This is a genomic window from Lutibacter sp. Hel_I_33_5 (assembly GCF_007827455.1).
In the GTDB taxonomy this organism is placed as follows: domain Bacteria; phylum Bacteroidota; class Bacteroidia; order Flavobacteriales; family Flavobacteriaceae; genus Polaribacter.
Window position 1 is genome coordinate 1,541,886 of the sequence record NZ_VISM01000001.1, and the last position, 57,671, is coordinate 1,599,556.

Consider the following 57,671-nt stretch of genomic DNA (forward strand, 5'->3'; position numbering starts at 1 on the left):
GTAGTAATGCAAAAACGGTTAATTTTGGAATTGTTTATGGTGTTTCTGCTTTTGGATTAAGTAATCAAACGGATTTATCTAGAAAAGAAGCGAAAGCGTTGATTGATACGTATTATGAAACCTATCCGAAACTTCGAAATTACATGGCGGAACAAGTCGATTTTGCCCGTGAAAATGGCTATGTAGAAACGGTTTTAAACAGACGTAGGTATTTAAAAAACATCAATTCACAAAATGCAATTGTACGTGGTGCATCCGAAAGAAATGCGGTGAATGCTCCTATTCAAGGTTCTGCTGCTGATATTATTAAATTAGCGATGATTAACATTCATAATCGATTTGAAAAAGAAAATTTTAAATCGAAAATGCTATTGCAAGTTCATGATGAATTAGTTTTTGATGTTCCTAAAGACGAATTAGAAACAATAAAACCAATCATAAAAGAAGAAATGGAAAACGCCTTTAAAATGACAGTTCCGTTAGATGTTGAAGTTGGTGTTGGTGATAATTGGTTGCAAGCGCATTAAGGTTTTATGAATATCAATAAACAAGAGATTATTGAAAACATTTGTTATACTGAACTTGTTTATTCCAGGATTAATAAGAAATTAAACATCAAACTCACAAAGGAAAAAATTGAAATATTTATTCTAAAAATATTAAAAGAAACTGATGAAATATTCTTTTCCAAAACTGGAAAGAATTTTTATGTGATCAACTCAGAAAATCACATTAGAATAACCATTAATTCAAATACTTTTAGAATTATTACAGTAGATGAAATTAAAAAAACAAATCATTTTCATCATTTTAAAGAAGATATTTCTAGGATTCAACTTCCAGAAAAATTTACTTTTCCATTTTATTATCAACCTCATTTGTTAACTAAAATTGCTACAAATGAAATACAAGATTATTTAGAGAATCAAACGGATTTTAATCATAATTTTGGATTAAATTCTAATACTGAAGAATTACCCATAGGTAAAATGTTTGGTGTTTTAGTTGTTCAAAATCAGCAAGATGAAATTGGATACTTAGCTGCTTTTTCAGGAAAATTAGCAAATAAAAGTATTACATCTTTTTTTGTGCCTCCAATTTTTAATGCCCATTCTAAACATAGTTTTTATGCTAAAGGGAAAATCGAATTAAATGAATTAAGTAAACAAATAGCTTCATTAGAAAAGAATCCACATTTTAAAAACCTACTAAAAAAGAAGAATGCTCTTTCACTTTTTATTGACAATGATTTAAAGCTTCAAAGAGAAAAAATGAAAGTGGCAAGAAAAGACAGAAAAAGTCGTCGTAAAAAAGCTTTTAAAATACTATCTTCTGATGAGTTTACAATCTTCAATAAAAAACTAGAACAAGAAAGTTATAACAATCAATTTTTATACAAAGAATTAACTATCTATAGGGAACTTCAATTATCCAAAGAGAAAAAAGAATTAGACATTTATACTTCTAAAATATCTTCTTTAAAAAAAGAACGAAAGCAAAAATCTAATTTATTACAACAAAAATTATTAGAAAAATATAAATTCTTAAATCAACATAATGAAGTAAAAAGTTTGACAACTATTTTCCCAAATCATAAAGAACAAAAACCTCCAGCTGGTACTGGAGATTGTGCTGCTCCAAAATTATTACAATACGCTTTTTTAAATGATTTAAAACCCATTTCGATGGCTGAATTTTGGTGGGGAATATCACCGAATACAGAAATTAGAAAACATAAAAACTTTTATCCTGCTTGTCAAGGTCGATGTAAACCTATATTAACACATATGTTATCTGACATTGAAATGGATGAGAATCCATTGATAAAAAACACTTCATCAAACAAAAAATTAGAAGTCATTTTTGAAGACGATGCTCTAATTGTTGTTAATAAGCCTACGGAACTTTTATCTGTTCCTGGAAAAGAAATTAACGATTCTGTTTATACAAGAATAAGAAAACAATTCCCTAAAGCTACTGGTCCTTTAATTGTTCATCGATTAGATATGTCTACCTCTGGAATTATCGTTCTAACCAAAACAAAAGAAGTCAATAAAAAACTACAAAAACAATTTTTAGAGAGAACTGTTAAAAAACAATATATCGCTTTGTTAGATGGAAATATTGAAGGAAATGAGGGCGAAATAAACTTACCTTTACGAGTTGATTTAAATGATAGACCAAGACAATTAGTTTGTTTTGAACATGGAAAACCAGCAAAAACAAAATGGAAAGTTGTAGATCGTTTTGATAATAAAACAAGAATTCATTTATTTCCGATTACAGGAAGAACTCATCAATTAAGAGTACATGTTTCTCATTCTTTAGGTTTAAATATGCCAATTATCGGTGATGATTTATATGGGAAAAAAGCAAATAGGCTTCATTTACATGCTACACATATTGAATTCGAACATCCAATTTCTAAAAAGAGAATTCATTTTACTATTCCTTCGAATTTTTAAGAATTAAATCTAATTCAAAAAATCAACAACCAAATCAGGAAAATCTGTAAAAACACCATCAACGTCAGCTTCTATTAACAACGTTTGCATCATTTCTTCAAAAGAAGAAAATTCATCTAAAGCATCTGCTCTAAAAGTATAGGAATGTACTTTTAACCCTAATTCGTGCGCATCAAAAACTAAGGAAGTAAACGTAAATTTACCATCAACTTTTTTATCTAAAATTTGTTTGTACCAAGGTCCAATTCCGTCTGCGTAGGTTGCAAAATAGTTCAACTGTTTGGTTTCTTCTGGAAATTCAATTAACTGTACTAAAAACAATTCTGATTTTAACTTTACACGAATTCTTTCTAATTCTTTTGCATCAAAACATTGTAAAATACAATTGTCTTTTTTTGTTTTATATCCATAATCTGACAAAACTTTCAAGACAGTTTCTGACAAATTTTTACCTTCTTTTTTATGAAATTCTGGCTCCTTAATTTCTGGATAAATTCCAATGTTTTTATGAGTTGATTTATTTAAACCTTGAATCAATTCAATTTCATCTTGCAAAGAATGTAATTTAAAATTTCCTGTATTTTTTGGAAACCTGTTTTTATAAATTTGCTCTCCAGTTTTAGGATCAAAACGTTCTGAAACTTGTAATGTTTTTAATTCTTCAAAGGTAAAATCAATTACATAAAATCGATTGTCTTTTCTTTTTCTTGTTGGAAATTTTTCCGCAACATCTGTAACATCATCCAAATAAATATCATGAATTACAATTGGCACATCATCTTTGCTTAAGACCAAATCTTGCTCAATAAAATCAACATTCATTGCATGTGCCATTGCTTTTGCTTCTATAGTGTGTTCTGGCAAATAACCAGAAGCGCCTCTGTGGGCAATAACAATTTTCTGTTTCATAAAATCTGATTTATTTTCAGGGGTTTTACAACCAAATATAATTATTAGTAAAAGAATGAATTTCTTCATTCACTAAAAATATAACTTTTGTAGCTTTGCTATATGAAATCATTGATAAAAATAATGTTTATTATCTTTTTAATTTGGATGATAACAGGTATTTATCTAATAAATACTGAACATGAAAAAGCTCAATTGGTTATGGGTTTAGGTGTATTTTATTTTTCCTTTCTTTTTATGCCTGTTTTTATTTATTACAGATATAAAGATGGAAAGTATAAGAAGTATATTTTAAATGATGAAAAACTAAAAAAAGCTTTTGGTGAACAAGGTGAAAAATAGTCTTACTTTTTTAAAATTTTCATTCCAAGAATATAAACCAAACTAGGAACTCCTATCCATTTTAATTCACTAATAAGTACTTTTAACCCCCATTCAGAAAAGAATTTTGAGATTCCTATTGGTGATACTTTTATCACTTTCCAAGGAAAAAAATAACGTGTGTTATCAAATGGACTCAATAATGCAACTCCTCTACCTCCAGTAGTTAAGGCATCTAATAAACTGTGAGAAATTGTACATAAAAAGAAACAAAAACTTAATAATAGAAACTTTTTCTTATCGCTTTTAAAAAGTGAATAATAAAAAATTGTAGCAACTAAAAGTCCATTAAAAACTGCAAAAAAGATGGAATGGGAAAATCCACGATGTCCCCAAAATGAACTGTAAGAAATTCCAAAATTAAATCCGATGACATCTAAATCTGGTAAAAGGGCACAAATAATACAAATCAACCAAAACTTACCAGATTGTTTGATTTTAGGAAATGAAGATCCAATAGCAATTGCTGCAACGGCATGACCAAAAACAGAAGCCATTAACTTTTCTTTTTTAGAAAAGCATATACTGGAAAATGATCTGAAAAACCGCCTTGATACCATTTCCCAATATAGGTTCTAAAAGGACTTCCTTTAAATTTACCTCTATATATTTTTAGCCAATCTTTATTAAAAACTTCGGCATGTTTAAAATATATTTTACCTGTTTTTTTCTCTAAAAAATTCTTTGAAAAAATAATTTGATCAAACAAATTCCATTTACCATCATACGTTAACGTTCCCGTTTTTTCTTTATCTAACAAACTTTCCATCGGATTGTAAAAATCGTCTAAAACTAAATGTCGTTTCACACTTTTACTAGTTGGATCGTCATTAAAATCACCCATGATAATAATTTTAGGGTCAGCTTCTTTTTCTTTTATTTCAGCAATAATAGCTCTAGCTGTTTCCGCAGAAGTAATTCTTTTATGCTCCGTAACATCTGCGCCATCTCTTCTAGAAGACCAATGATTTACCAAAATATGCACCAATTCGCCATGTAAATTTCCACTTACTTTTAGAATATCTCTTGTATAATCTCGTTCACCTTCTTCATCAGCTAATAAAATAGGTGTCGTTTTAGAATCGATTAATTCAAACACTTGTTTGTTGTACAACAGAGCTACATCAGTTCCACGTTCGTCAGGAGAATCGTAATGTACAAAGCCATAATGATGCTTTCTCAAATTTGATGAATCTACCAAATCTTGTACAACTCTTGCGTTTTCTACTTCAACCAAACCAACAATTGCTGGCGGATATTTAGACCTACTTAATCCTAATTGAGAAATTACAGAACCTAATTTTTTAATCTTAACTTTATATCGCTTATAATTCCAATTTTTCTTTCCTTTTGGTGTAAAATCATCATCATGTGTTTTAGGATTGTCAACCACATCAAATAAATTTTCTACATTATAAAACCCAATTGTAGTGATACTTTTTTTCTGTTTTGATGAAGAAATCGATGGAAACATTTTCTGAAATTTAGATTCTGAAAAGTACGAAAATAAGTTAACTTTGCAGTCTATGATCGATGCTAAAAAAGTAACATCTGAGAAAGCTGTTTTAATCGGAATTATCTCTCAGCAACAAAATGAAATTCAGTCTGAAGAATATTTAGATGAGTTAGAGTTTTTAACCTTAACTGCTGGAGGAGTTTCCGTAAAACGTTTTGTTCAAAAAATGGAAAGACCTAATCCTAAAACTTTTTTAGGAACAGGAAAGCTTGAAGAAGTAAGTCAATTTATTCAATCTAATAATATTGGAACTGCCATTTTTGATGATGAACTTTCGCCTGCGCAATTACGAAATATCGAAAAGATTTTAGATTGTAAAATTTTAGATAGAACCAATTTAATCTTGGATATTTTTGCGCAAAGAGCACAAACAAACTCAGCTAAAACACAAGTAGAATTAGCACAATGTCAGTATTTATTACCAAGATTAACACGTCTTTGGACTCACCTCGACAAACAAAAAGGTGGTATTGGAATGCGTGGTCCTGGAGAAACAGAAATTGAAACTGATAGACGTATTATTCGTGATAAAATTACCCTTTTAAAGAAACGATTAATCATTATTGATAAACAAATGGCAACGCAACGTAAAAACCGTGGAAAAATGGTTAGAGTTGCTTTAGTGGGTTATACCAATGTTGGAAAGTCTACGTTGATGAATGTGATTAGTAAAAGTGATGTTTTTGCAGAAAATAAATTGTTTGCTACACTGGATACTACCGTTAGAAAAGTTGTGATTAAGAACATTCCATTTCTAATGACAGACACGGTTGGGTTTATTAGAAAACTTCCTACTCAATTAGTAGAATCGTTTAAATCTACTTTAGATGAAGTTCGTGAGGCTGACTTATTATTGCATGTAGTAGATATTTCTCATCCAAATTTTGAAGATCATATTGCTTCTGTAAACACTATTTTAGATGATATAAAATGTGCAGACAAACCTACTTTAATGGTTTTTAATAAAATTGATGCATATAAACATGAAACGATTGACGATGATGATTTAGTAACTGAAAGAAGTAAAATTCATTATACGTTAGAAGATTGGAAAAATACTTGGATGAATGATTTAGAAAAAGAATCGATCTTTATTTCTGCTTTAAACAAGGATAATTTGGATGCTTTTAAAGAAAAAGCTTATGAAGAAGTGAAGAAAATTCACATTCAACGTTTTCCTTATAATGACTTTTTATATTATGAGTACAAAGAGGAAGAATAGTAAGTACTTATTCTTTATCACTCTCATCAATAATTCCTAAACGTTTTGCTCTTCTTTCCCAAGATCTACGTGCTAATTGTTGTAAATCAGCAACATTATCACTTTCGTCCATAATTTCTTGACCCAGTAAAGTTTCTATCACATCTTCTTGAGAAACTAATCCGCTTACAGAACCATATTCATCAACAACTAAAGCTATATGTTCTCTTTGTTCAATTAGTTTTTCAAACAAATTAGGAATAGGTAAGTCACGTTTAGTTACTAAGATCTCTCTTTTTATAGATGATAAAGGCTTTTCTCCATTTCCTTTAATGATAGCTTCTAGCATATTATCTTTTAAAAAGTAACCTGTAATATTATCAGATTTCTCTTTAAAAACTGGTATTCTAGAAAAACGTAACGTTTGATTTTCGTCATAGAAAGTTTGGATTGTTTGCGTTTCATCCACAGTTTTTAAAACCGTTCTTGGAGTCATTATATCTTTTGCTTCAACTTCTTTGAAGTTTAGCATATTTCTAATCACCTTACTTTCCGACTCTTGAAAAACCCCTTCTTCTTCAGCAATTTCTGTCATCGCTGTAAAATCTTCTCTACTTAATACAGAACCATGGGCATTTTTACCTCCTATCAATTTTGTAGTTAATTGTAACAACCATAAAATTCCAGTCCATTTTAATGGAAAAATCAACATATTTAATGTTTTGGCTGTAAAGTTTCCTAGCTTTTTCCAATAGGTTGCACCAATTGTTTTTGGGATGATTTCTGAAACTACTAAAATTAAAAGGGTCATAATTGCAGAAACAATTCCGACAATATTTATCCCAAGAAAATCAATCTTAAAAGGTAGTGATTCTGCTTGTACACCAACTAAAATAGCACCTACGGTGTGTGCAATTGTATTTAGAGTAAGAATAGCAATTAAAGGTTTATCAACATCTTTTTTTAATGCTTCTAATTCTGAGGCGTACGCTTTGCCTTCGTTCTTTTTTACATTAATAAATGTTGGTGTAACACTTAGAAGTACAGCCTCTAAAATGGAACATAAAAATGAAAAGAAAATAGAAACAGTTGCGTAAATAATTAACAGCGTCATCAAAAGTAATTTTAGCTAAAGTACAAAAAAACAAAACCTCAAGAGTTTATCTTGAGGTTCTAATTTTATTTTAATTCTTTTTATATTGAATAATTGATTCCAAATAACCAATATGATTGTAATTTATTATCTACTGTATTAAACGTTGCAGCAGGAATAGTAATCAATGTATTTTTTAAAGCTTCTTGTTTACTTTTTCTTAAACCAAACTCAAATCCTAAACCAATACCTTTCCATAAAGTATAACCAAAAGAGTTAATCCAAGCCCAGTTAGAAAAATCAGTACTTCTATAACTTTGGAAAGCTGATAAGTTAGATTTATAGTTTACAGCACCAAATTTTGTAGTATAGTCAGCAAAGATTTTAGTACCCGCAGATGAAACAAAAATATTGTTTGTTGATGCAAAAACCCAGTTATAATTTAATGGATGAAACACAACAACTAAATTTTTAATTGGAGTCCAAGTAATACCAGCCCCTATATCTAGATAACCTGGGTCATTAAAATTATTAATTAATGTAGTTCTATATTCTCCTAAAGCAGAAACTGCCAATTTATCAGATAGTTTATATCCATATAATGAACTTAACGTAAAAACATCATTTGTTCCATTAAAACTATCACTATCTGTGGATATGTCTGTGTTATCATTTTTTACCCAAGAAAGATTTACATTCAAAGAATTTCTCCAAAAATACTTATCTTCATCTAAATTTGCATAACCACTACCAACTATACCTATATTCCCAGCAGAAGTGTTTGGTGCTCCTTGAGCATACCAATTGTTAAATCCTGAAACATTCATACCAAATGTACCAAAAGCTCCATATTTCCAACCTGGAAATTGATCTATTTTACCTTGTATTGCATTAGCTTCCCCTTGTAATTTTCCTATCTCGCTATTTTTCTTTGCAAGTTCTTTTTTTAACTCATCAACCGTTTGAGCTTTTATTGTATTTACTAAAAAAGCAAATAAAAATAATAATGATATTTTTTTCATTTTTGATATTTTTTAATTTACAAAATTAATCTTTTTTATTTAGACCTAAAATTATTTAATAAGTCACTTTTTCATGAAAACTATAATTAACCCCAAGTCCAAAAAGTTGTCTAAATTGTATTCTTCCAGAAGAATTATCATCCATAATTGTATGAAAAGTCATTTGCATTTTAATATGTTTATTGACTATAAAACGAATGTTAGATTGATAGTCTATATCTATATTTTGAGGTTTGTTTAAATAATCTGAATAGACCGCTAGAATATTTTCCATTTCTATATTTTCCATTAGATTAAATTTAAAATAGCCTGCTAAATTAAATCCTAAACCAAAAGATGAATTTTTTCCTTGTTCTACCCCAAATTTTCCAGAAAAAACATCATTTACAAACGTAAATCTAGCTGTTGCAGGTGCAATATTTAGATTTAAATTATCAGATTTTTTCCAAAGCATTCCAGGTCCAAAACTTAAATATGCAGGCGAAAAAAAGTTAGAAACTTCTACTTTAGGTTCTACTTTGTAATTATAACCCGTTGTATATTGTGTTTTAAAATTGGTAATAAAAGAGAAAAACCAATAGTCTTTAGATTTTATACCTAAGAGTGAGTTAAATTCAAAACGATCATCAGTTTTTCTATATCCTTTTTCGCTTAAATGACTTAACCCATAACTTGTAATTATTCTACTATCCCAGTTTATATTGTCTTTCTTATAATTAAAATCGTAATTAATATTGATGTTACCCGCAATTGTGTTTTCACCTCCAGAAGCCCAATTAGAAAAAGTTGATTGATTGAAAACAAATGCAAATCTTCCATGAACTTTCCATTTTGGAATACTATCTGTTTTCTGCTGACTAAAAAGCATTATAGTAAAGAATAGGAAAAAAAAGTAGAGTGTTTTTTTCAAACTATAGTTTATTCGCAAAAATAAAATAATCTTACTTATCATCACAAAAAAAGACTAATTACATGAAGCAATTAGTCTTTTTTTTTGTGATTAAATATTTATTATTCTTTCAATCTCATAATAATAAATTCAGTTCTTCTATTTAATTGATGTTCTCCTTTAGAACATCGTACTCCGTTTGCGCAACCGTTAGTGAGTTGTGTTTCTCCATATCCCTGCGCTGTAATTCTATCTTGTGAAATACCATTATTTACAATATATCTCATTGTAGACTCTGCTCTTCTTTTTGATAAAGCTTCGTTGTATGAATCTCTTCCTCTTGAATCTGTATGTGAAGTTGCTTTGATAATCATCTTTGGATACTTCTGCATTATGCTTATTATATAATCCAATTCTTGTGATGCATCTGATCTGATTGTTGATTTATTGGTAGCAAAGTAAATAGGTTTGATATTAATAATCATCTCATTTCTGCTGTTATAAGCCAATCCATCTGCTAAACCTAAATCAAAATTTAGGTCTAATGCTAACTCTGCCTTGTCTGTGGTATTAAAAGTATCTTGATCTGGCTTATAGTATTCCTTTGATGCAATAGCGGTGTAATTATTATTACAGGGTAGTTTATAACTAAACTTTCCTTGTAAGTCTGTCATAATTGTTGCTACTGTTTTACTGTCTTTTGTTTGTTTTATAACCACCTTAGCATTGGCTAGTGGAATCTTTAATTGTTTGTCTTTTACATACCCTGTTACACTTTGTTCACATGGTTTGATAATCTTTATTTCTTCTTTCCTCTGCTCTGTAAAACCATAAATATCATCATCTCCTAATCCTCCTGCTCTGTTCGATGAGAAATACCCTCTTCTTGGATTTTGAGTTTCATTGATGATAATTCCAAAGTCATCTGCACTACTATTTATTGATGTTCCTAAACTTGTTGCTTTATCTTTACTATTTAGGTTGTACTTATATATATCTAAGCCTCCTAAACCTTTTCTTCCGTCTGATGAGAAATACAATTTGTTGTCTTTGGTTACAAACGGAAACATCTCTTTTCCTGTTGTGTTGATATCTTGTCCTAGGTTCATTACTTCTCCATAGCTTCCATCTTCATTTATTTTAACCTTGTAGATATCCGTCTTTCCAAAGCCGCCTTCTCTATCTGAGGTAAAATACAGTGTTTTATTATCTGCACTTAAGGCTGGATGTCCTGTGGAGAATTCATCACTGTTAAAAGGGAGTTCTTCTAAATCTTTCCAAGCTGTATCGTCTTCGTTTCTTGTTGCTTTGTAGAGTTTTAGTTTGTTGATTCCTTTTTTATCGGTTTTATAGCGTTTCTTATAATAATTGTTACGTGTAAAATATATTGTTTTATGATCGTTTGTAAACACGGCATTAGATTCATGATAGGTCGTGTTTAACTTACCGATTGAGAAGTAATCTATCTCTTTAACTAAGTTCGTTGAATCTTCTACTTTGGCTATGTATAGGTCTAAAAAGGTTCTCTTGTCTTTTCCCCAACGGTGTCTTACCGTACGTTTGTCTGGTCTTTCTGAAGCAAAAACTACATTGTCTTTATAATACATCGGACTAAAATCTGCTCCTTCTGTGTTAATGCCTTCTACGCTATAAACGCTATAAGTAGTTTCTTGTGCGTTTATTTGTGTAGTACCCAGTAGCAATATTAATGCTACGATGATACTTTGTTTTATTGTCTTTTTAATATTGTGTACATATGTTTTCATGGCCTATCGTTTTTAAAAGAATCTTGGTGATTTTATCTTATCACTAACAAATGAAAAATCAAATAATAAAAACACCTCATGGGAGCCTGAATTAAATTGTCCTAAATTACTAACCGTATGATCATAGGCATAGCCTAATCTCAGGTTGTTAGTTGCTCGTACATTGATAAGGGTTGATATAGAATCATCAAAACGGTATGAGAGTCCAAATTCTAGTTTATCATTCAATAGTATGTTTCCTGATAGGTCTATCGAGGTTGGTGCTCCAGGTGCGGTCTTGACCATAAATGAAGGTTTGAACTTTAAAGTTTCACTTAAATCAAATACATATCCACTGGTAATAAAGTAATGGGCTACATCACTTGCTTTTGTTATACTTCCTCCTGCCTTATCAAAATGGAGGGTCTTTAACATATTGGGTAAAGAGACTCCTGCATAGAACTTATCAGTATAATAAAAAACTCCTGCTCCAAAGTTTGGGAGCGCTCTGTTAATTCGATTGGCAAAAGCCACATCTCCTGGGTTGGTTGTTTGGATAAAAGGCAAGTTCACATCTAAAAAGGAGAATCCTGCTTTTAATCCTAAGGCTAAGTGTTTGTCCTCTCCTACTTGCAGGGTATAACTAAAATCTGCATACGAGCTTTGTTCTCTTACAGGTCCTAGTCGGTCTGCTATAATAGAGAGTCCTAATCCTACCTTCTTTCCTACAGGTGCATGAATTCCTAGTGCGACTGTTTGGGGTGCGCCTTGGATACCAATCCACTGGCTTCTACCTAAAAAGTTAACCGTCATCGCTTCTTGTGATCCTGCATAAGCTGGATTCACAATATTCATATTGTACATATAATGCGTGTACTGTGGGTCTTGCTGAGCGTAAATACTTACGCTCAACAGCATTAATAACCCTACTAATATCTTCTCTAATTTCATATTTTATCTGTTTAAATAAACCCAACCTGCAATTGGTTTTTTATTGCCTTTGTTAAAATAAATAGTGTAAAAATAAGTTCCTACTGGGACACCAAATTCTTTGGTTGTTGAAACATTTGATTTTCCATCCCATCCAAAAGTTTTCTGAACTCTTTGCCCTTTATTTTGGTATGTATAAACCGTATTACCAAAACGATTATAAATTTCCAATTTAAAGTTAGGATACTCAGCTAAAGCTGGAATAATCAATACATCATTTACACCATCTCCATTTGGAGAGAATCCTTTAGGTACTAAATCACATTCTGTAACATCAATATGATCTGGAATATTATCCTCATCACAGTCTAACATAGATTCATTTATAGATAAAATACCATCTCCATCATCATCATTATCTAAATAATTTGGAATACCATCTCCATCTGTATCATCATTTGTTGGATCTCCATCTACTGCAACCACATCTTCATCGGCTGTATCGATACCATCTCCATCATCATCTGTATCTTGGAAATCACGTTTCCCATCTCCGTCTGTATCTCTTGGTTCTCTTAATAGCGTTCCACTATCTGCTGATGTTTCTAAAGCATCAAATATTCCATTTCTACCTGAACGAGATTGAGAACCATCAATTACACCATCATTATCTGCATCTGGAGCACCTGAACCTGATTCTACAAGATCAAAAATACCATCTCCGTCTGAATCTAAATCTAAATGATCTGGGGTACCATCTCCATCTGTATCTAAAGTAAAGTCTCCCCCGTTTTCAATTAAATCTGGAATTCCATCATTATCATCATCTAAATCAACAATATCAGGTACAGAATCATTATCTGAGTCTAAACTTGTATCATCATTATCTAGATAATTTGGCGTTCCGTCATTATCAGTATCATCATTTGTTACATCGCCATCATTATTAGCATCTTCATCTTCGGTATCAATTCCATCACCATCATCATCGGTATCTAAATAGTTAGGTGTACCATCGCCATCTGTATCGTCATCAGTTGGGTTGCCATCTTGATCTACATCTTCATCTTCTGTTGAAACACCATCATTATCATCATCTGAATCTAAATAATCTGGTGTACTATCTGAATCTGTATCGTCATTTGTTGGATTTCCATCATTGTCTACGTCTTCATCTTCTGTTGACACTCCATCACCATCATCATCTGAGTCTAAATAATCTGGTGTACTATCTGAATCTGTATCATCATTCGTTGGATTACCATCATTATCTATATCCTCATCATCTGTTGAAACGCCATCACCATCATCGTCTGAATCTAAATAATCTGGTGTACTATCTGAATCTGTATCGTCATTCGTTGGATTTCCATCATTATCTACATCTTCATCATCTGTTGACACACCGTCACCATCATCATCTGAATCTAAATAATCTGGTGTACTATCTGAATCTGTATCATCATTGGTTGGATTTCCATCATTATCTACATCTTCATCTTCTGTACTAACACCATCTCCATCATCATCTGAATCTAAATAATCTGGCGTACTGTCTGAATCTGTATCATCATTGGTTGGATTACCGTCATTATTTACATCTTCTTCTCCTGTATTAACACCATCACCATCATCGTCTGAATCTAAATAATTAGGAATTCCATCTCCATCTGTATTATCATTATTTACATTTCCATCATTATTTACATCTTCATCAGAAGTATTAATTCCATCTCCATCATCATCTGAATCTAAATAATTTGGAGTACCATCATTGTCGGTATCATCATTCGCAGGATTGTTATCACTATTTACATCTTCATCTTTAGAATCTATACCGTCTCCATCATCATCTGAATCTAGATAGTTTGGTGTACCATCGCCATCTGTATCGTCATCAGTTGGATCGCCATCTTTATCGATATCTTCATCTTTTGTATCAACACCATCACCATCATCATCTGAATCTTGGAAGTTTGGTATACCATCTCCATCTGAATCTAGAGATCCTTCTACTGAATCATTAATGCCATCTCCATCTGAATCTGTATCTAAATAATCTGGCGTACCATCATTATCGGTATCATCATTCGTTGGATTGTTATCATTATTAGCATCTTCATCTTTAGTATTAACTCCATCTCCATCATCGTCTGGATCTAAATAATTTGGAATACTATCATTATCAGTATCATCATCTATTGAATCTCCGTCTTTATCAATGTCTTCATCTTTAGTATCAACTCCATCTCCATCGTCATCTGAATCTTGGAAATCTAAAATTCCATCGTTGTCTGTGTCTGGAGTATCTGCTGGTTTACCTCCACTATCTTTATCCACAATATCTGAAATTCCATCTGTATCTGCATCTGAAGCATCATCTATTTTACCATCGTTATTTGCATCTACTGCTGGATCTGTTCCTCCTTCAATTAAATCCGACACTCCATCATTATCTGAGTCTAAATCTTGGTAATCTGATGTTCCATCTCCATCGGTATCTGGTATTGGTAAACTAGTTCCTCCATTATTTGCATCTACAGTATCTTCTAATCCATCATTATCAGTATCGTTTGTTAAACTTCCATCAGGATTGATTCCATCTACCTTACCATCATTATTTGCATCTGTTCCACCTGCTTCTACGATATCTAGAATTCCATCATTATCTGAATCTAAGTCTAAATGATCTGGGGTTCCATCTCCATCTGTATCTTTTGCTGGATTTCCATTTTGTTCTACACTATCTGGAATCCCATCATTATCATCATCTTCATCAAGACTATCTGCAATACCATCTCCATCATTATCATCATTATCTAAATAATCTGGGGTTCCATCTCCATCTGAATCATCATTTGCTGGATTTCCATCATTATTAGGATCTTCATCTGATGTATTTACTCCATCACCATCATCATCTGGATCTAAATAATCTGGGGTACCATCATTATCTGTATCATCATTCATTGGATTACCATCTGCTGTTTCTACATCTTCATCTGATGTATTTACTCCATCGCCATCATCATCCGGATCTAAATAATCTGGGGTACCATCATTATCTGTATCATCATTCGTTGGATTACCATCTACTGTTTCTACATCTTCATCTGCTGTATTTACTCCATCGCTATCATCATCTGCATCTTGGAAATCTAACGTTGAATCATTATCTGTATCTGGTGTATTTGCTGGTGTACCACCATTGTCTGAATCTACAACATCCGAAATTCCATCATTATCTGTATCTGTGGTATTATCCATCATACCATCATTATTGGCATCTTCTGTTGGACTTGTTCCTCCTTCAACTAAATCTGTAACTCCATCATTATCTGAATCTGTGTCTTGGAAATCTGCTGGTGCTACATTATCTGAATCTGTCATTGGTAAACTTGTACCTCCATTGTTGGTATCAACAGCATCATCTAATCCATCATTATCTGAGTCATTAGTTAAACTTCCATCTGGATTAATATTATCTACTCTTCCATCATTGTTAGAATCTGTTCCGCCTGCTTCAATGATATCTAAAATACCATCATTATCTGCATCTAGATCTAAATGGTCTGGAATGCCATCTCCATCTGTATCTCTTGTTGGATTTCCATTTTGCTCTACAGAATCTGGTATTCCATCATTATCATCATCTTCATCAATACTGTCTGCAATACCATCTCCATCATTATCATCATTGTCTAAATAATCTGGAGTTCCATCACTATCTGAATCATCATTAGTTGGATTTCCATCATTATTTGCATCTTCATCTGATGTATTAATGCCATCTCCATCGTCATCTGGATCTAAATAATTTGGAGTTCCATCATTATCTGAATCGTCATTTGTTGGATTATTATCATTATCTAAATCTTCATCTGTCGTATTGATACCATCTCCATCATCATCTGGATCTAAATAATTAGGAAGTGAATCAGAATCTGTATTATCGTTCGTTGGATTGTTATCGCCATTTACATCTTCATCAACTGTATTAATTCCATCTCCATCATCATCTGGGTCTAAGTAATTTGGAAGTGTATCAGAATCTGTATTATCGTTCGTTGGATTATTATCATTATCTACATCTTCATCTGATGTATTAACTCCATCGCCATCATCATCTGGATCTAAATAATCTGGTGTTCCATCATTATCGGTATCATCATTTGTTGGGTTACCATCTACTGTTTCTACATCTTCATCTTTGGTAGTAACTCCATCACCATCATCATCTGGATCTAAATAATTTGGTGTTCCATTATTATCTGTATCATCATTTGTTGGATTATTATCATTATTAACATCCTCATCTTTCGTATTAATTCCATCTCCATCATCATCTGGATCTAAATAATCCGGTGTATTATCATTATCTGTATCATCATTTGCTGGATTACCATCTACTGTTTCTACATCTTCATCTTTAGTGTCGATTCCGTCTCCATCATCGTCTGGATCTAAATAATTTGGAATCGTATCACCATCAGTATCATCATCCGATGGGTTTCCATTAGTCGTAACTACATCTTCATCTTTAGTATCTACTCCATCGCCATCATCATCGGTATCTAAATAATTAGGGATCGTATCATTATCCGAATCATCATTTGTAGGGTTACTATCATTATTAATGTCTTCATCTTTAGTATCCACACCGTCTCCATCATCATCAGCGTCTAAATAGTTAGGTGTATTATCTCCGTCGCTATCATCATTTGTTGGATTTCCATCTGCAGTTTGTATGTCTTCATCTTTAGTATCAATTCCATCTCCATCATCATCTGAATCTAAATAATTTGGAATCGTATCACCATCTGTATCATCATTTGTTGGGTTTCCATCTGCTGTTTGTACATCTTCATCTTTAGTGTCAACTCCATCTCCATCGTCATCGGTATCTTGGAAATCGTAAATCCCATCATTATCTGAATCTACTTCACCATTATTACCATCTATTCCATCATCTAACCCGTCATTATCTATATCATTTATAAGAGTACCATCTGGATTGATATCGTCTACTTTTCCATCATTATTAGCATCTGTACCTCCTGCTTCTACAATGTCTTTTACGCCATCGCCATCTGAATCTAAATCTAAATGATCTGGGGTACCATCTCCATCGGTATCTCTAGTTGGATTTCCTTTTTGTTCAATTGTATCTGTAATACCATCATTATCATCATCGGTATCTACTAGATCTATAATTCCATCTCCATCTGTATCTAATGCTTCTCTATAGTCTACTTCTGTTGTTGATGTATTTGTATTTGCAGTATCAGCAGCTCCGTTGTTTTGGTCATCATTTACATCAAATGGGTTTCCAGTTGTATTTACATCATCATACCCATCTACTAATCCGTCTCCATCTGCATCTGCATTTGACGTTGAAATTGTAAATCCTGCCTCTACGGTATCATTCTTTCCATCATTATCTGAATCAGTATCTAAATAATCTGGGGTTCCATCGCCGTCAGTATCTACTGGCTGAATACCTTTATCTCCAGATCCTTCATATACCTCAGAAAGACCATCACTATCCGTATCTGCATCTGGAGCTTTATAATTAGCTGTTTCTTGTGCTTCTACATTATCTGGAATACCATCATTATCAGAATCTAAATCTTTTTCATCTGGAATACCATCTTGATCACTGTCTATACCGTCATTTACAGTAAAGACTGAGAAAGTTCCTGGCCCTGAAGGCTCTGATGTTCCATTAGTTTGTGATGGATTAGCTGTCGTTGTATTTCCTTCAAACAATCCGTTGATTCCACAAATATTAAATAATACTGATCCTAAATTTGTATTCGCCGAACTTGAAAGTAATTCTGCTGAGAATCTAATTTCAAATTCTGATAAATTATAATAGTTAAAGTAAGCTGCCAATTTAGGCGATAAATCTACTCCTGAATACGTATCATCTGGCCCTGTAAACACAACTGTTCCTGCAGTTGTATTTGGAACTACATTTAATAGTGTTTGACTATCTACTGCATATAAACCTGGTCGCGATAATATTACTGCTTCTTGAGCATTAGCACCATCGATATCATAAATAACTCCACCGATTCTTCCAATATTAAATAGATTTGTTGTCCCATCTAATACAAACTTCACCTTAAATGCCATCTGAGCAGTATTACCTGTTGGTGTTGGCACCGTAAATTCTGGCTGCCATGCTTTAGGGTCTCCTGTGGTTGCTTTATCAATATTTAGTAAACTTGCGCCTCCTTTAATATCTGTAATCTCTACAATAGCATCTACAATACCTATAGATCCTCCATAATTTGCTACATTCTCAAATCTGTATTGTGCATTAATAGATCCTGCTCCTGTTAATCCTGTTCCTGCAACATACGTTGGGCTTGTAAAATTAACCGATGGGAATCCGCAATCGTCTGCTGCACTTGCAGTTGGTATAAATCCTAATGATTCTACCGAATCTATAATCCCATCATTATCATCATCTTTGTCTGTTATATCTTTTACACTATCGCCATCAGTATCTTTAAGAGCTGCTGATGCTGGAGTACTATCATCTCTATAATCTATTTCTGCAGTATTTGCATTCTGATCATTCGGGAATCCTGTTACATCTTGTCCTCCATTTGTTGCTGCATTAGGAGCATTTGTTCCTCCAGTAACTACATCATATCCGTCATCGATTCCATCACCATCAGCATCTGTTCCTGTTGCAGTTTTATCTGCTACATCATCACCATCAGTATCATATGCTTCTACAGAATCTGAAACTGCATCATTATCCGAGTCTAAATCTAAATAGTCTGGAAGATCTGTTCCATCTGAATTTACAGGTGCGTTCTTTAAGATTCCTGATCCTGGTGTTGTTTCATAGTTATCTGCCAGTCCATTACCATCAGTATCTACACCTGGTGCTTGATACCCTATAGTAGATTGTACTTCTATATTATCTATAATTCCATCGCCATCTGAATCTAAATCTAAATGATTTGGAATTGAATCACTATCAGAATTTACTGGTGTTTTTATTGGTGTACCTCCGTTGTCAGAGTCATATGCATCATCTATACCGTCGCCATCTGTATCTGTTCCTTTTGGCGCTTCATACGATGCATGTGCTTGCGCTTCTAAATTATCTGGAATACCATCGCCATCCGAATCTGCATCTAAAAAGTCTTGTTTAGGTGTTCCATCTGTATTTGGTGTTGGTAATGGAGTCGCTGCAATTGTATCATCTAATCCGTCATTATTTGCATCTGTAAAAGAATCTATTTTTCCATCACCATTTGCATCAATTCCTCCTGCTTCTTGTGCATCTGTCATACCATCGCCATCTGAATCTAAATCTAAATGATTTGGGATGCCATCGCCATCTAAATCTGCATTTACATCTCCGTTTTGTTCTACTGAATCTGGAATTCCATCATTATCATCATCTGCATCTACTGTATCTGCAATACCATCCTTATCTGTATCTTTTTCTACAGTAACATTTATGGTTCCTTGATTTGAAGTTGTTCCTTCATCATCCTTAACCGTATACGGTAATGTTGCTGTTCCTGTAAAGTTTTCAGCTGGATCTAAAGTTACTACACCATTAGCATCAACTGTCCAAACTCCTGCAGGAGTAGTTATTGTACTTTCTTTAGCTGGTGTACTTGGATCTAAATCTACCGAAGTAGCATCAATTGTTCCATCTGGATCTGTATCATTAGTAAGTACATTTATTGATACATTGGCATCTTCTGTTGTTGTAACTGTATCATCTGTTACTACTGGTAAATCATTTACTGAAGTCACCATAACAGAAATTGTTCCAGGTGTTGAAGCTAAAAGACCATCGTTATCTTTTACTGTATAAGATATTGTTGCTGTTCCATTAAAATTATCTACTGGATCAAATGTTACTACTCCATTAGCATCTACAGACCAAACCCCTTCAGGTGTGGTTACAGTATTTTGTACGCCAGGAGTTGTTGGATCTAGATCTACTGAAGTTGGGTCAATTGTTCCATCTACATCAGTATCGTTTGCTACAACATTAACTGTTGCATTAGAGTCTTCACTTATCGTAACCATATCTACAACTAAAACAGGCGAATCATTTACAGGAGTCACTGAAACTGAAATTGTCCCTGGACTTGAAACTTTTCCTAAATTATCTTTAACAGTATAATCTAGTGTTGCTGTTCCGTTATAATTATCTGCTGGATCAAAAGTTACTACACCATTGGCGTCTACACTCCATTCTCCTTGAGGCGTTGTTTTTGTGTTCTGAACTCCTAAAGTAGCAGGATCTAAATCAACTGTTGTTGCATCTATCGTCCCATCATTATCACTATCATTTGTTACTACATTTACAGTAGCATCGGTATCTTCATTTACGGTAACAGAATCATTTGCTGCAACTGGAGTATCATTAACTGCATTTACAATAACCGATACTGTTCCTGGATTTGAAGTTTCTAATCCTTGATTATCTTTTACTGTATAAGAAATAGTTGCAGTACCATTATAATTATCTACTGGATCAAAAGTAATTTCTCCTACTGAATCTACTGTCCAAACTCCTTCTGGAGTTGTTACTGTATTTTGAATACCTGCTGTTGCTGGATCTAAATCTACTGTAGTAGCATCAATAGCTCCATCAACATCTGTATCATTAGTTGTTACATTAACAGTAGCATTTGTATCTTCATCAACAGTAACAGTGTCATTATTTGCTACTGGAGCATCATTTACCGAAGTAACATCTATAGTTAATGTACTTGTTGAATTAGCAGTACTTGTACCATCACTTACTGTATAAGTAACTGTTGGGAAAGTTCCATTAAAATCTCCTAAAGCAGTAAATTCATAACTACCATCAGAATTTATTTTTAAAGTTCCTTTATCCGTAATCGTAGCTGTTTGACCTGCAGTAAAAGTATCTGCACCAATCTTAAAGTCTACAATAGATAAGGTATCTAAATTTGCATCTGTATCATTAGATAATACCCCTGGAAGTACTACGTTTAATGTACCTCCTTCTGCTACAGTATTTGTATCTGGATTTGCTGTTGGAGATAAAGGTGTATTTGGTACACTTACAGATACGCTTGCTGTATCACATAATCCTCCTGATACTGCATCACAAACTTGATATGTAAATGTATCTGTTCCGTTTGTAAACGAAGGATTTGGAGTATATGTTATCGTTCCATTTGCATTAATAGTTACTGAACCTTGTGTTGGATTACTTGTTATACTTGAAACTGTTAATGTAGTATTATCTACATCTGTATCATTAGTTAATACTGGTATTGCTACTGGTACATTTGGATCTGTTGCAACTGCATCGTTTGCTGCTACTGGAGCATCATTTACAGGTGTAACAATTGCTGATATAGTTCCACTATTAGATAATACACCTTCATTATCCTTTACGGTATATGTTAAATTAGCTGTTCCATTATAATCATCAATAGGATCAAAACTTACAACACCACTAGCATTTACTGTCCAAACTCCTTCTGGTGTTGTTTTAGTGTTTTGAACACCTGGACTACTTGTATCTAAATCTACAGTCGTATTGTTAATTGACCCATCTAAATCTGAATCATTGGTAATAACATTAATAGTTGCATTTGTATCTTCATTAATAGTAACCGAATCATCTTGTGCAATTGGTGCTGCATTATTTAAGGTGATACTCACCGTTGCTGGTGTACTATCTTCTAAACCTTCATTATCTTTTGCTGCAATAGTAAAGGTTGTATCTGTATTGGTTGTTCCATCCGGATCAAATGTTAAACCATTTGCTTGTGTTGGAGTAAGTTCCATACCTACTGTAACATCCGTACCATCTGCTAACTCTAAAGTTCCTCCACTTGGTAATGTTTTTACAACATAACTTGCAATACTTCCATCACCATCATTTCCTGTTGGATCTGGTAAGGCACTCGCTCCTGCCGAACTACTCATTGCTACTGCTGATAAATCATCAGTTGTAGGTTCGGTATTATTTAAAGTGATACTAACCGTTGCTGGTGTAGAATCCTCTAAACCTTCATTATCTTTTGCAGCAATTGTAAAGCTTGTATTTGCACTTGTTGTTCCATCTGGATCAAATGTTAAGCCATTTGCTTGTGTTGGAGTTAAAACTTGTCCTACTGTTACATCGGTTCCATCTGCTAACTCTAAAGTTCCTCCGCTCGGTAATGTTTTTACAACATAACTTGCAATGCTTCCATCATCATCATTTCCTGTTGGATCTGGTAAAGCACTCGCTCCTGCTGAACTATTTATTGCTACTGCCGTTAAATCATCTGTTGTTGGTTCTGCATTGTTTAATATAATACTCACCGTCGCTGGTGTAGAATCTTCTAAACCTTCATTATCTTTTCCTGCAATGGTAAAACTTGTATTTGCATTGGTTGTTCCGTCTGGATCAAATGTTAAACCTGCTGCTTGAGTTGGAGTAAGTTCCATACCTACTGTTACATCAGTACCATCTGCTAATTCTAAAGTTCCTCCGCTTGGTAATGTTTTTATAACATAACTTGCAATGCTTCCATCATCATCATTTCCTGTTGGATCTGGTAAAGCACTCGCTCCTGCTGAACTACTTATTGCTACTGACGTTAAATCATTAGTCGTTGGCTCTGCATTGTTTAAAGTGATACTTACCGTTGCTGGGGTTGAATCTTCTAAACCTTCATTGTCTTTTGCGGTAATGGTAAAGCTTGTATCTGTATTGGTTGTTCCGTCTGGATCAAATGTTAAACCTGCTGCTTGAGTTGGAGTAAGTTCCATACCTACTGTTACATCAGTTCCATCTGCTAATTCTAAAATTCCACCACTTGGTAAACTCTTTACTACATAACTTGCAATACTTCCATCTGAATCTGTTCCTGATGGATCTGGTAACGCTGTTGCTCCTGCTGAACTACTCATTGATGTAGAAGCAACTGCATTAGTAACTGGCTCTGCATTCGTTAAGGTAATTCCTACAGTTTCTGGTGTACTATCTTCTAGCCCTTCTCCATCTTTGGCTGCTAATGTAAAACTTGTATCAGCATTGGTTGTTCCAGCTGGATCGAACGTTAAAGTCTTTATCTCATCTGGTGTTAACTCTTCATTGGCTGTTACTGTTTTTACCGTTCCTGTCCCATCTTCTGTGTATTGTAAGATTCCTCCTGTTGGTAATGTTTTTACAACATAACCTGCAATGGTTCCATCTGGATCGGTAGCTGTTGGATCTGGCAACGCTGTTGCTCCTGCTGAACTACTCATTGATGTAGAAGAAACTGCATTAGTAACTGGTTCAGAATTTGTTAATGTAATTCCTACCGTTTCTGGTGTACTATCTTCTGTTCCATCATTATCTTTTGCGGCAATAGTGAAACTAGTATTCGCATTTGTTGTTCCTGCTGGATCGAATGTTAATGTCTTTATCTCATCTGGGGTTAACTCTTCATTAGCTGTTACTGTTTTTACCGTTCCTGTTCCATCTTCTGTGTATTGTAAGATTCCTCCTGTTGGTAATGTTTTTACAACATAACCTGCAATGGTTCCATCTGGATCGGTAGCTGTTGGGTCTGGCAACGCTGTTGCTCCTGCTGAACTACTCATTGATGTAGAAGCAACTGCATTCGTAACTGGCTCTGCATTCGTTAAGGTAATTCCTACTGTTTCTGGTGTACTATCTTCTGTTCCATCATTATCTTTTGCGGCAATAGTGAAACTAGTATTCGCATTTGTTGTTCCTGCTGGATCGAATGTTAATGTCTTTATCTCATCTGGGGTTAACTCTTCATTAGCTGTTACTGTTTTTACCGTTCCTGTCCCATCTTCAGTGTATTGTAAGATTCCTCCTGTTGGTAATGTCTTTACAACATATCCCGCAATAGTTCCATCTGGATCGGTAGCTGTTGGATCTGGCAACGCTGTTGCTCCTGCTGAACTACTCATTGATGTAGAAGCAACTGCATTAGTAACTGGTTCTGCATTCGTTAAGGTAATTCCTACTGTTTCTGGTGTACTATCTTCTGTTCCATCATTATCTTTTGCGGCAATAGTGAAACTAGTATTCGCATTGGTTGTTCCTGCTGGATCGAATGTTAATGTCTTTATCTCATCTGGGGTTAACTCTTCATTGGCAGTTACTGTTTTTACCGTTCCTGTTCCATCTTCTGTGTATTGTAAGATTCCTCCTGTTGGTAATGTTTTTATAACATAACCTGCAATAGTTCCATCTGGATCGGTAGCTGTTGGATCTGGCAACGCTGTTGCTCCTGCTGAACTACTCATTGATGTAGAAGCAACTGCATTAGTAACTGGTTCTGCATTCGTTAAGGTAATTCCTACTGTTTCTGGTGTACTATCTTCTGTTCCATCATTGTCTTTTGCGGCAATAGTGAAACTAGTATTCGCATTTGTTGTTCCTGCTGGATCGAATGTTAATGTCTTTATCTCATCTGGGGTTAACTCTTCATTGGCAGTTACTGTTTTTACCGTTCCTGTCCCATCTTCAGTGTATTGTAAGATTCCTCCTGTTGGTAATGTCTTTACAACATATCCCGCAATAGTTCCATCTGGATCGGTAGCTGTTGGATCTGGTAACGCTGTCGCTCCTGCAGAACTACTCATTGAAGTAGAAGCTACTGCATTTGTAACTGGTGCTGTATTGGCTGGAGCTGTAACAGAAATAGCTAAATTATCTGAATCTGTTAATGCTGTACCTGAAGTACTATCTGTAGATAAAACAGTTAAAGTAGATCCTCCTGAATAATTATTTGTTGGAGCATACGTTACACTTGCCAATGCTGCATTTATTTGAGCTTCTGTTCCTATAATAGTTACACTTGCTGTACCATCATTATTAATTGTTCCTCCACCACCTGTAGTAACAGATAAAGTACCGTTTGTCACACTAACTTGTGTCATTGTTAGATTTCCATCAGCATCTGTAACACTAATTCCTGTTATAACTTTATTTACATTTTGAGGAGTAGTTTGAGCAGCTGGTATTGTGTTTAATGGAGCAGTAACTGAACCTACTGTTATTGTTAAATCGTCTGAATCTGTTAAAGGAGTTCCAGAAGTACTATCTGTAGATAATACTGTTAACGTAGAACCTCCTGAAAAATTATTTGTTGGAGCATACGTTATGCTAGCTAATGCAGCATTAATCTCAGTTTCTGTTCCTGCAATTGTTACACTAGCAGTCCCATTATTTGAAATACTTCCACCACCAGCTGTTGGCACTGTTAAAGTACCGTTTGTTACACTAATTTGTGTTGAAGCTAAATTATCATCTGCATCTGTAACACTAACACCAGAAATCACTTTACTTACATTTTGTGAAGTTGACTGAGCAACTGGCATCGTATTTACAGGATTAAAATCTACTGCAGCAACATTTACTGTAAATGTATCTATATCTGTTTCTGGTGAACTTGCACTATCTGTAGATGTAACTGTTATTGTATCATTTCCGCTAAAATTAGCATTTCCTTTATAGGTAATACTTGCAATAGTTGCGTTAATATCTGCTTGAGAACCTGTCATAGTTACAGTACTAGTTCCATTAGTACTAACAGCTACTGATCCTGAACCTGTAACAGTTATAGTACCACTATTTGCTTTTATTTCTGTAGTTACTAAATTTCCATCTGCATCAGCTACACTTATTCCTGTAATTACTTTATCAGTATTTTCTGATGCTGGTTGAGTTGCAGGTACTGTATTTACAGGTGCTGCGTTAGTAACACTTCCAACAGCAATCATAAATGTGTCTGAATCTGTTAATGGTGTATCTGCTCCATCTGTAGCTAGTAATGTAAGCGTATCATTTCCTACATAACTCATATTTCCTTTATAAGTAGCTGTAGCTAATGAGTTATTGATATCTTCTTGCGTACCTGTAATGGTAACACTACTTGAATCATTATTAGTAACTATTGCTGCACCACTTGCTGTTATGTTTATGATTCCATTATTTGCAGAGCTTAAAACTGCACTCGCTAAATTATTATCAGCATCTGCAATACCAATTCCAGTAATACCTATAGGATCTTCAGTCCCTGTATTTTCAGGTGCATTTAGGCCTATTGGCACTGTATTTACTGGTGCCGTATTAAATGGATCTACAGTTAAAGTAGCTGCAGTACTTTCTAAAGAAACACATGCATTATTTGTATGAGTTACAACTACATAATATTTATTAGTATTGAAACTTAACGGTGCATTTGTGATTGTTAAAGTACTAGAAGTTACACCACTGTAAGGTGAAGTTTCTGTTAAAGCAACTCCAGAACCCGCATTTCCAATATACCATTGATATGTTAAATCCGCATTTGCATTAAGATCTGTACCATAGACTGGTGATCCTGCAGCATAACTTGTTGCAGATTCTGCAGAAGCTAAAGCTCCAAAAGTTACTGTATCTGCTTCATTTATAGTTTTATCTTGTGGAGAAGTTGCTAAACTTGCTTTAACAGCAATAACTTCTGCTCCAGTTACACCATTGTAACTAGTTGCTAAAGTAGAACCTCCTGTTGTTACTTGTCCTGTTCCATCAAATCCATCACCATCTAAAACTCCATCATTATTTGCATCTATTCCACCTGATTCTTTAGCATCAAAACAACCATCGCCATCTGAATCTAAATCTTTATCATTTGGTCTTCCATCACCATCTGTATCTGTACTTCCTTCTACAGAATCTAATATACCATCATTGTCATCATCTAAATCTGTTGCATCATCTACACCATCATTGTCAAAGTCATTTAATTGTACAAGTTTTGCACTCTTTTCTATAGTGGTACATGTATCACTATTATGAGAAATAATAACTTTATATGTTTTACCTATTAAACCAGCAACATTGCTAATATTTAAGGTTGCTGTATTAAAGTTTGTATATACACTTCCATCTGTAGAAGCTGTAATATCTACATTATCTACTTGCCATTTATAGTTTAATCCTGAACTTGCATCTGCTGTAGATGTTGTAAAATCTGGTGTTCCAGCATTGAATACGGTAGCTTTATTAGCATCTACAGCAACTGTAAATGTTGTAGCACCGCTTGCTGTATTATTATCTTGAGGAGCAGTAGTAACATCAAACTTTACTGCTTCTATTTCTCCACCAGTTACACCATCGTAACTTGTACCCAATAAAGCATTGCTTGTTGTTACTTGACCATTTGTATTAAATCCATCTCCATCTAAAACACCATCATTATCTGCATCTATTCCTCCAGATTCATTTACATCTAAACAACCATCTCCATCTGAATCTAAGTCTAAACTATTTGGTATTCCATCATTGTCTGTATCTAAAGAACAATCTGGATTATTATAAGTTGCTAATAAAAGTGACCACCAATTTTCTCCTTGATCTAAACTAAAATTAAAAGAGGTCATGGTTCCTATTATTTCTATGGTACCATTTCCACCACTAGTACTAGAAGTTTGTATTTGTGTAGAATTCTCTTGAGTTAAAGAAGATTGATATTTTGAAATTAAAATAACATCTCTACTGAATGTCATTTTAGGGTTAACAGTTCCATTTCCCATTGACCAAATATGAAGTCTTGGATTTGTTATTGGTTTATCGAAAGTAAAAGTATAGGTACTAGGAGTTCCATCTTGTAATGTAAATGCAAGTCCTGATTTTACAGGGTTTACTACTGGGTCATAAGTATTTGCATCATTAAAAAATGGTGCATGAATTGAATTTTGTGGGCCAAAAGAACTTACGTGATCTATCGTAAAACCAATAGACTCTCCATTCTGCATAATAGTACCTTTTGTTTGAATACCCGCTCCTGTAGAAAATGTACCAATGTTTGATACAGATGATGCTGTACATTCATTTTTATCTAAAATACCGTCATTATCATCATCTATATCAATAACATCATTTACACCATCTCCATCTGAATCTAAACAAGATTTTAATGTACTTGAAGTTGCGTATAAAGAATATGTTGAATTATAATCTATAAATCCATCTCCAGTAGCATCAACGGCATCAACTAATCCATCACTATTTTGTGTGTCTACATTAGGGAATTGATAATCTTTTGCGGTTGAGGTTGTTGCACCTGATTCTAAAGCATCTGAACATCCATCTCCATCTGAATCTAAATCTAATCGATTAGAAATACCATCATTATCAGTATCTAAATCTACACAATTATATTGACCGAAAAATGCTTGAGAAAGCCAACCACCACCATTAGCAACAGTAAGATTTACAATTCTATAATATTTATATTCTGTGTTGTTATTAAATTCTATTTTCCATGAATCACTAGCTGCAAAATCTCCAGCTACTTCTGTTGTGTTATAACTTAAACTATTAGCAAGAGTTACCCAATTACTGTCATCTGTACTTGCTTCTATTTTAACCGTTGATCCTACTGTTAATAAATTTCCGCCACTAAATTGACCGAGCTCTATTAAATTTAATTTTTTTACCGAAGGAAATTCAAATTTAAATAAGATTGTGCCATTAGTTGTTCCTGATGGAGATAAAATTGCAGCTTGAGTATCTGTTCCGTTAACAAGTTTATTTAAATCTCCACCACCAATAGCAAAAGTATTGTCACTTGTAACAGTAACTCCAGTTTTATCTATTTGAGTTGAAGATATCGTACACGATATTTCATCTATATCTAACACTCCATCATTATCATCATCTAAATCTGTAGCATTGTCTATACCATCACCATCAAAATCTGCAGTTACAATTACTGGTGCACTTGCAGGGCTGTAACAAGCGTTAACACTATCATAATAATATGCATAATAGGTACCTACAGTATTTGTTGGCATTGTTACAAATGTTGAAGGATATGCTGTTGTACCGTTTTCTGTACTCCAAACTAATGTAGAACCTGTTGGTGCAGTAGCTGTATGAATATCATCTAAATTAATTGGCCCAGTACTTGCTTTATATGTTGAAAGTATAGGTGCTACTGTACCAGATTTACAACAAGATACTTGTGCAACAGTAGTTGTTTTAGTTTCTCCAGCTTTAAAGAAAACACCATTTTGTATTGATGCTTCTTCTAAATAATTTGTTCCCACTCCAAAATTTGAAATAGTTGTAGTTATAGGTTCTGTAGCAAAGCTACCATCTCCATTTCCTAAATAAACTGATATACCAGAGTTTGAACCACTATTATCTGTTGCTGTAATATAATCTACTTTACCATCTTTATTAACATCTATAAAAAAGGATTGTTCTGCATCTGTTAAGTTTGCAAAACGTGTTGCTCCATTTAATGGGCCAACTGTAATATTTGTTTTTACTGGAGCTACATTAAAATCTCCAGTACCATCATTTAAGAATGCATGTAATTGCATTTTTCCATAGGCTTCTGCATGTAAATAATCGATGTATCCATCGTTATTTACATCTGCCATTGCAGAAAATTCTTCTTGACCAGAACCTCCAGAATTAGAACCTCCAACATCATTTAATAATTTGTTTACTACTGGTGTAGGGTTAAATCTACCATCTCCATATCCTCTCCAAATAACCATTCTAGGTTTTCCCCAATCATCAAAAACACCTACTAAATCTGCAACAAAATCTTTATTTACATCTTCTAAAAAGAATTGTTCGTACACAGATCTACCACTGGCATGATACCAATCTGAACCTGTTAAACGAGAAGTAACTCTTTGTCTTTTAAAGGTACCATCACCATTACCAAAATAACTATGTATTTGTCCATCATTTCCTGAAAACACATAATCTAATTTATAATCTCCATTTACATCTGCTAACCAACCTTGTTCTCCATCAGAAATACCAGCAAAGTGTTTACCGTCAGTTGTAATTGCCATTTTTGTGGTTTCAATATAATTGGTTTGAAACGTGTTATTACCATTATTTATATACACATAAATAGATCTGTTATTGTCTTCAGTTACATGTACTAAATCTTTATCTCCATCATTGTCTACATCACCATAAAAACTTTGCGCATAAGCACTATCTCCAAAGTTTTCTGTTCCTATATTATCTCTACTGAAACCTGAAAAAGAATTTTCTGTTGTACTAAATGTACCATCATCATTTGAAACCCAAGAAGAAATTCCTAAACCACTTGTTCCATTTCTATCATCACCATAAATTAGCGCTACACTACCACTGTTATTTTCTGTAAATGCTGGTGTTGAAACTGTTGAACATAATGGATCTGCACTATCTATTTTACCATCTCCATTATCATCTATACAATTGTTGCATATTTCTGGCTTTAAAATTACACCACAACTAATAAAAGTTGATTGATTACCTGTATTTCCTGCACCAAATTTTAAAGGAATTTTTGTTTTATTTGCTACATTTTCAAAAGTACCATCTCCATTTCCTTTATACACTGTGATACCAGAATCTGCACCTAAATTATCTACTGCTGTAATATAATCTGCATTTCCATCTCCAGTAACATCTTGAAAAAATGATTGCTCTGCATTTGTTGAATTTGCAAACCTTGTAGTTCCTCCTAAAGGATCTGCTGTAATTGTTGTTCTTGTTGCTGTAGTTGAGAAACGACCTTGCCCTAAGTTTTTATAGACCCAAATACCCATTGCTCCAAAAGCTTCTGCATGCGCATAATCTAAATCTCCATCATTATCTACATCTACAAATTGAGAATATTCTTCTTGAGCAGAACCTGAAGAATTTGATCCTCCAGAATCTTCTAACAGTTCATTAAAATACAATTCTGGCACAAATGTTCCATCGCTTTTTCCTCTCCAAACTTGTAATCTACCTGTACCACTATCATCAAAAGTACCTACTAAATCTGCATAACCGTCATTAGTTACATCTGCTAATAAAAATTCTTCATTGGCAGATCTACCACTAGTATTAAATCCACTAGCTCCTATTAGACTTGTAGTTATTCTTGTTTTTGCAAAAGTTCCATCTCCATTTCCTAAATATACGTGTACTTTATTATCTGCTCCAGAAAAAATATAATCTATTTTACTATCTCCATTTACATCTGCAATCCAACCTTGTTCATGAGCAGATAAACCTGCAAAAATATAGCCATCTGTAACTTTTTGCATACCAGATGTAACAACTGCATCATATTTATAGGTATTGTCTCCATTACCTAAATAAACATATATTGAGTTGTTGTTATTTTCTGTTACATGAATTAAATCTGTAATCCCATCTTCATTTGCATCATCGAAATAAGTTGAAGAATACCAATCGTTTCCAAAAACTCCAGTAGTTCCCCAAGTAGATTCTCTATCGAAACCACCATATGCATATTCTTCTGTATCAAATGTACCGTCTTCATTAGAAACCCAAGCAGATATACCTATTTCAGAATCGTCATCATTATCTGCACCATGAATTAGTGCTGCCGTTTTTTCACATTTTTCTACTGCAAAAAACTCATATGCAAAAGTAAAATACTGACCATCTGTTAAATCTACTTTAGCCACTAAGTTTCCACTTCCATCATCTTGTAATTGATATTCTGTAGGTGTTCCTGTAGTAAAATCACTAGAAGAATGTACTAAAAGGTAATGAAAATACTCTGGGGCATGTACTGTTACTTCGCCAACTGTACCTGTTTCTTGTACTTTCCATACTCTTGGCATGATACGATGTGGTTTATCTGTACCACTACTAGTTGTTTCGTATGTTATAGATGGGGCTATACTTAAGTTATTATTACTCCATGTTAAAAAACTATTTGTAGCAGAAAATGTACTTGCATTTAATGCGTTTGATGCTTTTAAACCAGATAAATGATCTCCTAAATAAATACTAACTTGTGCATCACTATTAACTGATCTAGATTGTTTTTGATTTAAACTTGCTTTATCATCTCTACCAATACCTGCAATATCATGTATAAAAGTATTTCCGTCTGTTTTTAAAACATCCCAAGATTTTGTAGTTCCATCTCCTGCTAAATAATCTATAGCGCTATTTTGATTTAAAGTAACACCATATTTTAATGCCAAATAAGAATTTACTTGTTGTTTTTGTGTTGCATTTAAACTACCATTATACCAAATAACTTCCTGTATATCACCAGGAAAAGCACCACCTCCAGTACTAAAACCAGAGTACCCTAGGTTTAAATGATCTCCCCAAACTCCTCCTGTTGGAATCGTAAAATTTTGTGTTAGACCATCTAACCCTATGTCCAGAGTTGTACCGACAGGACTCCATGAATACAGTGAAGATTGCCCTGGAGTTACACTTAACGTTGAAGTTTGATCTACACTTTCCCAAAATCGATACATATTTAGGTTCCCAGCATTTACTCCAAAACCTGGTTCTCCTCCATTATGTGTGGGTGAATTTTCATTATCAATACCTATTATTCTACCATTCCCAGCACTTGAAGCATTGGCAATAGCAAAAACTGTAAGGTCTCTTTGTGTGTAAACATTGTCTGGAGCTAAAGAACTTGTATCATCAGAAAAGAAATTAGAGCCACTAAAGTTATTGATATATGGATTAAAATTATGTACTGTATTTCCTGTATTTAGAGTTAGTGAACCTACTGTTTCTATAAGGTTTCCATTTGGAGATTTATCGTCCCAACCACTAGCAATATTTGTAACCTCATCTGCTTTAACCCAAAAGGCTAAATTTGAAGGTACACCACCTGGTGCTGCTGATAATGATATTATTGTAAAATAATCTCCATCATTTAAAGTTACACCTGTTATTTCTCCGTTTGCATCTAAAGCTCCAACTTGAGTTGTTCCAGTTGAGAAATTTCCATCTGAACTTTTTACTAAATAATTTGTTTTAGAAGAGGTTGTACCTTGTCCATCAAATTTTAAATTAACTGTTTGAGAAAAGTTTTCACTTTGTACTCTCCATTCTCTTTTTAATCTACTAGAATATAATGCTAAATCCAATTCTGTAGATTGCAAATCTGTACCTAAACCATCATTACCTATTCCTAAAAATTGTAAATCATTTGCATGTAGTGTACTTCTTGCAGCATCTGTATTTGCAACAGTAAAATTATTATCTAATGCATATGTTAATATTGAACCTGATTTTGTTGATTTAGATACTCTTTGATCTAAAGCAGATGCAATATCTTTTCCAATAAATGTTATTCCATTATTATAATTTGAAGATGCTTCTGTTGCATCCCAAATTTTTGTACCCGAAGAAGCAAAATAATCTGCATTTAAGGAAACACCATACTTAATTGCTAAATACGATTCTACTTTTTGACGCTCTACAGTTGTAAGTACCCATGGGTAATGAATAACCTCCATAATTCTACCATCGTGTCCATCACCTGTATAATCATTATGGGTTCCTATTGAAAGATCATCAAAATCATTCATTAAGGTTGTCCAATTTTGAGTGTCATTTGTTAATTGAGCTCCATCACCATATAAAAAAGAATTATTTGAAGAAACAATTTCATTATTTTGATAATGACCACCAAGTATATAAGGTGCATCGTTTTGTGAAATGAAATCAGCTTTTATCGTGTTATCTGACCAAGCAGTTAGATATGCATCATCACCAGTTGTATATAAACCAAAAGAAGATGAAGTAGAATTATCTGCACCTACAGCTGTTATCCATCCAGACCCAGCATTTGCTGTTGTTTTTGTAATAACAGAAAAAACAGTTTTTCCTTTTTTACCATACGCAATTCCATTAGCATGATCTGCAGAACCTAACTGATCATCTGTAAAAACTATTGAAGGATTAAAGTTTATTAACTGTCCCGAAGTTGTACCGTAAAATTTAGTGTTACCGTTATTTCCATTAGCTGAAGTTAAATTATTAGCATTTGCACTTTGGTCAGTCCAAGCTGTAATAGTACCAGCTTCTGTAGCTGTTGTACCCAAATCTGCTTTAAACCAAGCTGTCATTATTGGACTGGTTATGAAAAGCTTATTTGAAGGTATACTTGTAAAAGTATTACCACTATCAGGACCATCATATTCAAGATTAAACAATTGACCAGAACCATTTTCACTATATCTAACTTCTATTGTATGATTTCCAGCAGTTAGTTCAATATCTGGTGAAGTATAAGTTGATGTTATAAAAACATAATCACCTGAAAACCTTAAAGTATTATCTACATAAACAGCAAAAGAATCTTCAACATTTACAACTCTAAAATTATAAGTACCTGCTGATGTTATTTCCAAACTTGTTTCTAATTTTAAAGAAAAAGTATCTGCATCTTCATTTAGAAATATATTTTGAGGATTATTTAAATCATCTATATACCCCGTATTTTTAACAGCACCAGTAATACCAGCGGGTGCAGTTAATGATGCTGCATTTTGATAGCCTTCATAGTATGTGTATTCTACACCATTTACTAAACCTGCACTTTGTGATACACCTCCTGGTGATTGTGCAGAAATGTTTAATGAACATAACATGAAAAATGCCATGCTAAGCTTTATAAATAAATTAAAGTTTAAAGAAATTTCTTTTTTGGTGATGTTAGATAATTTTCTTCTCATGATGTTGTATTTAAAGTTTGAAACCCTAATACCATTGTATTTGGGCATAACAATTTTTTTGAAATATTGATGTTATTCGTAAGAATATATAAGTTGATATAAGAAACGGCAGCATTAAAACTATCTTTATGAATCCTTTTTAGAAAAAGGGGTATACTCAGAAATTCTGTCCCTAACTTAAGAGTATAAGTAGTGTTAGCTTTTAAAACACTGCCGTTATTTTTTAGAAATAGAAAGGCGCTTATTAGTAGGCCTTTAGTTTTTTCCTTTAAAATAAAAAAGGAATGATATATGATTGCATTTAAGAATCTATAAGAATGATTCTTTATATTGGTTTGATTGTTAAAACAATCTGATGATCTATCTTTCCCTAAATAGAAGCTACAAGAAGTAACCTGGACAGATACTTGTGGGGAACAAATTTTCATATTTATATTTAATTTATAAGGCCAAAAAGCCTAATCATGTTTTTTACATAACTTAATTGAGTTTACTAAAGACTTAGAATTATTCTTAATTTTAGGGGAATTAAGAAAAAGTCTTTACATGGGTTTGACAAGTACAAGTCTGTATATGTCGTATTGAATAAATAAGTTGATTTTTTGATAAGTATAAGAGAGTAGTATACTCTTGCGGGGACAGCCGAAATTCATATAATATAATATTTGTGGGTTAATATTGTTGTCTAAATATAAGTACACTTTTTAATAAGACGCAAGTAAAAGCCACAAATAAAACATAAAAAGGTTTGATATAAACATGAAATGGTTATGATTAAAACAACAAGTCATAAAAAGGAAGATATTAAATATACTTTGGGAAGTGCTTTTTAAGTTATATCTTTGTAAATATTTGTTATCCTCACAAAAATGATTAAAAAAACATACTTAAAGGTTAAAAAATCTTTACTTAAAAAAACCCCTTTTCCCTTTTTTGAAAAGCACCCTATTTTCTATACTTTTATATCAATTTTTCATCTTTATCTTTTTTATGCTATTTTTTTACAAAGGTTTCTAAATAATAATGTTGAATTTTATGATAAGTTAATTATTGGTCTTTTTTACACCTTAATTCCTCTCTTTACTTTTATTCTATTATATTTATACTTAAATTATGTCTTGTTTAAAAACAAAACAAAACAGTATACTTTTTTAATTCTTATTTCCAACTATATATTTTGCTCTATTTTTTCGTTAATTTTTGCCTATTTAATAAATTATTTTTTAGCACATTATATATATTCTCCTGTTATCTTTAATAATAACATTATAGTTTTTACTATTAAAGTGTGCGTTCCTTCAATGTTTTTTATTAGCTTTATTAGTCTGTTTTTAGATTTCTACTCTTTCTATCAATTTAAAGAACTACAGGCAAATAGTAATAAAGTTATAATTAAATGCAATAAAAAATCTGGGGACTTAATTACATTATATAAAAGTGCTATTTTATTTTTTGAATCTAACAAAACAGATTTAAAAATATTTTTTAAGGAAAATGAAACGATAAGAGAATTGCAAATAAAAAAGAAACTTAAAACTATAGAAGCAAATTTTTGCAATCCAGAATTTGGTTTTTACAAATGCCATAAGTCATTTATTATTAACTTATCTAAAATAACTGAAATTCAAGGAAATTCTAGAGCTGGAAAAGTTACGTTAGAAAACAATTTTTCTATACCAGTTTCAAGAAATAAAGTATCTGATTTAAAAAATATACTAAGTTCTTAAGAATTTCTTTTAAATAAAGGCACTGTAGAACAAGCCTCTCCAAACATAATCGATTTTGCTATCGGTTGTAATTTTTCTATTAATAATGAGAAAGCTGTTGCAGGTATTGGCTTCTCTGCACAACCTTTAATAATAACTGGTTTATCTATAAAGTCTTTAAAATCTAAGAAACCTATAAGTTCTTGATATAAAACAGTTTCTAACAACTCTAAACCACCAATAACTACTTTATTTGCATGTGGTATTAATTCAGAAGCTACTAACATAAATGCCCAGGATGGAATGATAGCATCTACAGAACAAGTAACAGCTACAAAAGACTTATTATATTGAGACCAATCATGATTTTTTACTGAATCTCTAAAATCTTGTTCTTTTAAAATGATTTCTTCAAATAACCAATCTTTAATATCAAAAACAACACGTTTTCCTTCAGGATAAATTTCCTCAAGGTCAAATGTCTTTAATTTGCTATTTGCAACTCTATTGATTATTTCTTTTTCCATTTTTTAACTTTTGAAAGTTGTTCTCGATACAATTTCAACAAAAAACTGATAGACTTGAATACTACCAACTGAAAACTGTTTTACAGCATTCCTAATTCTAGTTTTGCTTCTTCGCTCATCATTTCTTGCGTCCAAGTAGGATCGAAAGTAATTTCCACCTCACAATCATTAATTTGCTTCAACGATTTCACTTTGTCTTCTACATCTCTTGGTAATGATTCTGCAACTGGACAATTTGGAGAGGTTAACGTCATTAATATTTTTGCATTGTTTTCTTCTGAAACAAAAACATCATAAATTAAACCCAACTCATAAATATCAACTGGAATTTCTGGATCGTAAATTGTTTTTAAAACATTTACTATCTTATCTCCTATCTCTTCTAATTCTTTGTCTGTCATTCTATTTTTATAGTTACACTCTTGCTTGTTGAGCAATAGCATACATTTTTATTTGTTTTACCATAGAAACTAATCCGTTTGCTCTTGTAGGACTCAAATGTTCTTTTAAGCCAATTTTATCAATAAAATCAGTATTTGCTTCTAAAATATCTACAGGTTTTTGGTCGGAAAAAACACGCAATAATAACGCTACAATTCCTTTTGTTAAAATAGCATCACTATCTGCCGTAAAAAATAAACTATCTTCCTGTAAATGAGAATGTAACCACACTTTAGATTGACATCCTTTTATTAGGTTTTCATCTAGTTTATGTTCTTCATTTATAATGGGTAAAGATTTACCAAGATCAATCAGATATTCATATCGATCCATCCAGTCATCAAACATAGAAAACTCATCAATAATTTCTTCTTGTATTTCTTTGATAGTCATTTTTTAAACTTATTTTTGCACTTTAAAATTAGTTAGTGCAATTATCGTGCAAAATTAGGCATAAAAAATAACAAATGAGTAAATTATTAGCTGTTGGTACTGTTGCGTTTGATGCAATTGAAACTCCTTTCGGGAAAACCGATAAAATTTTAGGTGGTTCTGGAACCTTTGTTGGTTTAGCTGCAAGTCAGTTTGGAGTAGAAACCGGTGTTGTTTCTGTAGTTGGTGGAGATTTCCCAGACTCTTATTTAGAAATGATGAATTCTAAAGGAATCAATACTGATGGTATTGAAATCATAAAAGAAGGGAAAACATTTTTCTGGAGCGGAAAATATCACAACGACATGAATTCTCGTGATACGTTAATCACAGAATTAAATGTTTTAGAAACATTTCAACCAATTGTACCTGCTCATTTTAAAGATGCCGGAATAGTAATGTTAGGAAATTTACATCCATTAACACAAGCATCTGTTTTAGATCAAATGACAACATCACCAAAATTAGTAGTCTTAGATACTATGAATTTTTGGATGGATATCGCTTTAGCAGATTTACACACCGTTTTAAAACGTGTAGATGTCATCACAATTAATGATGAGGAAGCGCGTCAACTTTCTGGAGAATATTCTTTGGTAAATGCTGCCAAAAAAATCCATGAAATGGGACCAAAATATGTAGTGATTAAAAAAGGAGAACACGGAGCATTATTATTTAATGATGATAAAATGTTTTTTGCACCTGCTTTACCTTTAGCATCAGTTTTTGATCCTACGGGAGCTGGAGATACTTTTGCTGGTGGTTTCTGTGGATATTTAGCCAAAACAGAAGATATTTCTTTTGACAATATGAAAAGAGCAATAATTCATGGTTCTAACCTCGCCTCATTTAGTGTCGAAAAGTTTGGAACACAGCGAATGGAGGAGCTAACCGAAGATGAAGTGAAAAATCGCTTGCAAGCGTTTAAAGAAATAACACAATTTGATATTGAAATCTCATAAAGAAAATCCGCGTCTAAACACGCGGATTTTTTTATACATACAAACACAACAAATACACAATTAAATGAGTGACGCCATTAAACACGAATGCGGAATTGCACTAGTTAGATTAAAAAAACCATTACAGTTTTATAAAGACAAATATGGTACTGCTTTTTACGGAATTAACAAAATGTATTTGTTAATGGAAAAGCAGCATAATCGTGGGCAAGATGGTGCTGGTTTTGCAAGTGTAAAGTTTAATGTTGAACCTGGTACACGTTATGTTAGTCGAGTACGTTCTAACAAATCGCAACCTATACAGGATATTTTCGGGCAAATTAATGCTCGATTAAATGGTGTTTTAGAAGAAAATCCATCAAAAAAAGATGATGTATTATGGCAAGAACAAAACATGCCATATGTAGGGAATTTGTTTTTGGGTCATGTGCGTTATGGAACCTTTGGTAAAAATAGCATAGAAAGTGTACATCCATTTTTACGTCAAAGCAATTGGAAACATCAAAGTTTAATTGTTGCTGGTAATTTTAATATGACAAATTCTAAGCAATTATTAGAAGAATTGGTAGAATTGGGTCAACATCCAAAAGAATTTACCGATACGGTAACGGTGATGGAGAAAATTGGCCATTTCTTAGAAGATGAAGTAGCTAAATTATATTTAGATGCTAAAGAAGAAGGTTTTAGCAAAAAAGATGCATCACCATATATCGAAGAAAATTTAGACTTACAAAATGTACTTAAAAGATCTTCAAAAAACTGGGATGGTGGCTATGCAATGGCAGGTTTAGTTGGTCATGGAGACGCTTTTGTATTACGTGATCCAAACGGAATTAGACCAACTTATTTTTATGAAGATGATGAGGTTGTTGTTGTAGCATCAGAAAGACCAGTAATTCAAACCGTTTTTAATGTTACTATTGATAAAGTACAAGAACTAGACAGAGGTCATGCTTTAATTATTAAGAAAAGTGGTGCAACAAGTGTGTTACCAGTATTGGATCAGAAAGAAAACAAAGCCTGTTCTTTTGAACGAATTTATTTTTCTAGAGGATCAGATGCCGGAATCTATGAAGAGCGTAAAAACCTTGGTAAATTAGTTTTCCCTTTGATTTTAAAGTCGATTAATAACGATATTACAAATTCTGTTTTTTCTTACATCCCAAATACTGCAGAAACGTCTTTTTATGGAATGACGGAAGCTGCTGAAGATATTTTAAATCAACAAAAAACAGCTAAAATATTAGATGGTGGTGGAAAATTATCGGCATCGAGAGTTACAGAAATTTTATCTGAAAGACCACGTTTCGAAAAAATTGCAATTAAAGACGCAAAATTAAGAACATTTATTGCTGATGATAGCTCTAGAGATGATTTAGTTGAGCATGTTTACGATATTACGTATGGTGTTGTAAAACCTACCGATAACCTTGTCATTATTGATGATAGTATTGTACGTGGAACTACACTTAAGAAGAGTATCATTAAAATTTTAGATCGATTACAACCTAAGAAAATAGTTGTTGTTTCTTCTGCGCCACAAATTAGATATCCAGATTGTTACGGAATTGATATGGCGAGAATTGGTGATTTTATTGCTTTTAAAGCTGCAATTGAACTACTAAAAGAAACCAATCAATATACTATAGTTGAAGAAGTTTATAAGAAATCTAAAGCCCAACAATCTAATGAGGATAAAGACATAGTAAATTTTGTAAAAGAAATTTATGCTCCTTTTAGTAATGAAGAGATTTCTGCTAAAATTGCACAGATGCTAAAAACTTCAGAAATAAATGCTGAAGTTGAAGTTATTTATCAAACCGTAGATAATTTACACATTGCTTGTCCAGATAATTTAGGGGATTGGTATTTTACTGGAGATTACCCTACTGATGGTGGTCATAGAGTTGTAAATGAAGCGTTTATTAATTTCTATGAAGGGAATAACAAGCGTGCTTATTAAATAAATAAACTCTTTTTTCTACATTTCAATTTTATAATTTTTCCTTGAATTTCAATCAAATTTTAAAATTAATTGAATACCCAACTAACAAGGGGGGTTCGTTTTTGTTTTATGCTGATTATTAAAGTTTTAAGTAATATATTTTTAAAATCATGTAATTTTTTCCATATTTGTTAAATAGCAAAAATTATGAAAAAGATACATTATATACTTCTATTCCTGATTTCTTTTTCAATTAACTCACAAAATAATATTTCAAATATTGATAGTTTACTTTATGAAGTAAAAAAAACAAAAGAAGACACATTAATTTTAAAAACCTATGCTAAAATAGGGTTTAAAACTATTTTCACTAATAAAGAAAAGGCAAATAAGGTAATTATTGAGGGAAAGAATTATGCTAAAACAGTAAAAAACACACATTGGATTGCAGAATTAGATAATATTCATGGTGTTTATTATGCTGTCAATGAAAAATATGACTCTGCCCGTTTTTACTATAAAAAATCTCTAGAACTTTCTAAAAAACATAAGTTTAAAAAAATTGAATCTAAATGTGTTAATAATTTAGGTTTAGCGTATTGGAATTTAGGTGAATTTGATACAGCTCTTAATTATTTTTTTGAGTCTTTAAAAATTGATGAAGAATTTGAAGATGAGAAAAGCTCAATATCAGCTTTAGGTAATATTGGTCTTATCTATCAAGAGATGAATCAATATAAAAAAGGGCTAGAATATCAAATAAAGGTTTATAAAATAAGAAAAAAATATAAAGATTTTAATGGGCTTCCTATTTCTTTGAATAATATAGGTATTTGTTATAGAAGTTTAAAAAAATATGACTCTGCAATAGAAGCGTTTCTTGAAGGTATAGAGTATGCAAAGAAATCAAATAATTTACTAACTCTATCTAAACTCTATTCTAATTTAGCAAACACTTACCAGAATATTAATCAAAATAAAAAAAGCATAGAAGTTCGCCTTGAGTCACTTAAAATCCTAAAAAAATTTGGTGAAATTAATAAGGAATATATGTTTTCATATTCAGGGTTAGTTTCAAGTTATAATAGAATTAATAACTTAAAAAAAGCAAAGGAGAACTCAAAAAAAGCTTTTGAAATTTTAGAACAAACCCCTCATCTAAAAAATTATTCTTTAACATTACTACTTGAAACTGCAGAAACAAATTTTAGAATAGGAAATATTGTTAAAGGAAGAAAAAATTTTGAAGAATATAATAAAATTAAAGATTCTATCTTTTCTAAAAAAAGATCAAATTCCATAGCAGATATGGAAATAAAATATAAATCAGAAAAAAAAGAAAAAGAATTATTACAAACTAGAACTGAAAAAGCAGAAACAGAACTTGCTTTATCTAGAACTAAAAATTGGATTTATATATTATTAGGGAGTTTAGGATTATTAGGAATGTTATTTTTTGGCGTTAATCAAAGAAATAAAAGAAAAAATCAAGAAAAAATATTAAAAGAAAAAGAACGTGGATTAAAAGCAATGATAGATGCTCAAGAAACAGAAAGAAGCAGAATTGCTAGAGAATTACATGATGGAGTAGTTCAACAAATTGGGAGTATTATTTTAAAATCTAGAAACTACTTTTCTAAATCAAATTTATCAGATAATAAAGAGCCTAAAGAATTATTAGAAAGTTTAGAAAATTCTAATCAAGATTTAAGAAATATTTCTCATCAAATGATGCCTAGAGCATTAAAAGAGTTAGGAATATTACCAGCTTTAAATGATTTATTAGAAGGGAGTTTATCTTTTTCAAATATAAAATATAGCTTAGAACATTTTAATATAGATGAACGATTACCAGAAAAAATAGAAATTACAATTTATAGAATTACTCAAGAACTTATTAATAATATTTTAAAACATAGTAAAGCCTCAGAAGTTAGTGTGCAGTTATTTAATGCAAATAATTCGGTCATTTTGATTGTAGAAGATGATGGTGTTGGCTTTGAATCTAAAAAGAGTAAAAAAGGCATTGGATTGTTAAATATTTCTAGCAGATTAGACATGGTTAATGGAAATGTAAATTTTGAACCAAGTCCTAAAAGTGGTACTTTAGTAACTATAAAAATTCCTTTATAATAATGCCTATTAAAATACTCATTGCAGATGATCATCCTTTAATTGCAGAAGGAATAAAAAACACTTTCGAAAATCAACTTGATTTTGAAGTAGTTTCTGTGGTTAATAATGGACAAGAAGCTATAGAATTTATCCAACAACATTTAGTAGATATAGCATTATTAGATATTAACATGCCAGTAATGGATGGAATTGAATGTGCAAAAAAAATCATCTCAGGATTTAAAGATGTAAAAGTTGCGATGCTTTCTATGTATCAAGAACCTTCAATTATTAAAAATTTAATAGAAATTGGCGTAAAAGGGTATATGCTTAAAACCATTCCAAGTGATGAATTATTATTAGCTATAAAAAACATCTATAATGGAAAAGAATACTTTAATGCAGATGTAACAAAAGCATTAATCACTGATGATTCATCTTCAACTTTTATTAAATATTCAAAGAAGTCTCCACTTTTAGAAGAATTAACTTCTAGGGAAAAAGAAATTGTTAAGTTTATATCACAAGGATTAACTAATGCCCAAATAGGTGAAAAATTATTTATTAGCCCAAGAACAGTAGACACACATAGAACTAATGTTATGAAAAAATTAGACATCCATAATGTAGCTTCATTAATACGTTTTGCATTTAAAAATGGTCTAGCTTCATAAAACTACGTTAAACACCTTAGTTAATTACGTTAATTACTCTATTTACTCTTTCACTTTACAATTTTACTTTTGAAGTGTTAATTCAATCGTCCTAAAAAGCTGAAAATATTTTTTAAACAGTATCTATCTCATCATTCCTTTTTAGAGTGAATTAACAACTGAGTAATGGGTACTGTTTTTTAATTCTTATAAAATTTATTAAACACTAATTTAAAAGTCATTTATTATTATCTAAAAAAAATACCATGAAGAAAATTATACTATCATTATTCACATTTATAACAATTTACACTTTTTCTCAAGAACCAGTTTTAGTAAGGCATGATTATCCAGGAAGTGACAGACATAACAAAGGTAATTTTAGAAACTTAAGAGCAGTAGGTAATACATTATTTTTTGTAACAGATGATGGTGTTCATGGCTCAGAATTATTTAAATCTGATGGTACAGAAGCTGGTACTCTTTTAGTTAAAGATATTTATCAAGGAAAATCTAAAAGTAGTCCTAGCGTTTTAATGAATTTTAACAATCAATTATTTTTCTACGCCTATACAGGTAGTGTTAATGGTGTAAATCTGTGGAAATCTGATGGTACAGAAGCAGGTACGGTAAAAGTAGCTTCAATAAAAGAAGCCTCTGGCAATAGCCTTCATGCTAGTTATCTAGTTATCGATAATACATTATTCTTAGAATCAAGTACGTCTAGAGGAGATTCTTATGGTCTTTGGAAAACTGACGGCACAGAAACTGGTACTTTATTGGTAAAAGCTTTTAACAGGATTCCCGGTATAAGTAATAGTTTAAATAGTTTTACTGCCTTTAAAAATAAAATATACTTTACTGCTTATGATAGTTTAAAAGGAGTAGAATTATGGGTTTCTGATGGTACAGAAGCAGGTACTATTATGTTAAAAGATATTATGCCAGGTGATGGAGAAAGTCATAGTGGCGTGGGAGGGTTGACAGTTGTGGGTAATGAACTTTTTTTTGCTGCTAATGATGGTGTTAATGGTTCTGAACTATGGAAAACAGATGGTACAGAAGCTGGAACTATAATGGTGAAAGATATAAAACCTGGAGATTCAGGATCTAGTCTAAATTACCTTAGAAATGTAAATGGTACTTTATATTTTAGTGCAAATGATGGTACACATGGTCAAGAATTGTGGAAGTCTAATGGTACAGAAGCTGGAACAGTATTGATTAAAGATATTATAGTAGGTACGGTTAATTTTAAATCAGGGAGTGCCCCTAAGGATCTAATAGCAGCTGGTAATACACTTTACTTCATAGCTGATGATGGTGTTCATGGTTCAGAATTATGGAAGTCAAATGGTACCGAAACAGGTACAGTTTTAATTAAAGATACTTTTCCAGGTAAATTAGGTGGAGCTAGTAATAATACTGTAGTTGCGTATAATAATTATGTCTTTTTTAAAGGGACTGATACAAATGGACAAGAACCATGGATAAGTGATGGTACAGAAGCTGGTACAAAAATGTTAAAAGACACCAATCTAAATAATACAACATATGCAAAATACTTTGACACTAAATTATATATTGGTAGAGGTACAATTACAGATAATGGCAATTTTTATTTCTTATCTTTTGATGGTGTAAATGGAACAGAACCTAGCCTGTGGAAATTAGATTTGAACACACTTTCCGTAAAAAATGAATTAAAAACTGATTTAACAAATGTTAGCATTTATCCAAACCCAGCATCAAATAATTTAAATATAGAGGTTGATAATCAACAAATAAAATCTGTAAAAATCTTTAATTTATTAGGTAAAGAAGTGATGCAAAAATCAATAAATAATTCTTCATTAAAAAACATAAATATTTCTCAGTTAACCAAAGGAATGTATGTTATTCAATTAAAAACAGCAGACAATTCTTTTACAAGAAAATTTATTAAACAGTAAATAAAAAATAAGGCATTTGACGTATTTTATAGAAGATTAACCTGTATTAAATTGCGAAAAAATAGAATATCCTAAAAACAAAAAAATGACATTAAAAAGTATTAAAGTAATTGCATTTTTATCCATAATTACTTTCGGAATAAACTCAATAAATGGGCAAAGCTTCTTAAAAAAGAAAGAGATTAAAGCATATAAATGTGGCTATGTTCACAAAGAAAGTTTCTTTAGTAAAATTAAACCTATGAAACTTATTTCTAAAGCCGTTGGCGGCCTTGTTAAGGCTGGTAAGAAATCAGACTTAGAAAAAACAGCTGCAATGTTTATATACACTTCTAATATAATTCCCAAAAGTAAGCTAGATTTTGCAACTAAAACTCCAGGTTGGGAAACTTGTGGTGATGGTATAGCTGCTGTTTTCTTAAATTATGAAGGTGTTGGGTTAACAGATACTGATGGTGATGTACTATTAAATGGTACTAAAATTGAAAAAGCTGGAATGGGAACCTATTTTCAAGGTTTTAGCCCAGATAAAAGAGGTTCACAAGAAATTGAAGTTACAAGTTCAAGTGGAGACAAAATAAATGTAACCATGCAACCAGCAGAGCCACTAGAAATTATCAGCGTAAATGGAATTGAAAAAGGAGGAGATATTATTATTGATGGTACAAAAGATTTAGTTATTGAATTAAAAAATGGAGATGCAGATTTAGATTCTAAATTGTATGTAGAAGTAATAACAAGTGCGATGAGTTTAAAGGTGCAAACACATCTTTTTCCTTCTAAAGCTAAAAACAGAATTGTTGTACCTATAGAAGCTTTTAAAAATTACGAAAACTCTCCACTACCAATTATCAAGAAAAATACTTTGATTGTGACTAGAGTTAAACATGATATAGTTCGGAATACAGATGCAGGAATTATTCAAAAACTATCTATGTATTCAGATTTTACTCCAATTTTAATTAAAGGTGATATTGCTGGTGGTAATTTATTAAAAAACTCTTTTAGTAAAGATAAAAACACAAATGTTTCTGATGGTTTTAAAACGGTAGAAGGTGAGTATAATGTTAAAATCACTAAAGGAAATCCATTTTCTCATCCACCGGTAAAAATGATGAAGAATGTTGGTATTGCTTCATTTGTAATTAGAGGTAATTTAAAAAAGGAAAAAACTACTGTGTCAAGTAGTTCTACAACCAATTTTAATATAAAAACGACAACAACGACAACAACAACCATTAAAAAATGGTTTCCAAAATTAGAAGATAACGCTTGGCAAAAACTAGCTGATAAATTGTATACTAAATTTGCAAATAGCTTAAAAAACAATAACGGTATAAATGTAATTCCTGTAGAAACTGTTGTAAAAGCAAAAGCATACGCAGAAATGAAGCCTATTTTAGACACTGTAACAGCTACTTTTGTAGAAAAAGGTGCTGGAGGAACACGTAGACTTTTATCTACAAATTTTAAAGATTTTTGGAAAGATTTAAAAACAACATTCCCTGCAGATTATATCAACGAAAAATTAATTCAAGAATTAAATCTAGATGGATTAATAGCAGTAACAATTGATTTAGATTTTGATTTAGAAAGCGAAGGACTAAATCCAAAAGTAAAAATTATGGCTTTTGCTCCAAACGTAAGTTTTAAAACACCTGCAAAATATTTTGAAATGGATTTTTCTACAGATGCAAAATCGTTAAAATCTGTAAATACCTATAATGCACTAACTGGTGGGCCAGAAGATGTTGTATTAAAAGTTATTAAAGGTGATGAATTATTAAATGCTTTTAAATTAGCTATGGAAGAGCTTAAAAAAGGTGAAGAGAAAAATCCAGCCTATAACAGAATTTGGGAAGAACGTATGAAGTAAGAAAAGAGAAAGAAGTGTAGAATGTAAAAAGGCTAATAACGTTAATAAGTTATTAGCCTTTTTTTATATTAATTAACTAAATTTAATCAGCCAATATTATTGCTTTATTATCATTTAATTCTAATGTCCCAGAATTAATGGAAAAACTAATTTTACCATCAGCTGTTTTAGAAAATTTGCTAGCAAATTTATCATCAACTTTAAAGTTTTCTGATTCTATTTTAATTGTTCCTTCTTTTAAAATAGAAACAACTGGTGCGTGATTATTTAACATTTCAAACTCACCATTTACACCTGGTACATAAATAGATACTACTTCTGATGAAAATAATATTGCTTCTGGTGTTACAATTTCTAAAAACATAATTTTTAATAGTTTTTAGTTGTTAGTTGTTAGTTGTTAGTTAAGACTACCAACTGCCAACTGTCAACTGTTTATGCTTCTGCTAACATTTTTTCTCCTGCATCAATTGCATCTTGAATAGACCCTCTTAAGTTAAAAGCAGCTTCAGGGTATTTATCTAACTCACCATCCATAATCATATTAAATCCTTTAATAGTGTCTTTAATATCAACTAAGACACCAGGTATACCTGTAAATTGCTCAGCTACATGGAAAGGTTGTGATAAGAAACGTTGTACACGTCTAGCTCGGTGTACTACTAACTTATCTTCTTCAGATAATTCTTCCATACCCAAGATGGCAATAATATCTTGTAATTCTTTATAACGTTGTAAAATTTCTTTTACTCTTTGTGCTGTATCATAATGTTCATCACCTAAAATATCTGCTGTTAAAATTCTTGATGTAGAATCTAAAGGATCTACCGCAGGATAAATACCTAGCTCAGCAATCTTACGAGATAATACTGTTGTTGCATCTAAATGCGCAAATGTTGTTGCTGGCGCTGGATCTGTTAAATCATCCGCAGGTACATAAACTGCCTGCACAGAAGTAATAGAACCTTTTTTAGTTGATGTAATACGTTCTTGCATCGCACCCATTTCTGTTGCTAATGTTGGTTGATAACCTACCGCAGATGGCATACGTCCTAATAAGGCAGAAACCTCTGAACCTGCTTGTGTAAATCTAAAAATATTATCTACAAAGAAAAGTACATCTTTTCCTTGTGCTTCTCCAGCTCCATCTCTAAAATACTCAGCAATAGTTAAACCTGATAATGCAACACGTGCACGTGCTCCAGGTGGTTCATTCATTTGACCAAATACAAACGTTGCTTTAGAGTCTCTCATTCCAGGTTTATCAACTTTTGATAAATCCCATCCGCCTTCTTCCATAGAATGCATAAAGTCATCACCATATTTGATAATTCCAGATTCTAACATTTCACGAAGTAAATCATTTCCTTCACGAGTTCTTTCACCTACTCCTGCAAACACAGATAATCCTCCGTGCCCTTTTGCAATGTTATTAATTAATTCTTGAATCAATACTGTTTTACCTACTCCAGCTCCACCAAATAATCCAATTTTACCTCCTTTTGCATAAGGTTCAATTAAATCGATTACTTTAATTCCTGTAAATAAAACTTCTGTAGATACAGATAAGTCTTCAAATTTAGGCGCAGCTCTGTGGATTGACAAACCATCATCACCAACTTTATTTAAATTTCCTAAACCATCAATCGCATCTCCAGTAACATTAAATAAACGTCCATAGATATCATTTCCTATTGGCATCTGAATTGGATTACCTGTAGCAATAACTTCTACACCTCTACTTAAACCATCGGTAGCATCCATAGAAATTGTTCTAACAGTGTCTTCACCAATATGTTGTTGAACTTCTAAAACTAAAATTGAGCCATCAGCTTTTTTAATTTCTAAAGAATCGTAAATTTTTGGAAGCTCTCCATTTTCTGTATTAAACTCAACATCGATAACTGGACCAATAATTTGAGAAACTTTACCTGTTATTGTAGACATTTTTGTATCTAATTTAATTAATTATGTATAAAGGATTTTACACCCTAGTTTTCAGGTTGCAAAGGTAAATTATTTACCTTTAAATCAAAAGTATTTTTAATTTAATCTTCTGACTTTTTTATATAAAAAAAAGCCTCATCAAATGATGAGGCTTTTAATATTATTTGATTAAAAATTACTAGTTAGTAACTTTAATTTCAACTCTTCTGTTGTTTGCTCTACCAGCTCTAGTTTTATTAGAGTCGATAGGATTATCTTCACCATAACCTCTAGCAGATAATCTTGAAGCGTCTACACCGTTAGAAACGAAATATTTCATTACAGCATTAGCTCTACTATTAGATAATTTTAAGTTACTAGCTGCTCTACCTGCACTATCAGTATGACCTTCAATCGCAAAAGTAGCTCTAGCATTTGTTTTCATAATTGCAACAATAGCATCTAATCTTGCAGTAACACCTGGTTTGAAAGAAGATCTTCCAGAGTTAAATAAGATAGTTTTAGCAGACATGTTGATTGCTTTAATAGCGTCATCTTTAATTACAGGCTCTGGACATCCATTGTTAGATGCTGGACCAACTTCATTCTTACAGTTATCATCTTTGTCTAATACTCCGTCTCCGTCAGTATCTGGCCAAGGACATCCACCGTTAGCAGAAGGACCTGCAACTGTAGCACATTTATCATCTTTATCAACTACACCGTCTCCGTCAGTATCAGGACAACCGTTGTTAGCTTTTGTTCCTTTAGAATTAGGACACATATCATCTTTATCGGCAACACCGTCTCCGTCAGCATCTGGACAACCATTCATAGCTGCTAAACCAGCAACATTAGGACAAGCATCATCAGAATCTTTTACTCCATCACCATCAGCATCTGGACAACCATTGAACTCTTTTAAACCAGCAACTTCAGGACATGCATCATCTTTATCATAAACGCCGTCTCCATCAGAATCTTTTCCTCCAAATTTAAATACTAAACCTAAAGAATTTTGATAATGAGATCTTACTTTTTCACCAAAACCTAATTTACTACCATGTTGAAAATTCAAACCAAAGTTATCATTTAACCAAAGATTAAATCCTACTCCACCATGACCCATTAATTCACTTTGGTCACTTTTTCCACTTGCTACATAATCTCCACCAGCAAAAATATATGGATCGAACATACCTGTATCACCAAATAAATTGTTTAAATCATACTTAGCTACTGCTCCAATAGACCAAATAATATAGTCTGAGTCATTTAAAGCTATATGATGTTTAATTTTATTAACAGTACCAGCTAATTGAACAGTAAAACCTTTATCAATGTATTTTTCAGCAGAGATTCTAGAAATAGAAGGCAATATATTCCAGTCTTTGCTTCCTAATCCATCTCTAATTTGCGATGCAAAATCATTTCCGTTATACATATCTATGGCATTTATACCAAAACCAATTACCCATGGATTATTTTCGTCCTGAGCACTTACGTTAACAACTGTTACCAACGCAAACAAAGCTATCACAGCTAATTTTAATTGTTTCATTATCAAATTTTTAAATTAAAAGTTCTTATTTTATACCTACAAAAGTAAGTTGTTCATACTAATTAACAAAGACAAATCTACAAAAACTTATATAAAAAACAAGTTTTTTTATTAATTCTAAATAATTTTTAATTCTGTACCTACTGCTACAAAAGAAGAAATTGCTTTATCTAAATGCTCTTTCTTGTGAGCTGCAGAGAGTTGAACTCTTATCCTTGCTTGTTCTTTTGGCACAACAGGGAAAAAGAATCCAATAACATAGATTCCTTTTTCTAATAATTTATTAGCCATTATTTGAGATAATTTTGCATCATATAACATTACTGGAACAATTGCAGCATCAGCTCCAACTAAATCAAAACCTGCTTTTTCCATTTCTGTTCTAAAATAATTAGTATTCCATTCTAGCTTATCACGTAAAGTGGTGTCATTAGAAATTAAATCAAATACTTTTAATGACGCTCCCACAATTGCTGGTGCTAATGAGTTAGAAAATAAATATGGTCTAGAACGTTGACGTAATATTTCTATAATTTCTTTTTTACCTGTTGTATAACCACCCATTGCACCGCCTAAAGCTTTGCCTAAAGTTCCAGTTACTATATCAACACGATCCATTACATTTTTTAATTCAACGGTTCCTCTTCCTGTTTTTCCTATAAATCCTGTTGCATGACATTCATCTACCATCACTAAAGCATCATATTTATCAGCTAAATCACATATTTCATCAAGTTTCGCAACAATTCCATCCATAGAAAAAACACCATCAGTAACAATTATCTTAAAACGATGTTCTTGTTTATTCGCTTCAATTAATTGCTCTTCCAAAGAATTCATGTCATTATTATGATAGCGATAACGCGCAGCTTTACACAAACGAACACCGTCTATAATAGAAGCATGATTTAAACTATCAGAAATAATTGCATCTTCTTTGGTTAATAAAGGTTCGAATACTCCACCATTGGCATCAAAAGCAGCAGCATATAAAATAGTATCTTCAGTTGTGTAAAATTCGGCAATCTTTTTTTCGAGTTTTTTATGGATATCCTGCGTACCGCAAATAAAACGAACAGAAGACATTCCAAAACCATGCGTATCCATTGTATCTTTTGCAGCCTGAATAACTTCTGGATGATTCGATAATCCTAAATAATTATTTGCACAAAAGTTAATTACTTCTTCTCCTGTAGAAATTTTAATCACTGCATCTTGTGAAGAAGTTATGATTCTTTCTTCCTTATATAAACCAGCATCTTTTATCTCTTGAAGCTCCTTTTTTAAAGTATCTTTAATTTTACCGTACATATTTTATGAAATTTAAAAAAACAAAGTTACAAAGTTTACATTCTTTAACTATACTTCAATCAATGTAATTTCTTCATTAATATATACGAGTAGTTTTTTCATCACTTTAAAATGCATCGATTTTAAAACTTGCTCATATTTTAATACTTGTTGATGATGACTTTTAGATTGATTTCCTGTTTTATAATCAATAATTGTTACTTCATTATTTTGATTGAAAACCAATCTATCTGGAATAATAATTTGTCCGTCGATAGAAACAATTTCTCGCTCATTATATATGGTTACATTTTCGGAGAAATACTCTTTTAAACCCGAATGATTTATGATACTATATATAAGGTATAAAATATCTTGCGATTTCTCTTTTGGCAACTCGCCAGTATTTACATAATTGGCAACAATATTCTTAACATCACTTTCAGTATTAATTTTTGACATCATCTCATGAATCAAATTACCAAAATCAATTGCTTCTCCTTGTTTTGTATTCCATAATTTTGACGCACTTGCCAACATATAAATATTATGTTCTTGCCAAGGCGTTGAAATAAATGCTTCTTGAGTTTCTGTGAGTGATGCTTTTTCTTCCTTTTTGCTGATCCGTTTTTTATCACCAAAAGAATATTCTAGTTGCTCATTATTCCAAATATTTATTCCTTTTAAATAATTGATAAAAATTCCCGAATAATAATTTGTATTTTCATCGCCTTTGGCGGATATTTTCTTTTCTGTGATAATATATAATTGCTCTACAGAACGTGTTAAAGCAACATATAATAAGTTAAAATTATCTAACTCTAACAATTCTCTTTGTTCTTGATAAATTTCTGCACCAACATTATTTACATACCCAATTTCTTTTGTGAAAGGAACTAATAATTCCTTAAACCCTTCAAAATTTTCTGATAAGTCGTTCAGCCAAATTTTTGGCTCTCGTTGATAATAGATATTTAAATCATAAGGAAAAATCACCACAGGAAACTCTAACCCTTTCGATTTATGAATAGTCATTACTTGAACTGCATCAGAATTTTCTGGAGCTACAATACTTAACACTTCTTTTTTATGATCCCAAAAATCTAAAAACTCCTGAATACTCGTTCCTTTTCTTTGCTGTTCTAAAACCACATCTAAGAAAAACTGCACATAAGCATCCGAAGAATTTATCAACTTAAAACTTCTAATGATTTCTTCTACTTTTTCGTAAAACGGATACTGATGAAAAGCCGATAAACTAAAGTCTATTCCATACTTTTTTAACTGATTAAAAATTTCTTGATTTGATTGATGAATAACTTCAGAAACAAACGAATGTTTATCTTCTTTTATATATAAATGTTGATGTAAAAAGTATAAAACATTTAACCATGTTTCTTTGTCTGTTGGATGTTGAATAACTTGTAAAACATCAATAATAAAATTGACTTTTGCACTATTTGACAACAATAATGTTTCTGAAGAAATAATATCAATTCCTTTTTCAGACAAATAATTTGCAACCGCAATTCCTTCTTTCTTTTTCCTAACTAAAACGCAAACTTCACTTAAAGAAAAATCACCTTGAAGATTTAGAATTGTTTCTAAAACTTTCTTTGGATATTTAATTTGTTCTTCCTCTTTTTCTTCTTGCTTTTCTAAAAAAGATAGTGATACAAATCCGCCTTTTTTATCGGTTATAAGTTGTTTATTTCCATCAACAAATAATTCTCTATACGATTGATTCTGTAAAAACTGAGAAGTATGTTGAAAAAACTGATTATTAAAATCAATTACTTCCGAATAACTTCTAAAATTAGTTGCTAATGTTTTTGGTTCTTTTTCAATATTAAACGGATTCATAGTGCCAGAACCCAACTCTATAAACTGTTCTGCTTTTCCGCCACGCCAACGATAAATAGCTTGTTTTCCGTCACCAACTAATAACAAATTACTATTCTCTTGCACCAACGCATTGTCTATCAACGGAATTAAATTTTGCCATTGCAACACAGACGTATCTTGCATTTCATCAATAAAATAATGCATAAATCGTTGCCCAATTCGCTCATAAATAAATGGCGCTGGTTGTTCTTTTATATTATCAGAAATTAATTGATTAAATTCTGCATTTAACCGTAAATTATTTTCTTCTTTTATAGTTGATAATTCTTGATTGATATTGTTTAAAACCGCTAAAGGAATAATACTTTTTAACGCCAATTTATTCAACACAAACTGCTGATATAATTGTTCAGATTTTTTGTAGAGTTCTAATAATTCAGATAAAATTCCTTCAATAGAATTTTTAATTTCATCCGATTTAGACTTCGCATAAAAGTTATTTTCTTCAATACGTTCTCTAAGTTTACTTGCTTCAAAAAATTTGGTGTTTTCTGGATTTTTAGACAGACTCACAAAATGATTTGGTAGCATAGATCTGTAAAAATCATTATGCTCTAAATCGGTTGAAGCAATTATTTGTAACCCATAATTCCCAATCTCTTGAAACTGTTTTTTTATCTCTTTTTGATGTTTACTGAGTTTGTTTTTTAAACTTGTGAAATCATCTAATTTTTTATTAGCTAATTTTTTAAAATGCTTGGTATCATCTTCATTCAACAAAATTTTAGAAAACTCATTCAGTTCTCTAGAAATATCCCAAGAAGTGTCGTCATCAGCTTTATCTAATGAAAAATCAATTAATAATTTAGTTAATTTTTCATCAGTTCCAATTTTAGAAATCAATATATCAACAGCTTCGTTTAGCAAAGAAATTGCATCCATTTCTACTTCAAAATTTAGCGATAATCCTAAATCATAAGCAAAACTTTTGATTATTTTATGTGTAAAACTATCAATGGTAGTAATTGAAAAAGCAGAATAATTTTGAAGAATAGCATCAATTATTTTTTGACTTCTATCAATAATTGTGGGTTTATCAATCGCTATTTCTTCTAAAATAATATGTAATAAATCGTTTTCATTTCCTTCAGAAAACGTTTTTAGATTTTCTAAAACACGTTCTTTCATTTCGGCAGCTGCTTTGTTGGTAAACGTAATTGCCAACACTTTTTGAAACCTAAAAATATCCGAAGAACCTAACAAAACCTTTAGATACTCTTTTACAAGCGTAAACGTTTTTCCGCTTCCAGCGGATGCATTATAAACTTGAAAAGTTGATTGATTTTGCAAGATTTTTATTTTGATGCAAAATACAATTTTACATTACATTTTTTTATTATTGGTATAATAATTGTTTTCACAAAACAAACTACTTTATTATGAAAAATATTTTTACTGCTTTATTTTTTATTTCTTTTTTTTATAGCTCTTTTGCAAATAATTTTGATTGTGCAAGTTCCTTTATGAGTTTTCTCCCAGAAAAAACAGAAATAAGTATTAATTCAATATTTATAATCGAAGGGTATGGATACAGCCAAAAAACAATAAATAGTTTTCAAAATAGAAAAATCTATTTAGTAAACAACAAAAATAAAGTAGAGCTAGAATTATTAGAAATTCTTATTGGAGATATGCAATTAACCCAGGCAATATTTAAACCAAAAAGTGAGCTTAGACCCAACTCTATTTATTTTTTAAAATATTCCGATCAAACAAAACAAGAGAGTCAAGAAATGGTGAAATGGAATTCTAAAACTGGTGAAAGAGAAAAAGTGTTTTGGAAAACAAATAATCAAAAAGAAATTAATTTATTAAACAGTGATTTAAGAATTAATTTTAAAAAAACTCAATTAATACATTATGGTTGTGGGCCTTCTTCAAATGCCATTTTTAGCATTCATAATAAAAGTAATAAAGAAATTTGGTACAAAACAGAATTGATTGATTTAACAACAAATTCAAAAAAAGTATATATAATCAAAGAATGGAAAAATGAAATAAATGTTGGTCATGGAATGTGTTCAGGTGCTTTTAAATTTAACAATAAAGGAAAGTATAAAGTACGTTTTACACCTATGAATACTGATGGAAAAATGAATAAAAAGACAAAATGGTATACTTTTGAAAGTCCAAATTCAAAAAATACTTTCGGCTTTTAATTATATTTTATCCTAATCCAACATCCAAAGACATCATTACAATAAATCCTCCAATAAAACCAAGCGTAGCGATATCTGTGTATTTATCACGTTGAGTTTCCGGAATTACTTCTTCAACAACCACAAAAATCATTGCTCCAGCAGCAAATGCTAATGCATACGGTAAAATTGGTGTAAAAAACGAAACTGCTAAAGCTCCTAGAACGGCTGCAACAGGTTCTACAATTGCAGATAATTGTCCGTACCAAAAACTTTTAAATCTACTTGCTCCTTGTCTTCTCATTGGCATTGCTACTGCAAATCCTTCAGGAAAATTCTGAATTCCGATTCCAATCGCTAAAGAAATTGCTGCAATTATCATTTCTGTCTGCTCTACTCCAACTAATGTTGATGCCGCTCCAAATAAAACTCCAACTGCTAATCCTTCAGGGATATTATGCAACGTAATTGCCAACACTAATAAAGTGGTTCTGTGCCAATCGGTTTTTACACCTTCGGCTTCACTTTCTTTAAAGTTGATATGTAAATGAGGTAAAATTTTATCCATTCCGAATAATGCTAAAGCACCTAATCCGAATCCAATTGCAGATGGTATTACTTTTACAAAACCTTCTCCTGGACTGTTTTCTATTGCTGGCGCTAACAAACTCCAAAAACTTGCGGCAACCATTACACCTCCAGTAAAACCAAGCATTCCGTCTAAAACGGCTCTATTCATTTTCTTAAAAAAGAATACTAAACTTGCACCCAAAGCGGTTAATCCCCATGTAAAAAGTGATGCATATAATGCAGCTTGTATAGGATGTTCTTTTCCGAATGCTACTAATTGATCAAATGTACTCATGATTTATTTTATGCTTTTTGTATGAATAAATTATTCGCTATTTTGTTTGATATTGATAATTGCTTATCCCCTATTTTTATCTCTAATGAATCATCAAAAGGTTCTTTAGAAATCAGTGTGATTTTTTTTCCTAACTGAATTTCTTGTCGATCTAAAAACTGTAAAAATTCTGATGACGAATCTTTTACGCCAACACAAATTCCACTTTCGTTTTCTTGTAAAGTTGACAGTAAACTTTTTTCAATCTTATTATAATTTCCTTCGTTATCTGGAATTGGATCTCCATGTGGATCTTTCTTCGGAAATCCTAAAAAAGAATCCAATTCATTAATTAGTTTAGGAGATTTAATATGTTCTAATTGTTCTGCAACATCATGTACTTCATCCCAAGAAAAGTTTAATTTATCAACTAAAAAAACTTCCCATAATCGATGTTTTCTTACAATATTAGCAGCTGTTTTTTTACCAAATTCCGTTAATGTTACACCATGATATTTTTTATAAACAATTACCTTTTTATCAGATAGTTTTTTAATCATATCGGTAACAGAAGAAGCTTTTGTAGAAAGTTTTTCCGCAATAGCATTGGTGCTAATTCCTTTATCGGAAACAGCATCTAAATGATAGATTGCTTTTAAATAATTTTCTTCGGATTGCGAAAACATTTTCTTTTTTTAGATACGCAAATATACACTTTTAAGTTTATTTAAAATAAATTTTTAGCCTTGT

The 57,671-nt window shown here is 31.9% G+C and carries 31 protein-coding genes (1 of these 31 only partly in view); 12 read left to right on the plus strand and 19 right to left on the minus strand.

What is annotated here, in order from left to right; all coding sequences use genetic code 11:
• Together polA and OD91_RS06890 are read left to right on the plus strand one after the other, a co-directional pair.
• Positions 1-527: the 3' portion of a DNA polymerase I gene (gene polA / locus OD91_RS06885; RefSeq protein WP_144895649.1), read on the plus strand. The gene continues 2,344 nt to the left of window position 1, outside the view; only the last 527 of its 2,871 coding nucleotides appear in the window; its start codon lies off the left edge, out of view; the stop codon is at positions 525-527.
• A 6-nt stretch (positions 528-533) separates the two neighbouring features.
• Positions 534-2,465: a pseudouridine synthase gene (locus OD91_RS06890; RefSeq protein ID WP_144895650.1), complete on the plus strand. Its 1,932-nt coding sequence runs from the start codon at positions 534-536 to the stop codon at positions 2,463-2,465.
• A 9-nt stretch (positions 2,466-2,474) separates the two neighbouring features.
• On the opposite strand, the gene glpQ is transcribed toward OD91_RS06890, so the two are convergent.
• On the minus strand, positions 2,475-3,443 hold the full coding sequence (gene glpQ, locus OD91_RS06895; protein WP_144895651.1) for a glycerophosphodiester phosphodiesterase: 969 nt from the start codon (positions 3,441-3,443) through the stop codon (positions 2,475-2,477).
• 54 nt (positions 3,444-3,497) lie between these two features.
• On the opposite strand from glpQ, the gene OD91_RS06900 reads away from it, so the two are divergent.
• A complete protein-coding gene (locus tag OD91_RS06900) occupies positions 3,498-3,716 on the plus strand; it encodes a hypothetical protein (RefSeq protein WP_255513197.1) in 219 nt (72 codons plus the stop codon).
• Between the two features lie 2 nt (positions 3,717-3,718).
• On the opposite strand, the gene OD91_RS06905 is transcribed toward OD91_RS06900, so the two are convergent.
• Both OD91_RS06905 and OD91_RS06910 read right to left on the minus strand, forming a co-directional pair.
• Positions 3,719-4,252, minus strand: a complete 534-nt coding sequence (locus OD91_RS06905) for a metal-dependent hydrolase (protein ID WP_144895653.1) — start codon at positions 4,250-4,252, stop codon at positions 3,719-3,721.
• Positions 4,252-5,229 (minus strand): endonuclease/exonuclease/phosphatase family protein, encoded by a 978-nt coding sequence (locus tag OD91_RS06910; RefSeq protein WP_144895654.1) that lies wholly within the window; start codon positions 5,227-5,229, stop codon positions 4,252-4,254. Before OD91_RS06910 ends, OD91_RS06905 begins: the two co-directional genes overlap by 1 nt.
• Before the next feature lie 52 nt (positions 5,230-5,281).
• Here OD91_RS06910 and hflX point away from each other — a divergent pair, with 52 nt between their 5' ends.
• The gene (hflX, locus tag OD91_RS06915; protein ID WP_144895655.1) at positions 5,282-6,493 is read left to right on the plus strand and encodes a GTPase HflX; all 1,212 of its coding nucleotides are present in this window, start codon (positions 5,282-5,284) and stop codon (positions 6,491-6,493) included.
• Between the two features lie 7 nt (positions 6,494-6,500).
• Here the strand turns inward: hflX and OD91_RS06920 are convergent, their stop codons facing one another.
• From OD91_RS06920 to OD91_RS06945, 6 genes are all read right to left on the minus strand, one after another.
• Positions 6,501-7,586, minus strand: a complete 1,086-nt coding sequence (locus OD91_RS06920) for a CNNM domain-containing protein (protein WP_144895656.1) — start codon at positions 7,584-7,586, stop codon at positions 6,501-6,503.
• An 80-nt stretch (positions 7,587-7,666) separates the two neighbouring features.
• On the minus strand, positions 7,667-8,587 hold the full coding sequence (locus tag OD91_RS06925; protein ID WP_144895657.1) for a DUF3078 domain-containing protein: 921 nt from the start codon (positions 8,585-8,587) through the stop codon (positions 7,667-7,669).
• 55 nt (positions 8,588-8,642) lie between these two features.
• Positions 8,643-9,455 (minus strand): DUF3078 domain-containing protein, encoded by an 813-nt coding sequence (locus OD91_RS06930; protein ID WP_144895658.1) that lies wholly within the window; start codon positions 9,453-9,455, stop codon positions 8,643-8,645.
• Positions 9,456-9,598: 143 nt separating this feature from the next.
• Positions 9,599-11,242, minus strand: a complete 1,644-nt coding sequence (locus OD91_RS06935; protein ID WP_144895659.1) for an OmpA family protein — start codon at positions 11,240-11,242, stop codon at positions 9,599-9,601.
• Positions 11,243-11,254: 12 nt separating this feature from the next.
• Positions 11,255-12,172 carry a type IX secretion system membrane protein PorP/SprF gene (locus OD91_RS06940; RefSeq protein WP_144895660.1) on the minus strand — a complete coding sequence of 306 codons (918 nt, stop codon included), beginning with the start codon at positions 12,170-12,172 and terminating at the stop codon, positions 11,255-11,257.
• Between the two features lie 3 nt (positions 12,173-12,175).
• A complete protein-coding gene (locus OD91_RS06945; protein WP_144895661.1) occupies positions 12,176-34,648 on the minus strand; it encodes an Ig-like domain-containing protein in 22,473 nt (7,490 codons plus the stop codon).
• A gap of 1,301 nt (positions 34,649-35,949) precedes the next feature.
• On the opposite strand from OD91_RS06945, the gene OD91_RS13490 reads away from it, so the two are divergent.
• Positions 35,950-36,375, plus strand: coding sequence for a LytTR family DNA-binding domain-containing protein (locus OD91_RS13490; protein WP_186434417.1), 426 nt, complete (start codon positions 35,950-35,952; stop codon positions 36,373-36,375).
• On the opposite strand, the gene OD91_RS06955 is transcribed toward OD91_RS13490, so the two are convergent.
• The 3 genes from OD91_RS06955 to OD91_RS06965 form a co-directional block, all read right to left on the minus strand.
• Positions 36,372-36,881, minus strand: coding sequence for a DUF2480 family protein (locus OD91_RS06955; RefSeq protein ID WP_144895663.1), 510 nt, complete (start codon positions 36,879-36,881; stop codon positions 36,372-36,374). The genes OD91_RS13490 and OD91_RS06955 overlap by 4 nt on opposite strands.
• 80 nt (positions 36,882-36,961) lie before the next feature.
• The gene (locus tag OD91_RS06960) at positions 36,962-37,282 is read right to left on the minus strand and encodes a DUF59 domain-containing protein (RefSeq protein ID WP_144895664.1); all 321 of its coding nucleotides are present in this window, start codon (positions 37,280-37,282) and stop codon (positions 36,962-36,964) included.
• Between the two features lie 13 nt (positions 37,283-37,295).
• Positions 37,296-37,715: a SufE family protein gene (locus tag OD91_RS06965; protein ID WP_144895665.1), complete on the minus strand. Its 420-nt coding sequence runs from the start codon at positions 37,713-37,715 to the stop codon at positions 37,296-37,298.
• Between the two features lie 74 nt (positions 37,716-37,789).
• Here OD91_RS06965 and OD91_RS06970 point away from each other — a divergent pair, with 74 nt between their 5' ends.
• The 6 genes from OD91_RS06970 to OD91_RS06995 all read left to right on the plus strand — a co-directional run bounded on the left by OD91_RS06970 (position 37,790) and on the right by OD91_RS06995 (position 47,257).
• Positions 37,790-38,716, plus strand: a complete 927-nt coding sequence (locus OD91_RS06970; protein WP_144895666.1) for a PfkB family carbohydrate kinase — start codon at positions 37,790-37,792, stop codon at positions 38,714-38,716.
• Between the two features lie 64 nt (positions 38,717-38,780).
• Positions 38,781-40,679, plus strand: a complete 1,899-nt coding sequence (locus tag OD91_RS06975) for an amidophosphoribosyltransferase (protein WP_144895667.1) — start codon at positions 38,781-38,783, stop codon at positions 40,677-40,679.
• Between the two features lie 189 nt (positions 40,680-40,868).
• Positions 40,869-42,794, plus strand: a complete 1,926-nt coding sequence (locus OD91_RS06980) for a sensor histidine kinase (RefSeq protein WP_144895668.1) — start codon at positions 40,869-40,871, stop codon at positions 42,792-42,794.
• A gap of 2 nt (positions 42,795-42,796) precedes the next feature.
• A complete protein-coding gene (locus OD91_RS06985) occupies positions 42,797-43,450 on the plus strand; it encodes a response regulator transcription factor (protein ID WP_144895669.1) in 654 nt (217 codons plus the stop codon).
• 245 nt (positions 43,451-43,695) lie between these two features.
• Positions 43,696-45,381 (plus strand): ELWxxDGT repeat protein, encoded by a 1,686-nt coding sequence (locus tag OD91_RS06990; RefSeq protein ID WP_144895670.1) that lies wholly within the window; start codon positions 43,696-43,698, stop codon positions 45,379-45,381.
• Between the two features lie 85 nt (positions 45,382-45,466).
• Positions 45,467-47,257, plus strand: coding sequence for a hypothetical protein (locus OD91_RS06995; protein WP_144895671.1), 1,791 nt, complete (start codon positions 45,467-45,469; stop codon positions 47,255-47,257).
• 82 nt (positions 47,258-47,339) lie between these two features.
• Here OD91_RS06995 and OD91_RS07000 read toward each other — a convergent pair whose 3' ends face one another.
• From OD91_RS07000 to OD91_RS07020, 5 genes are all read right to left on the minus strand, one after another.
• On the minus strand, positions 47,340-47,621 hold the full coding sequence (locus tag OD91_RS07000) for a F0F1 ATP synthase subunit epsilon (protein ID WP_144895672.1): 282 nt from the start codon (positions 47,619-47,621) through the stop codon (positions 47,340-47,342).
• 71 nt (positions 47,622-47,692) lie between these two features.
• Positions 47,693-49,204, minus strand: a complete 1,512-nt coding sequence (gene atpD / locus OD91_RS07005) for a F0F1 ATP synthase subunit beta (protein WP_144895673.1) — start codon at positions 49,202-49,204, stop codon at positions 47,693-47,695.
• A gap of 178 nt (positions 49,205-49,382) precedes the next feature.
• Complete coding sequence (locus tag OD91_RS07010) at positions 49,383-50,744, minus strand: OmpA family protein (protein WP_144895674.1); 1,362 nt, start codon at positions 50,742-50,744, stop codon at positions 49,383-49,385.
• Between the two features lie 117 nt (positions 50,745-50,861).
• The gene (gene kbl, locus OD91_RS07015; RefSeq protein WP_144895675.1) at positions 50,862-52,055 is read right to left on the minus strand and encodes a glycine C-acetyltransferase; all 1,194 of its coding nucleotides are present in this window, start codon (positions 52,053-52,055) and stop codon (positions 50,862-50,864) included.
• Between the two features lie 48 nt (positions 52,056-52,103).
• The gene (locus OD91_RS07020; RefSeq protein WP_144895676.1) at positions 52,104-55,229 is read right to left on the minus strand and encodes an exodeoxyribonuclease V subunit beta; all 3,126 of its coding nucleotides are present in this window, start codon (positions 55,227-55,229) and stop codon (positions 52,104-52,106) included.
• 89 nt (positions 55,230-55,318) lie between these two features.
• Between OD91_RS07020 and OD91_RS07025 the strand changes: the two genes are divergently transcribed.
• On the plus strand, positions 55,319-56,098 hold the full coding sequence (locus OD91_RS07025) for a hypothetical protein (RefSeq protein ID WP_144895677.1): 780 nt from the start codon (positions 55,319-55,321) through the stop codon (positions 56,096-56,098).
• A 7-nt stretch (positions 56,099-56,105) separates the two neighbouring features.
• Here OD91_RS07025 and OD91_RS07030 read toward each other — a convergent pair whose 3' ends face one another.
• Together OD91_RS07030 and OD91_RS07035 are read right to left on the minus strand one after the other, a co-directional pair.
• On the minus strand, positions 56,106-56,942 hold the full coding sequence (locus OD91_RS07030; protein ID WP_144895678.1) for a ZIP family metal transporter: 837 nt from the start codon (positions 56,940-56,942) through the stop codon (positions 56,106-56,108).
• A gap of 8 nt (positions 56,943-56,950) precedes the next feature.
• Positions 56,951-57,607 carry a metal-dependent transcriptional regulator gene (locus tag OD91_RS07035; protein WP_144895679.1) on the minus strand — a complete coding sequence of 219 codons (657 nt, stop codon included), beginning with the start codon at positions 57,605-57,607 and terminating at the stop codon, positions 56,951-56,953.
• Positions 57,608-57,671: the final 64 nt, after the last annotated feature.

Excerpts from the sequence above, each read along its gene's own strand:
- OD91_RS06960 (WP_144895664.1), bottom strand. The coding sequence starts at position 37,282 with ATGACAGACAAAGAATTAGAAGAGATAGGAGATAAGATAGTAAATGTT.
- atpD (WP_144895673.1), bottom strand. The coding sequence starts at position 49,204 with ATGTCTACAATAACAGGTAAAGTTTCTCAAATTATTGGTCCAGTTATC.
- OD91_RS06990 (WP_144895670.1), top strand. The coding sequence starts at position 43,696 with ATGAAGAAAATTATACTATCATTATTCACATTTATAACAATTTACACT.
- OD91_RS13490 (WP_186434417.1), top strand. The coding sequence starts at position 35,950 with ATGTTTTTTATTAGCTTTATTAGTCTGTTTTTAGATTTCTACTCTTTC.
- OD91_RS06940 (WP_144895660.1), bottom strand. The coding sequence starts at position 12,172 with ATGAAATTAGAGAAGATATTAGTAGGGTTATTAATGCTGTTGAGCGTA.
- OD91_RS06930 (WP_144895658.1), bottom strand. The coding sequence starts at position 9,455 with ATGCTTTTTAGTCAGCAGAAAACAGATAGTATTCCAAAATGGAAAGTT.
- OD91_RS06985 (WP_144895669.1), top strand. The coding sequence starts at position 42,797 with ATGCCTATTAAAATACTCATTGCAGATGATCATCCTTTAATTGCAGAA.
- OD91_RS06970 (WP_144895666.1), top strand. The coding sequence starts at position 37,790 with ATGAGTAAATTATTAGCTGTTGGTACTGTTGCGTTTGATGCAATTGAA.
- OD91_RS06980 (WP_144895668.1), top strand. The coding sequence starts at position 40,869 with ATGAAAAAGATACATTATATACTTCTATTCCTGATTTCTTTTTCAATT.
- OD91_RS06890 (WP_144895650.1), top strand. The coding sequence starts at position 534 with ATGAATATCAATAAACAAGAGATTATTGAAAACATTTGTTATACTGAA.
- kbl (WP_144895675.1), bottom strand. The coding sequence starts at position 52,055 with ATGTACGGTAAAATTAAAGATACTTTAAAAAAGGAGCTTCAAGAGATA.
- OD91_RS06945 (WP_144895661.1), bottom strand. The coding sequence starts at position 34,648 with ATGAGAAGAAAATTATCTAACATCACCAAAAAAGAAATTTCTTTAAAC.
- OD91_RS06925 (WP_144895657.1), bottom strand. The coding sequence starts at position 8,587 with ATGAAAAAAATATCATTATTATTTTTATTTGCTTTTTTAGTAAATACA.
- OD91_RS06935 (WP_144895659.1), bottom strand. The coding sequence starts at position 11,242 with ATGAAAACATATGTACACAATATTAAAAAGACAATAAAACAAAGTATC.
- OD91_RS06975 (WP_144895667.1), top strand. The coding sequence starts at position 38,781 with ATGAGTGACGCCATTAAACACGAATGCGGAATTGCACTAGTTAGATTA.
- glpQ (WP_144895651.1), bottom strand. The coding sequence starts at position 3,443 with ATGAAGAAATTCATTCTTTTACTAATAATTATATTTGGTTGTAAAACC.
- OD91_RS06900 (WP_255513197.1), top strand. The coding sequence starts at position 3,498 with ATGTTTATTATCTTTTTAATTTGGATGATAACAGGTATTTATCTAATA.
- OD91_RS07030 (WP_144895678.1), bottom strand. The coding sequence starts at position 56,942 with ATGAGTACATTTGATCAATTAGTAGCATTCGGAAAAGAACATCCTATA.
- OD91_RS07025 (WP_144895677.1), top strand. The coding sequence starts at position 55,319 with ATGAAAAATATTTTTACTGCTTTATTTTTTATTTCTTTTTTTTATAGC.
- OD91_RS06995 (WP_144895671.1), top strand. The coding sequence starts at position 45,467 with ATGACATTAAAAAGTATTAAAGTAATTGCATTTTTATCCATAATTACT.
- OD91_RS07010 (WP_144895674.1), bottom strand. The coding sequence starts at position 50,744 with ATGAAACAATTAAAATTAGCTGTGATAGCTTTGTTTGCGTTGGTAACA.
- OD91_RS06905 (WP_144895653.1), bottom strand. The coding sequence starts at position 4,252 with ATGGCTTCTGTTTTTGGTCATGCCGTTGCAGCAATTGCTATTGGATCT.
- OD91_RS06965 (WP_144895665.1), bottom strand. The coding sequence starts at position 37,715 with ATGACTATCAAAGAAATACAAGAAGAAATTATTGATGAGTTTTCTATG.
- OD91_RS06920 (WP_144895656.1), bottom strand. The coding sequence starts at position 7,586 with ATGACGCTGTTAATTATTTACGCAACTGTTTCTATTTTCTTTTCATTT.
- OD91_RS06910 (WP_144895654.1), bottom strand. The coding sequence starts at position 5,229 with ATGTTTCCATCGATTTCTTCATCAAAACAGAAAAAAAGTATCACTACA.
- OD91_RS07035 (WP_144895679.1), bottom strand. The coding sequence starts at position 57,607 with ATGTTTTCGCAATCCGAAGAAAATTATTTAAAAGCAATCTATCATTTA.
- OD91_RS07000 (WP_144895672.1), bottom strand. The coding sequence starts at position 47,621 with ATGTTTTTAGAAATTGTAACACCAGAAGCAATATTATTTTCATCAGAA.
- hflX (WP_144895655.1), top strand. The coding sequence starts at position 5,282 with ATGATCGATGCTAAAAAAGTAACATCTGAGAAAGCTGTTTTAATCGGA.
- OD91_RS06955 (WP_144895663.1), bottom strand. The coding sequence starts at position 36,881 with ATGGAAAAAGAAATAATCAATAGAGTTGCAAATAGCAAATTAAAGACA.